34 protein-coding genes, 1 tRNA gene and 1 pseudogene (1 of these 36 only partly in view) are annotated in these 49,238 nt (G+C 43.0%); 6 read left to right on the top strand and 30 right to left on the bottom strand.

The genetic code is table 11. The features are described from left to right. The 13 genes from xdh to LJE12_RS05280 all read right to left on the bottom strand — a co-directional run. On the bottom strand, positions 1-1,415 hold the 5' portion of the coding sequence (gene xdh / locus LJE12_RS05220) for a selenium-dependent xanthine dehydrogenase (RefSeq protein ID WP_173700744.1). Its footprint begins 1,168 nt before the window's first position; the window shows 1,415 of its 2,583 coding nt (coding positions 1-1,415); it begins with the start codon at positions 1,413-1,415; the stop codon falls past the left edge of the window. A gap of 303 nt (positions 1,416-1,718) precedes the next feature. Beyond that, the gene (ygfK, locus tag LJE12_RS05225; protein WP_227226772.1) at positions 1,719-4,718 is read right to left on the bottom strand and encodes a putative selenate reductase subunit YgfK; all 3,000 of its coding nucleotides are present in this window, start codon (positions 4,716-4,718) and stop codon (positions 1,719-1,721) included. 113 nt (positions 4,719-4,831) lie between these two features. Continuing rightward, the gene (gene ssnA / locus LJE12_RS05230; RefSeq protein WP_227226771.1) at positions 4,832-6,163 is read right to left on the bottom strand and encodes a putative aminohydrolase SsnA; all 1,332 of its coding nucleotides are present in this window, start codon (positions 6,161-6,163) and stop codon (positions 4,832-4,834) included. Between the two features lie 307 nt (positions 6,164-6,470). Then, the gene (locus LJE12_RS05235; protein WP_227226770.1) at positions 6,471-7,070 is read right to left on the bottom strand and encodes a histidine phosphatase family protein; all 600 of its coding nucleotides are present in this window, start codon (positions 7,068-7,070) and stop codon (positions 6,471-6,473) included. Continuing rightward, a complete protein-coding gene (locus tag LJE12_RS05240) occupies positions 7,063-7,443 on the bottom strand; it encodes a bifunctional adenosylcobinamide kinase/adenosylcobinamide-phosphate guanylyltransferase (RefSeq protein WP_022381052.1) in 381 nt (126 codons plus the stop codon). Before LJE12_RS05240 ends, LJE12_RS05235 begins: the two co-directional genes overlap by 8 nt. 10 nt (positions 7,444-7,453) lie before the next feature. Then, the gene (locus LJE12_RS05245; protein ID WP_227226769.1) at positions 7,454-8,230 is read right to left on the bottom strand and encodes an adenosylcobinamide-GDP ribazoletransferase; all 777 of its coding nucleotides are present in this window, start codon (positions 8,228-8,230) and stop codon (positions 7,454-7,456) included. 45 nt (positions 8,231-8,275) lie between these two features. Then, positions 8,276-8,818: a bifunctional adenosylcobinamide kinase/adenosylcobinamide-phosphate guanylyltransferase gene (locus LJE12_RS05250; protein ID WP_227226768.1), complete on the bottom strand. Its 543-nt coding sequence runs from the start codon at positions 8,816-8,818 to the stop codon at positions 8,276-8,278. Then, on the bottom strand, positions 8,818-9,870 hold the full coding sequence (gene cobT / locus LJE12_RS05255; RefSeq protein WP_173680895.1) for a nicotinate-nucleotide--dimethylbenzimidazole phosphoribosyltransferase: 1,053 nt from the start codon (positions 9,868-9,870) through the stop codon (positions 8,818-8,820). Before cobT ends, LJE12_RS05250 begins: the two co-directional genes overlap by 1 nt. Before the next feature lie 24 nt (positions 9,871-9,894). Beyond that, positions 9,895-10,311 carry a GtrA family protein gene (locus LJE12_RS05260; protein ID WP_008703288.1) on the bottom strand — a complete coding sequence of 139 codons (417 nt, stop codon included), beginning with the start codon at positions 10,309-10,311 and terminating at the stop codon, positions 9,895-9,897. Between the two features lie 13 nt (positions 10,312-10,324). After that, positions 10,325-11,260 (bottom strand): glycosyltransferase family 2 protein, encoded by a 936-nt coding sequence (locus tag LJE12_RS05265; RefSeq protein ID WP_026648482.1) that lies wholly within the window; start codon positions 11,258-11,260, stop codon positions 10,325-10,327. Between the two features lie 310 nt (positions 11,261-11,570). Then, positions 11,571-14,306 carry a YfhO family protein gene (locus LJE12_RS05270; protein WP_227226767.1) on the bottom strand — a complete coding sequence of 912 codons (2,736 nt, stop codon included), beginning with the start codon at positions 14,304-14,306 and terminating at the stop codon, positions 11,571-11,573. A 494-nt stretch (positions 14,307-14,800) separates the two neighbouring features. Next, the gene (nifJ, locus tag LJE12_RS05275; protein WP_227226766.1) at positions 14,801-18,337 is read right to left on the bottom strand and encodes a pyruvate:ferredoxin (flavodoxin) oxidoreductase; all 3,537 of its coding nucleotides are present in this window, start codon (positions 18,335-18,337) and stop codon (positions 14,801-14,803) included. Positions 18,338-18,611: 274 nt separating this feature from the next. Further along, positions 18,612-19,019, bottom strand: a complete 408-nt coding sequence (locus tag LJE12_RS05280) for an RrF2 family transcriptional regulator (RefSeq protein ID WP_008703296.1) — start codon at positions 19,017-19,019, stop codon at positions 18,612-18,614. 351 nt (positions 19,020-19,370) lie between these two features. Here LJE12_RS05280 and LJE12_RS05285 point away from each other — a divergent pair, with 351 nt between their 5' ends. Continuing rightward, positions 19,371-21,011: an ABC-F family ATP-binding cassette domain-containing protein gene (locus LJE12_RS05285; protein WP_008703297.1), complete on the top strand. Its 1,641-nt coding sequence runs from the start codon at positions 19,371-19,373 to the stop codon at positions 21,009-21,011. 41 nt (positions 21,012-21,052) lie between these two features. Here LJE12_RS05285 and ybaK read toward each other — a convergent pair whose 3' ends face one another. The 3 genes from ybaK to LJE12_RS05300 form a co-directional block, all read right to left on the bottom strand. Then, the gene (gene ybaK / locus LJE12_RS05290) at positions 21,053-21,538 is read right to left on the bottom strand and encodes a Cys-tRNA(Pro) deacylase (RefSeq protein ID WP_008703300.1); all 486 of its coding nucleotides are present in this window, start codon (positions 21,536-21,538) and stop codon (positions 21,053-21,055) included. Further along, positions 21,522-22,298, bottom strand: a complete 777-nt coding sequence (locus tag LJE12_RS05295; protein WP_025578669.1) for a TM7S3/TM198-like domain-containing protein — start codon at positions 22,296-22,298, stop codon at positions 21,522-21,524. The genes ybaK and LJE12_RS05295 overlap by 17 nt, the downstream gene beginning before the upstream one ends. Before the next feature lie 75 nt (positions 22,299-22,373). Further along, positions 22,374-23,552 carry a transglutaminase domain-containing protein gene (locus tag LJE12_RS05300; RefSeq protein WP_025578668.1) on the bottom strand — a complete coding sequence of 393 codons (1,179 nt, stop codon included), beginning with the start codon at positions 23,550-23,552 and terminating at the stop codon, positions 22,374-22,376. Positions 23,553-23,894: 342 nt separating this feature from the next. Here LJE12_RS05300 and LJE12_RS05305 point away from each other — a divergent pair, with 342 nt between their 5' ends. Beyond that, the gene (locus tag LJE12_RS05305; protein ID WP_025580128.1) at positions 23,895-24,533 is read left to right on the top strand and encodes a PduL/EutD family phosphate acyltransferase; all 639 of its coding nucleotides are present in this window, start codon (positions 23,895-23,897) and stop codon (positions 24,531-24,533) included. Between the two features lie 84 nt (positions 24,534-24,617). Here LJE12_RS05305 and LJE12_RS05310 read toward each other — a convergent pair whose 3' ends face one another. Together LJE12_RS05310 and LJE12_RS05315 are read right to left on the bottom strand one after the other, a co-directional pair. Then, positions 24,618-25,484 carry a hypothetical protein gene (locus LJE12_RS05310; protein ID WP_227226765.1) on the bottom strand — a complete coding sequence of 289 codons (867 nt, stop codon included), beginning with the start codon at positions 25,482-25,484 and terminating at the stop codon, positions 24,618-24,620. A 436-nt stretch (positions 25,485-25,920) separates the two neighbouring features. Continuing rightward, positions 25,921-27,345 (bottom strand): GGDEF domain-containing protein, encoded by a 1,425-nt coding sequence (locus tag LJE12_RS05315; RefSeq protein WP_172679996.1) that lies wholly within the window; start codon positions 27,343-27,345, stop codon positions 25,921-25,923. A gap of 183 nt (positions 27,346-27,528) precedes the next feature. Here LJE12_RS05315 and LJE12_RS05320 point away from each other — a divergent pair, with 183 nt between their 5' ends. Beyond that, positions 27,529-30,243 carry a response regulator gene (locus LJE12_RS05320; protein ID WP_118613596.1) on the top strand — a complete coding sequence of 905 codons (2,715 nt, stop codon included), beginning with the start codon at positions 27,529-27,531 and terminating at the stop codon, positions 30,241-30,243. Positions 30,244-30,377: 134 nt separating this feature from the next. Beyond that, positions 30,378-31,310: a prepilin-type N-terminal cleavage/methylation domain-containing protein gene (locus LJE12_RS05325; protein WP_055057742.1), complete on the top strand. Its 933-nt coding sequence runs from the start codon at positions 30,378-30,380 to the stop codon at positions 31,308-31,310. Between the two features lie 69 nt (positions 31,311-31,379). On the opposite strand, the gene LJE12_RS05330 is transcribed toward LJE12_RS05325, so the two are convergent. From LJE12_RS05330 to LJE12_RS05375, 10 genes and pseudogenes are all read right to left on the bottom strand, one after another. After that, positions 31,380-32,213: a PRD domain-containing protein gene (locus tag LJE12_RS05330; RefSeq protein WP_055057743.1), complete on the bottom strand. Its 834-nt coding sequence runs from the start codon at positions 32,211-32,213 to the stop codon at positions 31,380-31,382. Between the two features lie 223 nt (positions 32,214-32,436). Next, on the bottom strand, positions 32,437-34,680 hold the full coding sequence (locus tag LJE12_RS05335; RefSeq protein WP_227226764.1) for a PTS transporter subunit IIABC: 2,244 nt from the start codon (positions 34,678-34,680) through the stop codon (positions 32,437-32,439). A gap of 475 nt (positions 34,681-35,155) precedes the next feature. Then, positions 35,156-37,135: a diguanylate cyclase gene (locus LJE12_RS05340; protein ID WP_227226763.1), complete on the bottom strand. Its 1,980-nt coding sequence runs from the start codon at positions 37,133-37,135 to the stop codon at positions 35,156-35,158. A 1,084-nt stretch (positions 37,136-38,219) separates the two neighbouring features. Continuing rightward, entirely contained in the window at positions 38,220-38,417 is a 198-nt protein-coding gene (locus tag LJE12_RS05345) for a hypothetical protein (protein WP_022381032.1), read from the bottom strand. A 301-nt stretch (positions 38,418-38,718) separates the two neighbouring features. After that, positions 38,719-40,608 carry a C40 family peptidase gene (locus LJE12_RS05350; protein ID WP_227226762.1) on the bottom strand — a complete coding sequence of 630 codons (1,890 nt, stop codon included), beginning with the start codon at positions 40,606-40,608 and terminating at the stop codon, positions 38,719-38,721. A gap of 350 nt (positions 40,609-40,958) precedes the next feature. Further along, positions 40,959-41,549 carry a zinc dependent phospholipase C family protein gene (locus tag LJE12_RS05355; protein WP_022381034.1) on the bottom strand — a complete coding sequence of 197 codons (591 nt, stop codon included), beginning with the start codon at positions 41,547-41,549 and terminating at the stop codon, positions 40,959-40,961. 131 nt (positions 41,550-41,680) lie between these two features. Next, positions 41,681-41,920, bottom strand: a complete 240-nt coding sequence (locus LJE12_RS05360; protein ID WP_008703324.1) for a hypothetical protein — start codon at positions 41,918-41,920, stop codon at positions 41,681-41,683. Positions 41,921-42,151: 231 nt separating this feature from the next. Continuing rightward, positions 42,152-43,084, bottom strand: a complete 933-nt coding sequence (gene metA / locus LJE12_RS05365; RefSeq protein ID WP_118633283.1) for a homoserine O-acetyltransferase MetA — start codon at positions 43,082-43,084, stop codon at positions 42,152-42,154. A gap of 25 nt (positions 43,085-43,109) precedes the next feature. Further along, complete coding sequence (ligA, locus tag LJE12_RS05370) at positions 43,110-45,068, bottom strand: NAD-dependent DNA ligase LigA (RefSeq protein WP_118613588.1); 1,959 nt, start codon at positions 45,066-45,068, stop codon at positions 43,110-43,112. 88 nt (positions 45,069-45,156) lie between these two features. After that, positions 45,157-45,837: pseudogene (locus tag LJE12_RS05375) on the bottom strand (pseudouridine synthase); the annotation flags it as partial. Positions 45,838-46,035: 198 nt separating this feature from the next. On the opposite strand from LJE12_RS05375, the gene LJE12_RS05380 reads away from it, so the two are divergent. Next, positions 46,036-46,107, top strand: a tRNA-Arg gene (locus LJE12_RS05380). Positions 46,108-46,231: 124 nt separating this feature from the next. Further along, the gene (locus LJE12_RS05385; protein WP_020993940.1) at positions 46,232-47,137 is read left to right on the top strand and encodes an SH3 domain-containing protein; all 906 of its coding nucleotides are present in this window, start codon (positions 46,232-46,234) and stop codon (positions 47,135-47,137) included. A 147-nt stretch (positions 47,138-47,284) separates the two neighbouring features. On the opposite strand, the gene LJE12_RS05390 is transcribed toward LJE12_RS05385, so the two are convergent. Both LJE12_RS05390 and LJE12_RS05395 read right to left on the bottom strand, forming a co-directional pair. Beyond that, complete coding sequence (locus LJE12_RS05390; protein WP_118613586.1) at positions 47,285-48,529, bottom strand: polysaccharide deacetylase family protein; 1,245 nt, start codon at positions 48,527-48,529, stop codon at positions 47,285-47,287. A gap of 194 nt (positions 48,530-48,723) precedes the next feature. Continuing rightward, positions 48,724-49,238: RNA-guided endonuclease InsQ/TnpB family protein (locus tag LJE12_RS05395; protein WP_227292107.1), on the bottom strand; the 515-nt coding region annotated here is incomplete at its 5' end.

Here is a 49,238-nt window from a genome sequence, read left to right on the forward strand (position 1 = left end):
GGACCGCCAAGTGAGGCAAATGCACCTGTATCTGATGCTACTTTCGCTTTTACCCCCATGATATTGCCGTTCTCATCGCAGCCCATGGTCATATCCATATAAAACGGATGACGCTTCGGATGAACCAGCAGGGATTCTGCTCTGGTCAGTTTCATCTTCACCGGTTTCTTAGTAGCATAAGTGAGCAGCGCAGCCAGATGCTGTACTGTCATATCTTCCTTTCCGCCGAATCCGCCGCCTACAAGTGCATTCTGTACCTTTACTCTGTCCGTTCCAAGTAACAGGGAACACTCATGTAATGTCTGGTGTGCAGACTGATCTGTGGAATATACGAAAATATCTCCGTCCTCATCATACAAAGCCACTGCGCACTCAGGCTCAAGAAATGCATGTTCTGTCCATGGGGTTTCAAAATGATGACTGATCACATATTTGGAATTACGGATTGCTTCATCTGCATTTCCTCTGCTGATATGTTTATGTGCACAGATATTATTTTCTTCTTCATCAAATACCTTCGGTGCATCCTCTGCCGCTGCTTCCTCAATTGTACGAATATGAGGCAGCACTTCATATTTTACTTTGATCAGTTTCTTAGCTTTCTCAGCTGTTTCTCTGTCTTTTGCTGCAATAACGGCAATGGCATCTCCGAGATAATGTGTCAGACCCCCTATAGGTATCAGTGAATACTGATCATGTTTCAGATGTCCGATCTTATTCTCTCCCGGAATGTCCTCTGCTGTTAATACCGCTTCTACCCCGGAAAGTGCCTTTGCTGCTGCTGTATCGATCTCAAGTACACGTGCACGTGGATATTTACTTCTGAGTGCCACCCCATACAGCATTCCGTCAAAGTAAAAATCATCCGGATATTTGCCGGTTCCCAGTACTTTCTCCTCCACATCCACTCTGGATACTCTGTGTCCTATATTCCAGTCCGGATCCAAATCATCCGGGATCACACCCGTCTTTAAAACTTTCGCAGCCAACCTTACTGCATCCATAATTTTTACATAGCCCGTGCAGCGGCAATAGTTATTGCGCAGTGCATATTTAATCTCATCATCTGTGGGCTCTTTGTTCACGTCCAGAAGAGCCTTTGTACACATTACCATACCCGGAATACAGAATCCACACTGAACAGCACCTGCTTTTCCATAAGCGTAGGTATAGACTTCCCTCTCCCATTCAGTCAGTCCTTCTACTGTGATCACTGTCCTGCCATCCAGTAAATCTGTGTCCGGCACACATGCCTTGCATGTTTTTCCGTCAATTATAACTGTACAGGCTCCGCAGGCTCCTTCACTGCAGCCGTCCTTCACTGAAGTCAGATGAAGTTCATCCCTCAAAAAGCGCAGTAGTTTCTGATTTCCGGTCGGTTCGACCTTTTGTCCATTGACTGTAAATACTGCCATATCGGACTCTCCTTTCTTTTTCGCACGTCTGCCAATTAGGGCAGTCAGCCAGAGTTTACCTCTTTCTGTTTTTTATCTGCCTGTGATACCGCATGAATTTATTACAAAAGTAACATACGGCCGCGATTCAGCCTGATATGCAACACTGTCCACAGCCTTTTTCTGCTGTGGACAGCGTTAAATATTTCTTTATAAGTTATCTGATATTACAAATTTAAAATTATTTTACAGCTCTTTATTCCTGTTTTCAGACACGCTCCAGTACAGCGTTTCGTAAATAACTATACCAATCGCGTAGGATCATCATTTCATGATCAGATAGCTGTAATCATCGATTACTGCACAGATCAGTCTGCGAAGACCTTCGTACAACTTATCATTTGCATCATCTGCCTTGCAGTCGGAAATCTGACCAAGGAGACGAACCTTGCACTCTTTTGTCTCCGGATTGATCACTGCAAATCCATCATTTGTGCTGTCTGCCATATCTGCCTCAGAAGCGAATAATGTGAATTTATCCTTGTACGGTGCACTTGCATATGGACAGAAGCTCTTGCAGTTGCCGCATTCATTACACATGTAATCCACATGGATCACCTGATTCATTGCCATTCCCGGAACTTTGATGGAGATGTTTGCTCTGTTTGGACATACATCTACACAATTCTCACAGACTTTATTACAGGTCAGACAGCGCTCACTTTCGTTTACAGCGTCCTTGCTTTCTTTGAGTATTGCTTTTTTGGAGTAACAGTCTTTTTCTGTTCCCGGTACAGGCTGTCCTTTTACAATATCATGTCCAAGGATTGCTTTTGCAGCAACCTGTGCGTCGCGGATCGCTTCTACGATCGTAGCAGCTCCCCTTGCACCGTCACCGACAACGTAAACGCCTTCTGCACTTGTCTCCATTGTCTTATCATTGATGCGGGCTTTTCCACGCTCATTGACCGCAATACCATTTGCTTCATAGAACTCAGTTGGAACTTTCTCGCCAACTGCAACGATCACTGTATCAGCCAAAACTTCTTCTGTTTCGCCCGTTTCTGTTACACCTGCACGTCCGGAAGCATCCATGCTGCCAAGTTCCATCTTCTTACAGAGCAGTTTGCCGTTTTCCAGAGATACAGGAGAAAGAAGTTCTTTGAACTCTACGCCCTCTTCCAGTACTTCCAGTAACTCATCTTCTGCTGCTGGCATATAGCGTTTGGTTCTTCTGTATACCAGGTAAACATGTTCTACACCTTCTGTACGTTTCGCAGCTCTTGCAGTATCCATGGCAGTGTTACCGCCACCGATCACAACTACGTTTTTACCCAGCGCAACCTTACCGTCAGTTGCTTTGAAATCTCTTAAGAATTTCAGAGCATTGATGGTTTCACCCTTTTCAAGCTTCAGAGTACCCGGTTTATTTGCACCTGTTGCAACGATCACTGCGTCATAACCCTGTGCTTTTAATTCCTGTACGGATTTCACTTCTGTACCTGTTTTGATCTCCACACCCATCTTCTGGATGAAGGAAACATCTTTATCGATTGCATCATCAGAGATACGGAATCCCGGGATCACATAACGGATCACGCCGCCGGCTTTCTCTTCTTTCTCAAATACTGTTACAGAAGCACCTGCTCTTGCAAGGAAGTATGCAGAAGCAATACCTGCAGGACCTGCACCTACAACAGCTACTTTCTTACCGTCTGCTGTGCCTGCTTTGATCTCACCGATCACTGTATCATATCCGTTTTGTGCTGCGATGAGCTTAGTGTTGCGGATATTTACAGGTTCTTCATAGAAGTTACGTGTACATTTGTACATACAGTTGTGCGCACAGAGAGTACCTGTGATAAATGGAAGTGCATTTTTCTCAAGGATAACTCTTAATGCCTGTACATAATCGCCTTCTCCTGCCAGCTTCACATAGGTTGTGATATCCTGGTGGATCGGACATCCTTCTTCGCATGGAGCAAAGAAGCAGTCAAGGAGCGGAACCTCTGAATCTGTTTTTCTCTTAGGAAGCGGTTTGATGCTCTTTACATGGTGAGCATCTTTTTTCGCATCCTCGGCCAACTGCTCAAGTGCAGCTACATCAATACCTTTCCATTCTTTCACACCGTTAGCCATTACTTTCTCTGCCATCTGTGTAAATCTCTGATATCCGCCCGGCTTCAGAAGTGTAGTTGCCACTGTTACAGGCCATACACTACATCCGACGATACGGTCGATATTATAGTAATCAGCACCGCCTGAATAAGCGATACGGAGTTTTCCGTCAAATTCCCGGGAAAGTCTGGCAGCAAGAGAAATGGATAACGGGAAAAGAGATTTTCCGGACATATACATTTCTTCGCTTGGAAGTTCATTTCTTGTAACATCTACAGGGAATGTATTGGTGATCTTCACACCAAACGCAAGGTTCAGTTCATCTGCAAGTGCCTGCAGTCTCTTAAACATCGGGATCGCATCTTCGTACTGTAAGTCATCTTTGAAATGGAAATCACCGAATACCATATAATCATATCCCATGTCATCCATGGTCTTTCTGGCAAATTCATATCCCAGGAGAGTCGGGTTACATTTGATAAATGTGTTCAGATGTTTCTCTTTAAACAGATGATTTGCAATGCTCTCAATCTCGTTTGGAGGACATCCATGGAGAGTAGAGATTGTTGCGGAATTACAGATATCAGACGGAATCGCCTCAATATCCTCTTTTGTAACTTTTTCAAATTTATCTACATTGTCCAATAACCACTGTTTACATTCTTTAAAGATTTCAGTATCTTTTGCTTCCATCATACTGTCAATGAAAGTATTAACCTTTGGCTCTTTGATCCCTGCAAGATCATATCCAACGGAAATATTGAACTGGAATCCGTCCTGTGCACCCAGATCAAATTCTTTGGCGATCACATGCAGGATAAACCATGCTTTAATATATTCTCCCATTGCCTGAGGAACATAAAGCTCTGTAGACCATTCACAGTTATATCCTTCATCATCTGCAAGGATACATGGTCTGTTGATACAGGCTGCAAGCTCTGCACCGTCCATCTTCTGAACTGTTTTCAGCTCAAAGAAACGTGCGCCTGCATAGTAAGAAGCAACAATGTTCTGTGTTAACTGTGTATGCGGTCCTGCAGCAGGTCCGATCGGTGTTTCCAGATTTCTCTCAAATATATTCAGCTTCCTGTCAGTTTCCGCTGCATAAGCTCTGTGCTGTCCGAAAACTGTTCCTTTTGTTTTCTTTTCTTCTAATACCCAGTTCATTAACTGTTCAAAGGGCATACAGGTCATGACTTCACTCATAATCCGATCCTCCATTATTTCATACGGTATGGCTTCTCTCCATCCGTTCTATATTTTGTTTACATTTATTTTTGCCAGGCAGAAAACTTATCTTCTTTACAATTCTTTACAGATTAACCATTAATATCATCTGCAAGTTCTTTTGCAGCCTGACGGCAGTCTGCCATAACTTTTGCCTCGTCGCATACAAGGACTTCGCGGTCTTTCATCAGGACTTTACCGTTACATACAGTAGTCTGGACCATGCTTCCGTTTACACCAAACATCAGATGTCCGTTAATGTTGCTTTCATTCATTGGTGTCAGCGGATCATAATCGATCACGATCACATCTGCTGCCGCACCCTCTTTCAGGACACCGAGCTGTTTCTTAAAGTATCTGTTTGCAATTTCTGCATTTCCTTCAAAAAGCATCTGTGGAACTTCTCCCCAGGCTGCGTTCGGGTCGCAGAGGCTGTGTTTGTGTAAAACATTTGCAACCTTCCAGGATTCCATCATATCATGAGTATATCCGTCTGTACCAAGACCTGTGAGGATTCCCTTCTGTACCATTCTCATGGTCGGAGGACATCCACAGGCATTACCCATGTTAGATTCCGGGTTATGTACAACCATGGTATCTGTATCTTTAATCAGATCCATCTCATGTTCATTCACATAGATACAGTGACCGAGCAAAGTCTTCGGTCCAAGGATGTTCCAGTCATGAAGACGGTCAACAATACGTTTGCCATGCTCTTTCAGACACTGATGGAGATCGTAAATGCCTTCTGCTACATGGATGTGATATCCAACACCTTCCGGTTTCAGTTCATTGCAGAGAGCCATTGTCTCATCAGAGATTGTAAAGGATGCATGCATACCCATCATTCCGGCGATCATATCGCTGTCGTCTGCAAGTGCATGCTTGATAAAATTCACGTTCTCCATTACAGATTCTCTGGATTTCTCCATTCCGTCACGGTCAGAAATCTCATAGCAGAGGCAGGTACGCACACCTAAATCCTTCGCAGCTTCCTCAATCGCATTGAGGGAACCTGTAATATGGCCAAAGCTTGCATGGTGGTCAAACACTGTGGTTACACCGTTCTTGATAGAATCAATGTATGTAGCATATGCAGAAAGCTTTGTCTGCTCCAGTGTCAGATGACGGTCAACTGTCCACCATAAGCCATCCAGAATATCCAGAAATCCCTGAGGATTATATCCGTTAATGCTTAAGCCTCTTGCGAAGGAGCTGTAGATATGCTCATGGGCATTAATAAATGCCGGCATGATAACCCCACCCTTCGCATCAACAAATTCAGCATCCGGATAAACTTTCTTTACCTCTTCAGTTACCCCCACCATTACTATGGTGTTACCATCCATTGCTACAGCACCATTCTCCAGGAATGGGGTGGATGCGTCCTGTGTGATCATTCTTCCATTACCAATTACCAGCATATAGTTCCTCCTTTTGCTTGTCAAAAACTACCAATTCGCTACTGCTTTTTACCTTTTGTTTAGGAATTATGTACTAATACTGTAACATACTTCTCCGGATAATGCAAGTAGAATTTACAAAAACTTTTTGGTTTTTCAAATTTTTTTTAGGCTTTATACTATCTCCGGTGAACAGATAAAAAAAGAACGAGGCAGTCATTGATGACAATGAACAACCTCGTTCTTTTTTTGATTTTCCTGTTTTCTGATGAAGCTGATTTTATGACAAATTTTCAGGTTTGTCAACAATTTTTGTAAGATAGGAGAGTTATCCTTCCATAATCGCAGAATTAACCCTGAGCTGTTTTCGTCCATTCTTCCAGAGATTCTCATCCAGCTCCACCTCATAGCCGCCGCCATTTCTCACATGCCACTCATAAAATGGTTTCTGTATATCTGCATACTCTTCCATGATATTCATGATCGTACCGCCATGGATGACAAGTGCCGCCTCTACCACATGGCTGCGGATACATCCGGACACAACCCTATCAAATCCTCTCAGGTTTCTGCTTTTAAACCCTTCCCTGCTTTCTCCTCCCGGAAAAGGCAGAGTACCGTTGCTGTCAATCCATTCCTGATAGTGCGGATTAGCTTCCAGCTCTTTATAGTTCTTATTTTCAAATTCTCCGAAATCGCATTCTGCCAGTTCTTCAATAATATGTACCGGCTCTCCCTGAAAAAGAATCTCTGCTGTCTGCACGCATCGTTTCAGAGGACTTACATAAACCGCCTGAACCTTTGGATAATCCATCTTATGCAGAAACTCTGTTCCCTCCTGACATAACGGCTCATCCGTTGTGCCGATATATCTGGAAAGTTTATTCCCTTCTGTTTTTCCATGTCTGATCAGCCATAATTTAATCATCTTTGATCACCGTTCCAATCCCGCAGATCACGCGCGTCACCTTATGACTGTATGCTGCCAGCTTCGTACATACACGCCCTACAGCCTCTCTGTATTTTCTGTCAAAAGCATCCACAGGTACAACCCCGTACCCTACTTCCTGAGAGACAAGGACAATATCCGGATTCTTACAGATGATTTTTTCCGCAAGATCTGACACATCCTTTCCATTCTCCAGTTCACTGCGGATATACTGCTGAAAACCAGTCACACCCTGAGCATTCATCAGTTCCTCCTCTGTGACAGAACCGCCGTCACTCCACCTTAACTGTGGATACTGTTTCCTGGCATATTCAGTCTTTCCCTGATATGCACCGCCGATTATCATTTCCATACTCTTCTCCTCAAAAATTAGAAACCACCGCCAGGATCAATGCCATCCCAACTTCACAGATGCAAAGAAAGAATCCCGAAATATCTCCGGTTGTCCCGCCAAAGTACTTCATCGCAATATGATGATAATACCAGAAAATCAGCAAAGCTCCCACAAAAGCCAGACTTCCCCATATAGGCCGGATCAAAATCATTCCCGCAGCCAGAAGCACCAGATAGACGATCAGCACATTTCTCGAGAGCACATCTGAAGAATTTCTGGAAAACTCAGCAACTGTACCGTCTGCCTTTGCTTTCGGAAAGGTAATAACTCCGATTCCTGACAGACATCTGGAAACCATAAATCCAAGGCTCAGAATTCCGATCGCCCTCATATTCTCTGCACTGTTAAACAACTGACTGTACGCGCCGTACCAGGCAATGAAATATACCGCCGCAGTAATAACGGCAAAAGCACCTGCATGGGAATCCTTAAGAATCTCCAGCCTTCTGCTTCTCTCCTGCCAGGAACTCAAGGCATCCGAAGTATCCAAAAGACCATCCACATGGATCCCGCCTGTCACAAATACAGGTACCAGCACCAGCACTGCTATCACGAATCCCGGCTGATACCCAAACCGAAGTCCCAGATACGCCACCAGCATAGTCAGCCCGCCGATCACAGTTCCGATAAACGGAAAAAAACAGAACATATACTTCATATTTTCCTTTGTCCAGTCAGCGCGGGGCATGGGAATCTTAGAAAACATGGCAAATGCCACCTTAAAATTATTCCATAAAGATTTCATTGATCAATTCCTCTTTTTCATAGTATGTCAATCCTGTCAAATGTATTATTTGCAAAGATTGCTGCAGGTATCTGTGGATTTGTGAAAGACTGGTATCCCATATACAACTTCCACCACTTCATCAGCTCTCTGTGCAGCAATCTGATTGATTTTTCCCAGATATTCCAGATAAGAATCCATATCTCCGTCAAACACAACCGCATCTGAAAAAATCTCATTTGTCACGATCACCACATGAGCAGCCTGTTCCAGCAGATTCTCAATCCCTTTTGTAACTTCCGAAACTGTCCGGTCATGGGCTCCCTGCTCTTCAAACATTTCATTTGCCACCAGATTCGACATACATTCCAGAAGCACCACACATCCGGCAGGCAGTTTCACATTTTTGAGCTCTGTATAGCATTCAACTGTCTCGAAACCTTTTCCTGCACGCATCTTTTGGTGTCTCTCGATCCTTTTATGGCTCTCTTCATCAAAAGGGTGCATGGTCGCTATATAAATCCTCTGTGCATCCCCGAAAGAAAGCACCCTGTCTTCCGCAAAAGCGGATTTTCCGCTCCCGCTTCCCCCTGTCACAAGCGTCAGCATTATTTCAGCTCCTCATACTGTTCCACGTGGATATCGTTAAAAGTACTCATAGAATGATAAACCACTGCTGCCAGATCAAGGATCGGGAATAAAGCTACTGCTCCGGTTCCCTCGCCCAGACACATATCCGCATGAATGATTGCCTCTTTCCCCATATTCTCAAGGATCAGATGGGCAGCAGGCTCTTTTGATACATGGGATGCAAGAATATAATCCCTCGCAGCCGGGCAGATACGCATGGCGATCAGCGCAGAAACACAGGAAATAAATCCGTCCATGACTACAGGAATACCATAAACCGCACCTCCCAGAAAGACACCTGCCATTCCAGCGATATCAAGACCGCCTACCTTTGCCAGAACATCAATGGCATCCTCAGGATCTGGTTCATTTAATGCAATGGCTTTTTTGATCGCATTGATCTTGCGCACAAGTCCCTCGCTGGTCAGACCTGCGCCACGCCCTGTCATCTCTTCCACCGGCTGTTTCAGCAACACAGAAGCAACTGCACTGCTGGTGGTTGTATTTCCGATTCCCATTTCCCCTGTTGCCAGAATCCGGTAGCCCTTATCATTCAGTTCCCTTACCATGTCAATGCCTGCTTCAAGCCCCTTTACAGCCTGTTCTCTTGTCATGGCAGGACCCTTGGTCATATTCTGTGTACCATAGGCAATTTTATGGTCTGTGCGGACTTTTGTGTCCGTCACCATCCCCATATCCACCGGAAAAATCTCCGCATGGTTCTGCTTACACATCACACCGACAGATGTGTCATATTTTAGAAAATTCTCGGCGACGATGGCAGTAACTTCCTGTCCGGTCTGTGTCACACCCTCTTCTACCACGCCATTATCCGCGCACATGGCGATCAGACCTCTCCTGGAAAGATCCACCTCTGCGTTTCCTGTAATTCCCGCGATCTGGATCAAAAGAGTCTCCAGTTTTCCAAGAGAATGCAGTGGTTTTGCAATACTGTCCCATCTTTTCTGTGCAATCTCCATGGCATTGTGATCTAATGGCTTAATCTTTGCAATAGCTTCTTCCAGAGTCATGAGTTTTCCCTCTCTTTTCCTTCATTATTTTGATTTCCCTGTTGTAAACACAAAAAATTTACTGAATACATAATTCAGTATCAACACAATAAACTGTGTCAGGAATTTCCCGATCATATCATTAAGCCCCATCACTGACACAAGCAGCCATACACCGCCAACCTCGATCACCATAGTGACCAGCCTGGCACTGACAAATTTGCAGAATGGCTGAACATGATCCTTCAATGTCTCGCATTTATCCTGAAAAACATACTTCGAATTTACCACATAGGCAAACAGGATCGCCAGGATGATCGAAATAATATTGGCGATATTCAGCTCCACCTTCAGCTTTCTGAGAATGAAAAAGCTGACCAGATTTACCATAGTGGTACATCCGCCAAAGAAAATATAGCGGATAACGGAACTTTCATACATTTTTCTGATCCATTGCTTCATAAAATATATCCTCTCAGTCCTGTATATTTCCATTCTTAATTACTTTTGAAATAATATATCTCGGTCTGCGCTTTACTTCTTCATAAATCTTGGAAATATAATATCCAATGATCCCAAGACTGATCATCATGGCACTTCCCACCAGAAGCAGCACCATCAGCAGGGTGGTATAACCTTCCACTGCAGAACCTGTAAAATACTGCACAAGCGAATAGACCATAAGTACCAGCGAACAGATAAAACATATCGCTCCTGTGATTGTAACAAACTGCAGCGGAAAAGTAGTAAATGCCACTATATTTGTGAACGCATATTTCACCAAAGACCACGGAGACCATTTGGAAACGCCGGCCTCTCTCTCCTGCACCTCAAATTCCACGCTGGTAGTCTTATATCCCACCCAGGAAGAGGTAGCCCGAAAGAACATATTCCTCTCAGGCATAGACAGAATACTGTCCACAGCCTTCCTGTCCATCATCTTAAAATCCGAGGCATCCTTCATATTCACCTTAGTTGCCTTAGACATGATATCATAGAAAAATCCTGCACATTCTTTATGTAAAAAGCCCTCTTTTCCTCTGTCTGCCTTCACGCCCTCGATCACTTCATAGCCTTCCTGCCACAGCCTGTACATCTCAATAAGTGTCTGCGGCGGATGCTGCAGGTCACAGTCCATAACAGCCACCACATCTCCACAGGCCTGCGCAAGCCCTGCGAAAATCGCTGCTTCCTTTCCGAAATTTCTGGAAAAAAGAACGCCTGTCACATTCGCATCCCTCTCTCCTGCCTTCTGAATCTCTTCCCATGTCCGGTCGCCGGAACCATCGTTTACAACCACCAGCTCATAGGGAATCTTCGCTTCTGTAAGAACTTCCGCCAGCACCCGACAGGTTTTCCCAACCATCAGCTCCTCATTATATGCCGGAAGTACCACTGATAATTTACTCATGATGTCATTCCTCATTTTATTTCATTCATATACAACAGACTAGTTTCTCATTCACTGTCTGTTACTCCTGTAAATATTTTCTATAATGTCAGGGGCAAAAGGTTATTTTACTCCTAAGCACTTTACAGCTCCCGCAATTCTTATTTCTACTTTATTATACACAAATTTACAGAAATGTCCATTCCAACAATCTGCATGCTCCAGTGTGTCAAACACTTCACAGGATAATAGCACGTATGTTACTGTTCTCTTCGTTCTCAGTAACGAGACTCAGATACATTCCAGACTTCCTGAAGCAATGGAATTTGGATTACTTTTTCTTCCTGAACACCAGCATTACATATATAGCCAGCCCCAGAACAGAAAGAAGCATTCCCGCTTTCAGGTAAGGCGTACAATATGTCAGGCGTATCTCATGTGAACCAGGTTCCAGTTCCAGAGCCATAAACATGGTATTCGCCTTCTGAAGCTTCGTTTCTTTCCCGTCCACATAAGCCGTAAATCCCTTACTGTACGGAACAGACAACACAAGAGCTTTCTTTTCGGAAACACTGATATCCCCTGTAATCTCATTCGTTCCCATTTTTACATTCTCAAGAGCTTCTTCACCCAGCTTCACAGTTTTTTCCTCAATCCCCTGCACCGGCTGACTCACAACCCTTAATTTATCATAGGTATAAACACCCGTATTGGCAAAGGTAATCGTCATAGTACGAACTCCTGATCTGGAATATCCCATATTGCAGAGAAAATCATGCCGTCCACTGTAGGCATTATACTTATCCGTAAAAATCTTTATGGTCTTGGTCACATCATTGGAGCTGACTGTCATAGCCGCTTCCTTTGATTCCTTCCAGTATCGCCACCGGCTGTCCTCATCAAGAACCTTATTTTGGTCATACTCAGACATCTTCTTCCACTGACTGTTACCAATCAGTTCTCTCGGTGAAAGACTGTCATAATCCAGATTATCTGCGATCAGGTAATTCTCACTGTCCGTAAGACCATGGAACACAAGCTTCAGCTGCGCCCCTTCCTTCGTCACCCTGATTGCTCCCTTAGACAGAGCACAACCATCCCCTGTCTCCATACGATACTGGATATTCTCATTATCAGCATCAACAGATGCCTCAGGCAGTGTACTCTCCTCAAGCACCACACCGTCCATCAAAGCCTGCTGCTTTTTTACCACATCCATTTTCTCATATTCCGATTCAGGAATATAACTGTCATAAGTATAACCCAGAGGCAGTGCATTCTCATTCTCATAAGCCCTGCACTCACTTTTTCCCTTTCCTGCAGAGCCCTTCTCTTTATTATATCCATAGGAAAGATAGCGGAAATTATCACCACTTATCACAAAATATTTCACAGAAGCCAGCCTGTCCAGGATCGTCCTTCCGTCCAGGTTCTCATAATGTTGCTCCCATGGCGTATTCAGATACATTTCACTGAAAAAATCACTGATACTGCTGTTTGCAAGACTGAAATAATAAGCAGTACTGTTCGTACCCATATACATAGAAGTATTATCATAGGGCAATGCCCCGTACTGGTCATAACGATAGACACCTGAATCCCCGGCAGCAAGAACCGCCTTATCCGTATTCGACTCCAGCTTATCCAGCGACTCCTCTTCGGCTGCAAACTCTGACAGATAATCCTTCTCATAAGAATACTGATAAGAAACATTCAACATAATGCTCACCACAAGCAAAGCACTGAGAAGCCCGCACATATACTTCCCCTGCAGAAAAATATTTCCAAAAGAAGTAACCGTAAACACAGCCAATACCAGAACCAGCACACCTGCCATATTTCTCTGCGTTCTGGCAGCTTTCGCAAACAGAGCCAGCACACAATACGCCACCGTCATGACAAAAATCTTCTTCTTTTCCCTCACAGTCAGAGTAAACAGCTCAGGATATGCCTTCACGAAAATATACGCGATCATCATCCCATAAGCCCAGATCCACCTGTTGGACACATAAGAGAAACCATTGAGCACATGCCCTGCAAAAGGCACCAGCAAAAACAGATTCAACAGCCCAAATCCTAATTTCAGATCCAGGTACTTCTTCTTCCTGGAGAAAAGCACAAACACACCCGCCATAGCAACAGCAGAATACCCGGCAACCCCCCACTGGATCATATTCTCCCCGATCAGATCACCCAGATACTTCTCATAATAAATTTTATCATATAAAAGAGGCACATAATTCTCAGCCTGAAACCTGTCCGTACCAAAAATCGTCATGACCACCGGAAGAAAAATAACCGCCGCGATCATCAAAGCCACCGCATAATAGCCGATAAACTTCACCAGCCATCCCAGAACATCCTTCACACTTCTCTCACTGAAAATCCCAAAATACCGGAAAGCCGCATAAATAAACATAAAAATACAGATCATATAAAAGAAATAGAAATTCGACATAGCCGAAACCGCAGTCGCCCAGATAAACAGCCATGGCTTCTCCCTCTTATAAATCTTATCAATCCCCATCAGAACTAGCGGCAGATAAATCATAGGATTGGAAAAATACGGATGCTTCATAGCCGCATAAATCGTCCATCCCGCAAAAATATAGATCAACGTTCCCATAAACGTCGCCTGCTTCGGATTCTTATGATAAAAACAAAAAACACTAAAAGAAATCCCCGCCAGATAAATCCTCAGAAAAATCAGAACCTCATACAAAACCTCCGTCTTATCCGCCGGCACAAACACAGACAACAAAGTCAGCGGATCCCCGATTACATAATAATGCAAAGTTGTAAGAATATCCGAACCATACCCGATATTCATATCCCACATAGGCAATTCCAGCTTATGCTCTACAAAAACCGTATGCAGAACCTCCCTCAGATACCGCCCATAATACGCCAGAGAATTCAAATGCTGCGGAATCCCGTCATGACTCCACACCAAAGACTTCCCATTCCCCGCAAACTGATAATAGATAAAAAAAGAAATAACCCCAAATACAAGCGTATATAATAAGTAGAAATCCTTCTTACTATCCCTGCTCACAAATCTCCTCATAACCGCTCCTTTATATTCTATCATTCTAAACCGAGTTATAAAGTTCTTACTGATTATAGACAAATATCCAATACTTGTCAAATTTATAGCCAACATTATTTCATTGTTTAAGAACGACGAAAGTATTTAAATCAGCCAACAACCAGCCGGGGAATGACAGAACATCTGAGGCGAATCTCGAGGGTTCATGTAATTTCTTAGTATTTGGAAAGCCGCGTTATTCAGAAATTGCTCACTGTTTGAGCGAAGCGAGTTTGAGCAATTTCTGAATGTTTTTAGCGGTTTTTCAAATACTTAGAAATTACATGGTTCCGAGACTGAGCCTCAGATGTTCTGCCATTCCCCGGCGTCCCCTTTTTAAGCAATACATAAAAGGACCGCGATACAAAAAGTACCGCGGCCCACATATATCGTCTGGACACTATAAATAGCTCTATCTATTTATTTTTTAATGATTTATAAACTTGTTTACAGTCGTTCAAAAACCGAAAAGATTATTCAGCACCATGAAGAGCGATCAGCTTCTGCAGATATTCAAATCTAGCCTTAGCTTCAGCCTCATTCTTAGCAAACAGTCTTGCAGCCTTTTCAGGATTCTGACGTTTCAGAGAGTTGTAACGAACCTCACCGTCAAGGAATGCCTGATAATCTTCCATGCTCGGAGCCTTGGAATCAAGAGAGAACTTGTTTCCTTCAGCTGCAGGATTGAATCTGAAGTTATGCCAGTATCCAACCTTAACTGCTAATTCTTCCTCTGTCTGAGCTTTTGCCATACCTTTCTTAATACCATGGTTGATACATGGAGCATAAGCGATGATCAGAGATGGTCCCGGATAAGCCTCAGCCTCTGCAATAGCTTTTACAGTCTGGTTGAAGTCAGCACCCATGGAAATCTGAGCAACGTATACATAGCCATAGCTCATAGCGATGGAAGCCATATCTTTCTTCTTAGTCTCTTTACCGCCTGCAGCGAACTGAGCGATAGCACCTGTAGGTGTAGACTTGGAAGACTGTCCACCTGTGTTAGAATAAACCTCTGTATCGAATACCATAACGTTGATGTCACGTCCACTAGCGAGAACATGGTCAACACCACCGAATCCAATATCGTAAGCCCATCCGTCACCACCGAAGATCCACTGGGATTTCTTAGCCAGGAAATCTTTCTGAGCAAGGATTTCTTTTGCTTTGTCACATCCGCAAGCTTCAAGAGCAGCAACAAGTTTGTCTGTAGCAGCGCCGTTTGTAGCACCTACAGCAAATGTATCCAGCCATTCCTGACCAGCTGCCTTAACGTCTTCGTTTGTTCCGTTAGCAACAACGTCTTCAACTTTTGCTTTTAAGCCATCGCGGATAGCTCTCTGAGCAAGAAGCATACCATAACCAAACTCAGCGTTATCTTCGAACAGAGAGTTGGACCATGCAGGACCCTGTCCCTTAGCGTTTACTGTGTATGGTGTAGATGGTGAGGAGTTACCCCAGATAGAAGAACATCCTGTTGCGTTTGCGATGTACATTCTGTCACCGAACAGCTGAGTGATCAGTTTAGCGTATGGTGTTTCACCACATCCTGCACAAGCTCCAGAGAACTCAAGCAGAGGCTGTTTGAACTGGCTGCCTTTAACAGTTGCTTCTTTAAATTTAGCGATAACATCTTCTTTAACCGGCAGTTTAACTGTGTAGTCAAAGTATTTCTGCTCGTCTGCGCTTGCTTCAAGGTTTTCCATAGCAAGTGCTTTCGCACCCTTCTTACCTGGGCAAACGTTTACACAAGAACCACATCCTGTACAGTCAAGTGCGGATACGGACATTGTGAATTTATATTCTTTCATACCTGTAAGGTCTAATGTCTTCATGCCTTCAGGAGCATTAGCTGCTTCTTCAGCTGTCAGAGCTACAGGACGGATAACTGCGTGCGGGCAGACATAAGCACATCTGTTACACTGGATACAGTTTTCCGGATTCCATACAGGAACGTTAACTGCGATACCACGTTTTTCATATGCAGCAGAACCGGATGGTGTTGTACCATCTACATAATCCTTGAATGCAGATACAGGTAAGGAGTTACCTTCCTGAGCATTAACTTTAGCCTGGATATTGTTAACGAAATCGATAACATCCTGACGTCCTTCTGTTGCATGAGTCATATGAAGACCTTCGTCCTCAGCGTTCTTCCAGCTTTCCGGAACCTGGATCTCTACAACCTGTTTAGCACCAGCGTCGATAGCTGCCCAGTTCTTCTGTACGACATCATCACCTTTACGTCCGTATGTTGCCTTGGCAGCAGCTTTCATAAGGTCGATTGCCTGATCTTCCGGAATGATTCCTGTCAGTTTGAAGAATGCAGACTGAAGGATTGTGTTGATACGTGTTGGTCCCATGCCAGTTTCAATACCGATCTTAACACCGTCGATTGTGTAGAATTTGATATTGTGGTTAGCGATGAAAGCTTTTACCTGTCCTGGTAAATGTTTCTCAAGACCTTCCATATCCCATGCACAGTTAAGGAGGAATGTACCACCGTCAACAAGTTCCTGAACCATGTTGTATTTGTTTACGTAGGATGGATTATGACATGCTACGAAGTTTGCTTTGTGGATCAGGTATGTGGATTTGATCGGTTTCTTACCGAAACGTAAGTGGGACATTGTAACACCACCGGACTTCTTGGAGTCATAATCAAAGTAAGCCTGTGCGTACATGTCTGTGTTATCACCGATGATCTTGATGGAGTTCTTGTTGGCACCTACTGTACCATCAGCTCCCAGACCCCAGAATTTACAGTTTGTTGTTCCTTCAGGAGTTGTTACGATCGGAGCACCTGTCTCAAGGGAAAGGTTAGTAACATCATCAACGATACCGATTGTGAATTTCTCTTTTGCAGTGTTTTCATAAACAGCTACGATCTGTGCAGGTGTAGTATCTTTGGAACCTAAACCATAACGTCCGGAGAATACTTTTACGCCGCCGAATTTGCTGTCTTTTAATGCTGCTACAACGTCAAGGTACAGTGGCTCGCCAAGTGCACCCGGCTCTTTAGTTCTGTCAAGAACTGTGATCTGTTTTACAGATTCCGGAATTGCATCAATGAGTGCCTGTGCGCAGAATGGTCTGTAAAGACGAACTTTGACAACACCGACTTTCTTTCCTGCTGCTGCAAGGTAGTCGATTGTCTCCTCGATTGTATCGTTTACAGATCCCATAGCAACGATTACGTGTTCTGCATCAGCAGCTCCGTAGTAGTTGAATAATTTGTAATCTGTACCGATCTTAGCGTTAACTTTGTCCATGTATTCCTGAACTACTGCCGGAAGAGCATCGTAGTATGGGTTACATGCTTCTCTTGCCTGGAAGAAGATATCAGGGTTCTGAGCGGAACCTCTCTGGCATGGGTGATTTGGATTCAGGGCATGGTTACGGAATTCAGCGATTGCTTCCAGATCTGCCATATCCTTAAGATCTTCATAATCCCATGTCTCGATCTTCTGGATCTCGTGAGATGTACGGAATCCATCGAAGAAGTTGATGAACGGAACTTTACCTTTGATTGCTGAAAGGTGAGCAACAGGTGTTAAGTCCATAACTTCCTGTACAGAAGATTCGCAGAGCATTGCACATCCGGTCTGACGACAGGCCATAACGTCTGAATGATCTCCAAAAATTGAAAGTGCATGAGAAGCAAGTGCACGTGCAGATACGTTGAATACTGCAGGTAACTGCTCACCAGCGATTTTGTAAAGGTTTGGGATCATAAGTAACAGACCCTGAGATGCTGTATATGTTGTTGTTAAAGCACCTGCTGCCAGAGATCCGTGTACAGCACCTGCTGCACCAGCCTCAGACTGCATTTCAGTTACCTGAACTTCCTGTCCGAAAATGTTCTTTCTTCCCTGGGTTGCCCATTCATCTGTTGCTTCCGCCATAACAGATGAAGGAGTGATCGGGTAAATAGCGGCTACATCTGAGTATGCATATGAAGCATGAGCAGCTGCATGGTTACCATCCATGGTTTTCATCTTTCTTGCCATAGTTTGTTTTTCCTCCTTAAAGGTTGATGAAAATTAATTATTTATTTCAAGGCATAAGTAAAATATACCTCAAATTTCATTGTAGATTATAACATAATCTTCTGCCTGTGTCCAATTTGTTTTGACATATTTTGTATCTTCTGAGGTACAAAGCAGGGATTTTCTGTTATTTCAGTAGCAAATATGTGCATTTTTCGAGTTACATATAACTAACATTATGCAGATATGCCAAATTTCGGACAAATCAGGCAGATAAAAGTAAAAAAAGGAGGCTCTACGCCTCCTCCATGATCTGCTGTATTGTTTTTCTCTTAAGGAGACTTATCAGTTCATCCTGTACAGATAACAATTCTCTATGTACCAGACATGGTAATCCATCCTGTCCGTCTCTGACACAGTTATATTTCGGATCCAGACATTCGATGATAAACATATCCGGATCAATCGCTGAATAAACCTCATATAAAGTCAGCTCATCCAGTCCCCTGTTCAGAGAATAACCACCATGTACGCCTCTGTATCCCTTCACGATCTCTGCCTTCTGAAGTTTCTTCAGGATCTTATAGGCAAAAGGAGCTGTGATTGCTTCTTTCTCACAGATATCGGATACGCTCAGTCTGCTCTCTCCCCAAAGCGCACGTACCACTCGAACTGCATAATCGCACTCTCTTGTAATAAACATAGTCTTTGCAACCTCTCTAAAATTAATTATCCTTTACTGTCCACATCGCTGTTTTGCATAAAACAATGGAAACAGTAATCGTTATTTCTGTCATATCAATGCCTCATATTTCTGTCTGTCAAGAGGCTATATTTATTCTATATTATAACAGTGCTTCTTTTTTTTGTAAATAAAAGAACCCAAAAAAGCAAAAAACAGTTGCAAATTTCCCAATTTACGGTACAATGATAAGCGGTTGTAACTTATATAATAGGAAATAATGTAACTGTTTCCTGCGAAAGATACGTTTTCCATAAACAATCTGCCGGACAGTTACTGCAAAACAATAATTTCACGAAAAAGAGGTATGATATGATTTCAGCAAACAATATTACATTGCGCGTAGGTAAAAAGGCCCTCTTCGAAGATGTAAATATCAAATTTACTGAGGGCAACTGCTACGGTCTCATCGGTGCAAACGGTGCCGGTAAGTCCACATTCCTTAAAATCCTTTCCGGACAGTTAGAGCCTACCAACGGTGACGTTGTTATCACTCCGGGCCAGCGTCTTTCTTTCCTGCAGCAGGATCACTTCAAATATGATGCATATACAGTTCTGGATACTGTTATCATGGGTAACAAGAGACTGTATGAGATCATGAAAGAAAAAGATGCTATCTATGCAAAAGCGGACTTCACTGATGAAGACGGTATCCGTGCCAGCGAACTGGAAGGTGAATTTGCAGAGATGAACGGATGGGAAGCAGAATCTGATGCTGCTACTCTTCTGAATGGTCTTGGAATTGAAACCGATCTCCACTATTCCCAGATGGCTGACCTTACAGGAAGCCAGAAGGTCAAAGTTCTTCTGGCGCAGGCACTGTTTGGTAATCCGGACATTCTTCTTCTGGATGAGCCTACCAACCACCTTGACCTGCCTGCTATTGAATGGCTCGAAGAATTCCTGATCAACTTTGACAACACTGTCATCGTTGTATCCCATGACCGTTACTTCTTAAATAAAGTATGTACTCATACAGCAGACATCGACTACGGCAAGATTCAGCTCTATGCCGGAAACTATGACTTCTGGTTTGAGTCCAGCCAGCTCCTCATCAAACAGATGAAGGAAGCCAACAAGAAGAAAGAAGAAAAGATCAAAGAACTTCAAGAGTTTATTTCCCGATTCAGTGCCAACGCTTCCAAGTCCAAACAGGCGACTTCCCGTAAACGTGCCCTGGAAAAGATCCAGCTTGACGATATGCGTCCGTCCAGCCGTAAATACCCATACATCGACTTCCGTCCAAACCGCGAGATCGGTAACGAAGTCCTTATGGTGGAGAACCTTTCCAAGACCATCGACGGTGTAAAAGTTCTGGATAACATTTCTTTCACACTCGGACATGATGACAAGGTAGCTTTCGTCGGTGCCAACGAACAGGCAATCACTACTCTGTTCAAGATCTTAGTTGGTGAAATGGAACCGGATGAAGGAAATTATAAATGGGGTGTTACCACTTCCCAGGCATATTTCCCTAAGGACAACACTGCAGAGTTCGATAATGACCTTACTATTACAGACTGGCTGACACAGTATTCCGAGATCAAGGATGCTACTTATGTTCGTGGATTCCTCGGACGTATGCTCTTCCCCGGTGAAGACGGCATCAAACGTGTACGCGTTCTTTCCGGTGGTGAGAAAGTCCGCTGTCTTCTTTCCAAGATGATGATCTCCGGTGCAAACATTCTCATCCTTGATGAGCCAACCAACCACCTCGACATGGAGAGCATCACAGCACTGAATAACGGTCTGATTAAATTCCCGGGTGTTATCCTTTTCACCTCACATGACCATCAGTTCGTACAGACAACAGCCAACCGTATCATGGAAATCCTTCCAAATGGAACTATGATCGACAAGATCACTACTTACGATGAATATCTGGCAAGTGATGAGATGGCTAAGAAACGTCACGTATTCGAGATCAATGAAGAGGACGCTTCCGATAACTAAAGAATAAAATACAGGGTACGGCTTAGCCGTACCCTGTTATTTTATTCTGTCTTCATGATAATATCCGCCAGCTTTCCGCCTGTCACCTTAAGCAGATCAGCAAGGGGAACCTTCAGTGTCAGTCCGATACGGCCGCCACTCACATAAATCTCCTCAAATTCTCCTGCAGATGCATCAAACACAACAGGATAAGGTTTCTTCATTCCCAGCGGGCTACAGCCGCCTCTCACATATCCGGTAATCTTTGTGATATCCTTCACATGGATCATGTCCACTGTCTTCTCACCGACAGCCTTTGCAGCCGCCTTACGGTCAACTTCCTTTTCAATCGGAACTACAAAAACGAAATAACCGCCGCTCTTTCCTTCCATTACCAGAGTCTTAAAAGACTGGTCATAGGGAGCACCAATCTTATCCGCACTGTGGATCCCGTCAATAAATTCATCACATTCATAGGAGAACGCCTCATATTTAACCTTCTGTCTGTCCAGCATTCTCATTGCATTTGTCTTAGCTTCTTTTGCCATTTTTTCTCGCCTGTCCTTTCTGTCCTCTGGCATATATTGATTCCTCCATGTCTCTATCCTGAGACTGCTCAAAACTCTGGTCTTGTCTCAGTTCCTGATTTCGCCTGTAAATCTGCTCAGTGCTTTCTTCATCAACCGTTTCTTCATCCTCTTCATCAGAAACCGGTTTGTTGATAGCAAACTGGATCAGCATACCCAGAACTGCAAACCCTACACTCATTCCCAGACCATAGGGAATATCTGCCAGATTTCCAAGCTGTGCAAGGGAAACCCCTGCCATAATACCACCGATCAGACTTGTAGCCACGATCAGCACTTCCCTGCAGTATTTCACTGCCATGGAACCAAGAGCTACGCCGATCAGAATACATGCAAAAAATACTGCGGAGCTGGTAGGATGCAGGAAATAAATACTGGCCGCCCAGCCGATACCTGCTGCCAGGATAAACACACCTGCCTTATAGATCAGAAATGCAATCACTGCGAACACAACTCCTGCCGCCAGTGCTGCGATCAGCATTGTTGATTTCTCCTGTATTCCCATTGTATGTACAACCACCAGCGCAAGGCCGCCGCCTACCAGAAAACCTCCCAGCATCATCCAGAAACGCAGAAGCCTGTATCCCAGAATACAGTTCAGCACTCCAAACACAAGGATCACTGCAAATATTACCATCATAAAACGATTCACCAGATCTGAATCCATAAAACTTCCGGCAATACTCAGCGCATTTCCAAATATATCTGTCATATTAACCATAATTTTCAGTCACTCCTTTTAGTTATATATTTATAGCGTTCCTTATCATCAACTGACACATCTGAGCTAAACCTGTCAGAACATGAAGTATAAGGTCTTCATATTGTCGATCACGCCGTAATGGTAGGAAATCTGTGACAGCCCATGGACTTCCATATAATATTTTGCGATATCCTGGATATGATTACTGTCGATCAGATCCATATATGCCTCATCATAAGCCGCCTGGCTGCCAAACTTAAAGCGTACCACCGCAGCATCACTGTCAATACGCAGTCTGCACAGGTCATATACACTGTTCCAGTCATAGGTATCAAAGCAGGCGCCGTTTCTCACATAAAAATTCATGTCAGTCGCTGTACACGCAGGAACAGGAAACTCATCAGAGGCCTTATAATTCTCCTCGTACTCCTGTGGGAACGGACACAGATAATCATAAATCGTTGTCTTATGCTCTGCCAGCAGCGTGGCATCACCCTCCAGAAAGTCCGGCTGGTCCCCATTGGTGGCATCCACATAATAATACTGTCCGTTCAGCTCTACAATATTCCAGGCATGTCCCTGGGTACTGTTTGCAGCATCACCCTCCACATAAATACAGGGAATATCCAGACGCTCCAACAGATACTGTACTGCTCCCGCATAGCCCGCACATACCGCCTGTTTCTTCCAGAAAGCTCCGGCTATACTCTGGTCATCATCAGAGATCACATATTCTGTATTGTCTATGACATATGTATAAACAGTCATTACCCTGGTATAATCATCAGCACCATCCGGAATCTGCGACACCACCTCCTGATATGCATTCTCCATGGCCTGCGTGATCTCCTGTCTCTGCTCCTCTGTATAAGTATATCCCGGAGAAAACTGACAGTAATCCCTGCCCGAATAAGTCGTCTTATAAACTTTCTCCCGGTTATGTACCCAGAACAGCTCCGGATGATCCTTCAGCACTGCATGATACACTCTGTCTATCTCATTATCTCCTGAGAGAGACAGATAAAATTTATCCTCAAAGCTTCTGATCCCCTCCAGGATCTCGCGGTAGCCTCTCTGTTCATTCTCATTAAGAAGGCCGAAATAATACTCCTGATGTCCTTCATCCGTCTGCGCTACCTCCTGCTTTTTAAGAGTCCTTACTTCCCCCGGTTCCTGCAAAGCTCTTCCGCCGATGATCAGTCCACCGGCCAGAAGCACCACCACAGGCACCATAAGAATCAGACGCAGCCCGGAAAATCTCTTTTTGCTCATTCAATAATCCTTCTTGGTTATTATTCTATAAGTCTGATATTACATTACTATTTCATTCTGTTTTGTCACATTTAGAATTATTATTCGTTACTGTTCACTCCGCTCACAGTAACTGTTATTCTAATGTATCTTATTATAGCCCAGAACACTTCTCCTTGTAAACCGATAAAAATAAGTTAACACTATTTTATAATAAAAATTGTCCTTCTTACAAGATAAACATTGCATATTTCCAATTAAAGAGATACACTAAAAAGTAAGTATAACTGCTCTGTATCCCATCAGGCAACAGGATGTCGGACAGACATATACAAGTAACATATTGAGGGAGTATTGTAATAAATGAGCATCAAAATACCTATAGAAACTTCTGCCAGACATCTGCATATCTCGCAGGAAGATTTTGAAAAATTATTCGGAGAAGGAAGCAAACCACATTTTATCAAAGAATTAAGCCAGCCCGGACAATATCTGTGCCGGGAACGAGTAACTGTCAAAGGACCGAAAGGTACTTTCGAAAACATGGCACTTCTCGGTCCTTTCCGCAGCGACACGCAGGTAGAAATGTCCCTTACAGACACCAGAAAACTGGGGATTCCAAGTGTAATACGCCAGTCCGGTGATATCGAAGGAACTCCCGGCTGTATTTTATCTGGTCCATGCGGTGATATCGAAATCCCCAGAGGGGTCATCGTAGCCAAACGCCACATCCACATGACTCCGGATGAAGCACTTGCCCTGCATATCAAAGACAATGACGAAGTCTTCGTCCTGACCAAAAGCTACGGACGTGCACTTATCTACGCAGATGTAGTAGTCAGAGTCCACAGAAATTATCACCTGGCAATGCACGTAGACACTGATGAAGCCAACGCATTCAACAGTGATACAGAACCTTACGGCGTGATCGTCAGGTTCTTTGACAGTAACTTCAACACAGATAAGTGGATAGAAGACGAACTGTCAGGGATACGCAGATAAAATCCGACTTACCCGGCTAAAATAGCAGATGAATATAAAAAGGTTCCACAGTAACATTCAATTGATGATACTGCGGAACCAATTTTAATGCGTTTCAGCCAGCCATTCTTTAATCGTTTTTTCCGTTTCACCAAGGATTCTTGCTATTCTTTCTATGGATTCTCCTTCCTGCGCAAGCGAGATGGCTATGCTTTTTGCCTTTCTTAATTCACCCTGCTTTTCATAAATTGCCTGCAGTTTCTGTTCCTCTTCCTCTTTGTCATACTCAAATATACTCATCGCAATAACCTCCGCGCGGTTGACTCTGAGAAAATCCGCCAGAATTCCTTTCTGAATACATTCATCCACTGCTTCTTTTACAGCGGAATCCAAGCTCATAGTCTCCGCATTTTCACGTACTTTTTCTACATATTGCGCATATTCTCCAAGAATCCTGCACTGCTCCATCAATTTCCTGTTGCAGTCCCTGTTGATATTGATCGTAACTACCTTTAACTCCAGATTAGGCTCTCCCTGCTGGTTTTCGTAAGATTCTGACAGACAGTTCGTCCATCTGTCCGGCATTTTCCGCTTTCCATTATAGAATACAATAAAATTCGGTGCCGGTAATTTCAGCAGTATTGATGAATACAGGGATTTTCTGTCCACTAATTTCTGATATTCACCGGATATATAAAACAAATCCCTCAATGGCATATTAGGATTGTAGGTTGACTGGTGTTCATACAGAAAAAGATTCGTATCAATGATAAACGCCAGATCATTCTTCATTCCCATATAGATTGCATTTTCCAGTGTAACAATCTCCAGCTTCATTTCATCTGTATACGCTGTTCCATTGATTGCATTATACAGAGATAACAGATTTTTCCTGTCAGAAAACAGTTTTCGGAATACTGTATCCTTGTAATTGCGGTTTGCAGTGACTTTTTTGCTCTTTCTTTTTGTCATAGACAATACCTCCTGTGTCAGCAGGAGTGCAAGAACATACTGCTCTTTTCCGAATTGTTCAGAACTCCTGCTTTTCTAATTTAATTGGAATTAAAAGCATGGATTTCTGAAATGAATTTAGAATATAAGACGGCAAAATGCCCTGAAACTTAAGAGAAATATGCTTTGGTTTTATACTAGCATGCTTCTTCAGTAGTTTCAAGACATTTTTATAGAATTTAATTTGACTATAGTTTGTAAAATTATTACGCATTAGTCCAGATCAAAGAGCTGGCGCTGTTTCAGGTCAACGGAGTTCCAGACAGTTCGTGTATTTGGTTTGCTATAAAGATAAACTGTACTGGATACTTTTGCATATACTTTACAATTGTTTTTATAAGTATATGTGCCATCTGCATTTTGCTTATTTACCGACAGCTCCTTTTTTGTAACCTGCCTATCTTCTGTCTGCACCGCTTTCCTTATAGTAGCGTTCCTTGCTCTGATACATTCTTGCATCTGCAGCTTTTGAAATTTCATATGCACTACCCCAGTTTCTCTCTGTGCTGAAAACCCATCCGTACGAAACAGTCATTGAATCAACAAACTTTCCATGCCAGTTTGCCACATTGGAGTCGAAGCTATGTATCAGCTCTTCCACCTGGTTTGGATTCTCTGTGATGATCACTGCAAATTCATCTCCACCGATTCTGTATACCTTTCCATACTCATGAAAGCTGTCTCTCATGCAATCTGCCGCTGCGCATATAAGCTCGTCTCCTGCCATATGGCCATAAGAATCATTTGCCCGTTTTAATCCGTTCAGATCTACAGAAATGTATACCCATTCCTCACTAAGATTAAGCTTTTTCATATCATTTTCATATGCGTGCCTGTTTAAACATCTGGTAAGCTCATCCGTATTTGAGGTGTATATCAGTTTTTCTTTTTCCAGTCTTTCTTTCATCACTTTGGAAAACATATAGGTTATACAGCAGGATGCCAGTACCAAATATGCGCCTACTATAAAAATAGCAATCATGCCGCCCTGCTGATAAAATGAATCCTCTACAGTTACAAAAACAATATAGTTATCATTCTGGCGCATCATGCATCTGCAGTGCTTTCCATCCATTCTGATCTGTGTTACAGTCGCACCGTCATCACTGTCAGGATTCGCTGATATCCCCACATCTTCCAGTTTTTTCCCTAATTTGCTACTGTCCGTGGCTCCTTCTATTACCTGTGTATCCGCATCTGCAACTATAATTTCAATGCCTTTATATACCGGCATTCTGGCAACTACATTGGAAATGTTATTCTGCTTTATTTCATTGAGAAGTCTCTTTGGCTCAATTCCCACCTGGATCATCTTGGTTCCGTCTTCATTCCAGGTGATGGCATACATCATTTTCTTTCCCTCTGCAGTATTTGGAGTAACATCCTGGCACATGGTCAGCGATTTATTCTTAAGCATGGGCTTAAAATACTCCATCTGCGCACCGGAATCAAAATTATAGCCAAAATACTTGGGCGCAGAACCACTGTAAATAGTTCCCTGATCATCAAACAGATGTATCTCATCAACGGCCATTAATTTTGCTATTTTCTGCAGCTCATTCACATCATATTCTACCGCCGGATCAGCATCAATCATATATGACACAGCTTTAGCCCTTACAATATAATCGTCCTTTAACGATTCGATCAGCTCGTTCCTGCTCTCATCATTTTTATCAAGCACAGTAATCACACGATCAAGAAGCACCTTTGATGTTCTATGGGCATTTTTGTCATTAACATATTTCAAAATGCTCGCTTCAAGGAGTAAGGCAACCACAATTATCATAATAGATAAAATTATAATTTTTTTCTTCTTCATATTTCCCGTTCCTTTGTCAGATATGTGGTTTTAGTGTAGCAAACGGCAGATGGGATGTCAACCTGGGAATCGTGTGCAGGCATCAGAAACATTGTACAATTTTTATAAATTTCCCCATTATCATTGCTATTTTTTGGTAAAAAGAGTATACTTTGAAATACTAAACATCAGGAGTACAAAATTATGAACACACACTCATCCGGATATTACAGCATAGACAAAGACTATAATATCCTAAGCTATAACGACACTGCCAAACAGCTGTACCCCAATCTCCAGCCGGGAGTGAAATGCTATAAGGCACTTATGGGGCTTGATTCCCCATGCCCACCCTGCCCTGTAGCACTGGGGATACAGGGACCAAAGACTTACCTGGATCCGATCCGCCATATTTATGAAACAGTTGATGCAGTAGAGACTGTACAGCCCGATGGCAGCAGAGGACATGCACTTGTATTCAGCACAGTAGCCGAAGGAGAAAGCCTGTCAAAGTCTATTCCCACAGGTGAGAACTCTCTCCGTCTGCTGGGTGCCATCAACCTGCTTGCTTCTGACTACATGTCTGTTTATGGCGTAAACCGGGAAACCGGGAAAATCTCCGTATATCGTTCCAGATTTACTGATGCTTTTGCGGATCTCGATATTAAAGATAATTCAGACTATAAACTGTCATTTGATTTTCTCATTCAGAAATATGTTCATCCGGATGAGCGTTCCTATGTATCCAGACACCTGAATTATGAAACCCTGCTGGAAAGACTTTCTCAGGAAGCCTCTTTCAAATTCCATTTCAGGCTTGTCACAGATACTGTCCATTACTATTATCTGCTCATTGCCAGAAACGGAAACGCCGATGACTATCGGGATTTTGTGATTGCAGTGGCCTGTGAAGACAATGATGTGACAGCACGCAAGATTTATGAAAACCAGCTCCACTCTCTTCTGGCATCCATTACCCATGCTGCCGGCTACTTTCATCTCGACCTTACAGATGATAAGATTCTGAAGATCGGAGGAACCTCTGCCCTGGCCTATGGGCTGGATGCTGACGCTTCCATTGACCATTTTATCGCAGAGACTGCTGTTTTCATACCGGTATTAAAGGACAGAAACGATTTCATCAATGCATTTTGCCGCAGTTCCCTGATGAAAAGCTATGAGGACGGTCAGGTGGAAGTCACCAGGGTTTCCCGCTGTCTCTACGATGACAATATAGCCAGGATTTCCAAATATGTGGCGAGACTGCTGCTCAATCCTTCCAACAACCATCTGGAAGCAATCCTCTACGGTGAAGATGTCACCAGAACACAGGAAGCCTATGAGACACAGGTAAGTATTGTCCAGACACTGAGCAGCAACTACCTGAACGTATACCTGATCAACCCCAGAGAAAAAACTCTCTCTGTGATCAAGCAGGAAGACCATGATGTCCCTGATCCAGACAAAAAACACAACGATACATATCCCTATGATCTTTTCCTCTCAGATTATATCCGGCAGCGTGTATATCCGGATGACCGTACAATGCTGGAAGAATCACTGGAACTGGGTAATGTAATGAGTGTTTTGTCCGGTCAGTCCGAATACAAGGGAAATTACCGGATAAATGACAGGGATGGTATCCATTACTATCAGTTCCGCTTTATCAAAAACGAAGACTCCGGTATCATTGTTCTGGGATTTCTGAATGTGGACGATGTGGTGGAATCAGAGATCCGGCACCAGAAGCTCCTTAAAGAAGCTCTTGACACTGCCGAACGCGCCAATGCAGAGAAATCCAATTTCCTTTCCCGTATGTCCCACGATATGCGTACACCTCTGAATGGGATCATTGGTCTGCTGGAAATTGATAAAAAACATGAAAATGATGTTAAATTCCTTAAAAATAATCGTGAAAAAGCATTCATTTCGGCCAGTCATCTGCTTTCTCTCATCAATGATGTGCTGGATATGTCCAAAATCGAGGAGGGTGGACTTGTACTCAACCATGAACCTTTTGATCTGATCAGATATGAAAAAGAAACACAGATGCTGATCGATATGCAGGCACAGAAAAACGGCATTGATTTCACCGTTCATATCGCACCGGAGATATACGAACATCCCTTTGTATACGGAAGCCCTCTGCACCTCCGTCGTGCCATGATGAATATTTACAGTAATTGTATCAAGTATAACAGAGAGAATGGGGCGATCCATACGGAGATCAATATTCTCCCTTCCCATGATCATAAACTGGTCTGCAGATGGACGATCTCTGATACGGGAATCGGCATCAGCAGAGAATATCTGGAGAAGATCTTTGAACCCTTTACTCAGGAGAAGGTGGATGCCCGGAGTGTATATCATGGCACCGGACTGGGTATGAGCATTGCCAAAGCGCTATTTGAACAGATGGGGGGTACCATTGAGATTTCCAGTACTCCGGGTATCGGAAGTACTTTTGTGATCACTCTGCCATTTGAAGAGGCAGAAGAAACGGATATCTCTTCTGAGACAGAATCTGAGCGAAACTCCATTCAGGGCATAAAGATCCTGCTGGCGGAGGATAATGAGATAAACCGAGAGGTGGCACAGGTACTCCTTGAAGAAGAAGGGGCTGTGGTAACTGCAGTATCCAATGGCAGGGAAGCTGTGAAACTTTTCTCCAGTCATCCTGAGGGGACATTTGATGTAATACTTATGGATATTATGATGCCTCTGATGGATGGATACGAAGCCACACGCCAGATCCGGAAGCTTGACAGGACGGATGCTTCTTCCATTCCCATCATCGCACTGACCGCCAATGCTTTTGCAGAGGATGTACGCCATGCACTGGGCTGTGGCATGAACGCACATCTGGCCAAACCACTGGATGTGGAAAAAATGATCCATACGATTGCCCTGTATCTGTAAATAAATATTTTTTCTGCAAATATTGCACAGTAACAGATTCTGTGCTATCATTCTTAAAAAAGCTTAAGTGGTAAAGTATATATTTTACCCCCGGCATAACTATTATTTAACATTTTTATTTACAGGTAAAATACATGCAAAAAAAAGATAAAGGCTTTACTCTGGTTGAACTTGTAGTCGTGGTCGCAATCCTGGCAATTCTTGTCGGACTTCTGGCGCCTTCTTACACAAAATATGTGGAACGAAGCCGCGAATCAACAGACCTGGCAAACGTCCGCACTGAGTATGGCGAAATGATGGCAGATATAAATCTGGATGGAAAAGATCCCAAAGATGCAACGAGAACAGTTAAGCTGAAACAGAAAATAGATGACTGGCAGTCCGCAAAAACTATCACCATCGCCGGGATTTCCCATACTGTAGGTGACGAAGATACTGCCAATTGGAAAGGAATTCCAGTCGCCAATGGAACATGTGAGATTTCCCTTAATGATGATAACAGTGTGAAATTTACATGGTCCGGCGGAAATGGGAGTGGTGTGAAGAAATATCCGTTTAATATTAATGAAGATTTGATGGGGCCGCTCAAGGATTCTGGTTTATTAACCACTGATGCTGATATAATGAATACATATAACTTTGAAATTGATTCCAAAGCAGGTACCAAAAGAGTTAAGAAAATTGAAAACGAAATTGCCAAAAAAGAAAAAAGTCTGCTGAAATACGGTACCTGGGCATATTATGGAAATGGAAATGGAAGATTTCCATCCGATCGTTATCTTTTTTGGACTTCTTTAGACACCAATAAAGTAGGTGTTAACCAAAAAATCCCAGTTATTATCAGCACAACAGATGGCAAATTCTATGTTTCCGAAACAACAACTGCTACTCGCTCCAAAAAAACTTATGTGACAATCCTTGCAACTGTAAAAACGCTAAACGATTACAAAAAATATCTTTCTTCAGATCAAAAATACGATACTTTGCAGGACGCTTACGATGCATATGAAAAGCTACTTACCGAAGGTAAATATATGAAATATAAGGATACCCTGCCGGAACCATAAAAAACTCCCTGTTCAGACCAGAAATAAAATATTTCCGGCCGAGCAGGGAATTTCTTTCTTTACTGATTATCATACCGCATCCTTATACACTCTCTGGATATGCATTGCCAGATATCCTGTCTCGGTTTCATCCAGATTATGTCCAATACATCCTTCCAGGTTTTTACAGATGTCAGTGGCAACCTTATATGCCTGGGGATACTGATCCAACATATATTCATTCATGTCCAGATTCAGCTTCTCTCCTGTAGATGCACGCGCTACCATATACTTCATATGGTTCATCAGACGATTATAGGACAGTGACAGTACATCGATTGGCTTACCTGTTGCTTTCTCGATCATATCTATACACTCTCTCACTGCTCTCGCAGTCTGCATGGCAACAGATACCTTCTCGTCACCAATTGCAGAATGAATATGCAATGCCACATATCCAACCTCATGATCATCAATCTCTATCTGAAGTCTTTCTCTCAGAATTGTTTTCAGTGTTTCCGCAACTTTAAATTCACTGTAGAAAAGAACCTTGATATCCTCTGTCAGCGGATTGCTGATCTGCTCATTTCTGCGGATTCTTGCGACTGCAAAAGAAATATGGTCAGCAAGTGGAAAAAGAATCCCTCTGTCTATGGAATCTCCAAACACTTTCTGTGACTCTGTCAGAATTGCATCTGCAATCTCCAGATACTCCGGCTCTATTCCCTTTACCAGTTCCTTCGCAGATCCACGCTCTGTCTCCTGTTCCAGACGATATGTAGTGCATCCCTCCGGCTTATCAAAACGCTGGCTGACCTTTTTTCCAAAGCCAACACCCTTGCCAAGAATCACATACTCCTTATTTTCATCCATATCAATGGCTATAACACCATTATTATTTAATACCTTGCTAACTCTGTACATCTCTGTCGTAATCCCCTCTATAAAAATTTATTGCCATTATAATAATTTTCCCTTTGGTCATAAGACTGCTATAGTTTACCATATTTTGAATAAGAATCCTACCCGTCACACAAATTTGTTACATTTTTGATTTCCAGATCCCCCCTGCAAAAAGGGTAAAAAAACAGTCAGATAATCAAGATGTCATCTCTTTTGATCATCCAACTGTTTTTTGATAACAATATTATTCCAGTGTCTCCACCGCAAACAACGGTTCACCGGCCTTGATCTCACCGTTTGCCAGAAGTCTGATCCTCTGGTTGTCTTCCGGTTCAGTATCAAGGATAGGGGAAGTGATAGACGGAGCATTAGCAGTTAAGAACTCCAAATCCAGTTTCATCATCGGATCACCTTTTTTCACTTTCTGACCCTCTGTTACCAGGATTTCGAAGCCTTTTCCTTCCAGTTTTACAGTGTCGATTCCCATATGAAGAAGCATAGGGATACCGGAATCTGTCTGGAAACCTATAGCATGTTTTGTATCAAAAATAAACTCAACTTCACCGTCTGCAGGTGCATATACAGTACCTTCTGTTGGTGTCACCACTGCACCGTCACCCATCATTTTTCCTGCAAATCCCTCATCCGGTGCAGTAGAAAGATCTGCTGCGATTCCGTCTACAGGGCTGTAAATGATTGCTGTTTTTCTGATCTTTTCTTCTTTTACAGGTGCCAAGGACTGTGCTGTACCTGCATTTTTGTCCTCAACCTCTGCACTGTTCTGTCCATCTGCATTTCCTGCTGCAGCATTTTCCTGTACCTGTACATTATCCGGTGTCTCATCCGCGAATTCGTTGGGAGCAGTTTCCAGATATTCTTCCAGCTTCGCCTTGATAACAGTTACATGAGGTCCATAGATAATCTGTACGCCCTGTCCTTTTTTCACGATTCCTCTGGAATCTGTCTGTTTCAGAAGTTCATCACGAACTCTCTCAGGCTCTGCAACTGTGATACGAAGTCTTGTCGCACAACAGTCAACATCTACGATATTTTTCTTTCCGCCAAGGCCTCTGGTGATCAGTTCACTTACCGGATCACCGGAGGTTGCTGCAGCTGCACCGGCTGTCTTTCCGGCTTCTTTTCTTGCATTTACATCAGCTTTTGTATAAAGCTTTGTCTCTGTATCATCATCTTCACGTCCCGGAGTCTTGAAATTAAATTTCCTGATCATAAATGTAAAGATCACATAATACAGGATAAAGTAAATAATACCAACCGGAATGATCCTCAGCCAGCTTGTTTTTGCATTTCCCTGCAGGATACCAAAGAGGAACAGGTCAAGGAAACCGCCTGAGAAAGTAAGTCCTACTGCAATATTCAGCATATGTGCGATCATATAAGCCGCACCTGCCAGGATCACCTGAACTACGAACAATGCCGGAGCTACAAACAGGAATGAGAATTCCAGCGGTTCAGTGATACCAGTAAACATACATGCCAGCGCTGCGGAAAGAAGAAGTCCGCCTGCCGCTTTTTTCTTCTCAGGTTTTGCACAGCGATACATAGCCAGCGCTGCTCCCGGAAGACCAAAAATCATAAAGATAAACTCACCAGAGAAATATCTGGTTGCATCCGCACTGAAATGTGCTATATTTGCAGAATCAGCAAGCTGTGCAAAGAAGATATTCTGTCCGCCCTGCACCACCTGTCCTGCAACTTCCATAGTTCCGCCCACTGCTGTCTGCCAGAATGGCATATAAAATACATGATGCAGCCCAAAGGGGATCAGTGCTCGTTTAATAATACCAAAAATCAGAGTTCCCAGATATCCACTTCCTGTTACCAGACCGCCCAGAGCATAAATACCGTTCTGAACTACCGGCCATACAAAATACATCAGGATTCCCACAAACATATATACGATCGTAGAAATGATCGGTATAAATCTTGAGCCGCCAAAGAATGACAGCGCATTCGGAAGCACAATTTTGTGGAAACGGTTATGAAGTGCCGCAACACCAAGACCTACGATAATACCGCCGAATACACCCATCTGCAGAGACTGGATCCCGCATACAGAAGTAATGGTTCCTTCCAGTACATCTGCTGCTATCTGACCGTCTGCTGTGATTTCATTGTTGATAAGAAGCATGGCACTGACAGCCACATTCATAACGAAATATGCAATCAGCGCAGAAAGAGCAGCAACCTCTTTCTCTTTCTTTGCCATACCAATGGCAACACCAACAGCAAAGATCAGCGGCAGATTGTCAAATACAGCACTTCCAACCTTGTTCATAATGATCAGAAGAGAATTAAGTAATGTTCCACTTCCCAGAATCTTCTGCAATCCATAGGTAGCGATAGTTGTTTCATTTGTAAAGGAACTGCCGATACCAAGCAGCAAACCTGCAACAGGGAGAATTGCGATCGGAAGCATAAAGGATCTTCCCACACGCTGCAAAACTCCAAAAATCTTGTCTTTCATGTTCTTTTGTCTCCTTTTCCTTATTCGTGCGAATAAACCGTCTTGTTTTCGGGAGATTAAAACCTTCTGACATATGATTATTCCGCGTTTTACCACATAAAATACATCAAAAAAAGGCACTAACCCCCATAAACATTAAAAAATAATATTTATGACCGGTTAATGCCTGCCTGTCCAGTAACACACCAAATCTGTACTATACTATAAAGGATTATTTATTCCCTGTCAAGATACTCAGGAAAATTTTTTACAAAATATTTTTGCATTTCATGAATCGATCTCTGTAATGACCATTTATTATTTTCAAAGCCGCAACATTCTCTGCATCCTTCTGATCTGATAGAAATTTATTGATTTCCCACTGCCGCAGGCTACACGTTCAACTTGATCACTCTGTCTTCCCATTTTAATCCATTCAGATTTACAGAAATGTACACCCATTCATCGCTGAGTTTAGGCTCTTTTCAGGGGGATTTTATCTGTTTCTCTCTTCCAGATATTCCAGACATTCATTCACATCTTTAATACCAAGTTCCTTGCGTACTTTATCCTGAATTTCCACCAGACATTCCAAAAGAAGAGGATTAAACATTCCGCATTCTCCATTTAGGATCATCTCTATTGCCTTTTCATGAGAATATGCTTTCTTATATACCCGGTCACTTACCAGGGCATCATACACATCTGCCAGTGATACCACCTGTGCAGATATGGGGATTTCTTCTCCCTTCAAACCATCCGGATATCCTTTTCCATCATAACGTTCATGATGCCAACGGCATATTTCATAGGCATATTTCATCATCTCTTCATCATGATACATTTCCAGACTGTCAAGCATCCGGGCACCTATGATCGTGTGCTGTTTCATGGCTTCAAATTCTTCCTTTGTAAGCTTTCCGGATTTATTCAGAATTTTTTCATCAATTCCAATCTTACCGATATCATGAAGTGCTGAAGCTGTGGCGATCATATGCTGCTGAGACCAAGAAAGATCGTAATTCTCTGATTTTCGCATCAATTTCTCCAGCAAAAGCTGAGTCAGAATATTGATGTGCAGCACATGAAGCCCGCTTTCACCATTTCGGAACTCTACAATCTGACTGAGAATCCCGGTCATCATACGGTTGTTTTTCTCTTTTTCATAAATCTGATCTGTTACCAAATGGATCAGACGCCTTTGCTTGGCATAGAGCTTGATCATATTGATAACCCGCTGATATACCACCTTAGCATCAAATGGTCTGCTTATATAATCCGAAGCCCCCAGTTCGTAGGCACGGCGGATATAACTCTCTGATCCTTCACTGGAAATCATGATCACCGGTATATCCTCGATCCATTTATCTCTGTTCATATAGGCGAGTACTTCAAATCCATCCATTTTTGGCATAATAATATCCAACAGAACCAATGAGATTTCAGGTCCATACTGCTCCAGTATCTTCAGAGCCTCTTCCCCGTCACAGGCCTCCAGTATCCGGTATTCTTTTCCCAGAATTTCCTTAAGTATCTCTCGGTTCATTTCAGAATCATCAACAACCAGAAGCTGGAGCCGGTTCCTTTTTTCCATCTCATCTGTATTTTTCTTCTGATCCCACCGAGTCACTACTATATTTTTATGTCCCTTGGCCATATACATAAGTCTGTCTGCTTTGGTGATCGCTTCCTCCAATCTGCCATGGGTAAACATAGCTCCACCAATGCTCACTGAAAGCTTCAGACGATTAAAACCCGGAATATGCGTCGCATGGATCTTCTTCTGGATCATACGGAGCTTCTGTGAAAAGACTTCCTTCTCAATTCCGGGCAGGATCAACAGAAATTCATCTCCTCCATAGCGCACCAGAATATCCGTGCGACGGATATAATGCCGAATTACATTCACTACGGTTATCAGTACCAGGTCTCCTCCATCATGACCATAAGTGTCATTGAACAATTTGAAATCATCCAGATCGATAACTGCAATTCCGGCATTCAAAGACATATTTTTGACTTTTTCCTCAAAATATCTGCGGTTATACGCCCCTGTCAGCACATCCTTATACAGCTTTTCGCTATATACAGTCAGCTTTTCCGTCAGTTTTTCATATCCTTCCTCATCTGTCAGCGTGTTCTCGTCCAGCTTTTTCAGCATTTCCATTACATAAGGCTCACTGTCAATCTCCAGATACCTTGCAAATACCTGATACATATCAGAATCAAGAAATTCAATTTTGGATGTCTGTTTCTTTTCCTCCAGTGCTTTAAGGGAAATGCAATTCTCACATCTTTTATCTTTATTCCAGAAAGCATAACACTGGCAAGGATTTTCTCTTCCTGCAAGCTTACTTTCCATTCCGGCAGCCTGCAGATCACTCCCTTTCAGGAGACGGACTACATCAAAAATCTCCCGAAGCACCTCCATTTTATTCTCTGCTTCCTGCATCGTCATTTGTTTCCACTCAATCATTATTCCCAGCCTCTCACGAACAACAGCTTTTTTCTGCAATATAAACTTGTATTATTATACCACTTACTCATCATGCAGTACAACAATAATATTTTTTCTTAATTTCATAAAGGGAGCGCCTCAAAAACAGTCCTTGAGGCGTGCTCCCAACCGGTTCTGACTCCAACTGCCTTATAAACATGCTTCAGCTTGACCTTATATAATAAAAGTGCAATCGCAGTCAACTATATTTGTAATTATGATTGACTTAAAATAATAGAAATACAATTGCAAGTCATCTATAAACAGGATTAAACTTGACCGTACATAACAAAAACGTGATTAAAGTCAATTATAATCATAATTATTCATGACTAAAAAGCCACAGACTGAGCGGATTCCAGTCTGTGACCTGATTAGATTTTTATACTTTCTTTAGAGGACTTTTAAAACATATTTTGTTTCTTTATTTTCCCGACAGGGGTGCGACCCCGCCAGACCTGTTCAGTATTAATACCAGTCCCGGCAGAGGGTTCTCCCCTAACTGCCTCTATCAGTTAACTCATGCCAGGTTTTACTATTCCAATTTGTTCTAAAACATGTTATACTCAAAAAGCTGTCGAACCTCCAGCAGAAAAGAGGTGGACTCCATGGAAGAAATTCTCACCACATTTCTTGTCTCTGTTATAGCAGGCGTAGTTAGCTACTACATATGCAAATGGCTGGACAGCAGACGATAGACAGCAACAGTCTAAACGGAATAGCTCACCGTAACGAGCAAGAAAACCCCCAGAGCTGGCACTCTGAGGGTTTTTGTTTTGCTTCAAGGAATCTCACCACATTCCTTAGCTACTGTTAGTATATGCGCAATGTGTCAAAAAGTCAACTCAAAAATAGTGGGTAAAAAAGCCGCAGGCTGGATGGGGTTACTGTTCACTCCGTTCTCAGTAACGTAGCCAAAATTCATTCCAGATTGCCTGCGGCAATGGAATTTTGGCTTGTATGTCTCGGGATTTTGGCATATTCATGCCAAAACACCTCGCGGGATAGTGGTGTATGAACAGTAACTGGATGGGTGCCGGTCTGTGGCTATCTTAAGATAATCTTATTTACCCTCCGTAGTTTTACATTGCAAAATCTTCTCCAGTTCAGCTACTCTTTTAAGTGCTTCTGTTGTCTCTTTTGGGGCCTTTATTTTTTCTTTTTCAGCAAAATCCGCTCTCTGACGTTCCCTTTCTGTATTTTTGCGTTCAGCTTCCTGACCTTTTTCATACATGATCGTATCTCTCTCAAATCCCTTCATATAGATTAATGACACCGTTACTGAAAACTTATAAAAAATTATAAACTTTTATGTTCCATTCCTACTTCAACGAATATGCTTTTGATGATATAAATATCCATCTACTCACAGGTTTTTGTACTCTCCAGGGGTTTCCATATTTTCGAATATTTTTTTCGTTTTTGAATCATATTCCGCAGACAAATAAGCAAATTCGTCAGTTTTTACTTAATCGTTTAAGTTAACAGATAAAAAAGTTTACACACGAAAAAAGAAGGGAAAGCCAGACTTTTTTGTATGACTTTCTCTTCTTTTATACATTTTATTTTGCCTTAAATACAGCGACTTTCTCTTTTGACAGATCAATCTTATCCGGAAGGATGGAAGTCTTCTCAGTGGATCCTGATGTTGTGAATCCTGTTGAGTCGGAAGTATTTGACTTCATCGCATCCTGCAGAGTATTGCTTACTGTCACATTTGCAGAAAAGATATCTGTTCCTGTGGAAACTGCTGCATCACCTGTTGTTGTGCTTACCGTACTGCTGCTCTGCATTTCCTGAACCTGTTCCTGTGTCGGGTAGAAGGATGGCTGGCGGATGTAACGGAAGCTTGCACTGTATGCTTCGCCTACTGTTACTCCATTCTTACCGGAGGAGCAGTGTACTGCGATCCAGTCACCTGCGTCTGTTTTACCGCAGAGAATGCCTACATGATTATCGCTTCCTGCTTCCGGTCCTTTCTGGAACACCAGATCTCCGGGCTGTGCATCTGCCTCAGTTACCACGTTTGCTTTCTCCCATTGATCGGAAGTTCCGTCGCCTACAGCTTCCTGCATTGCTTTATCCTGATATCCGTTGATCACTGCCCAGGTGACAAAACCACTGCAGTCCAGTCCGTATGCGCGGATGGTTCCGGTGCTCTTGCTTCCCTCGGCTGATACCTTCTCGCTGGTTCCCCAACCTGGATCTTCACCGATCACTGTGGATTTGCCGCCCCAGAAGTAACCGACTTTACCAACCAGTGAATAGGCTGCGGAGATAACATTTACTCTTTCCTCGGAAACATCATCTCCTACGCTCTCGCGGACAAAACCGTTGGCAGCTGTTACTACCGCGCAGAGGAGTTTGCAGTCTGTCTCCACATATTTCTTAAGGATCGTACGATCCTTTTTTGCGATTTTATTTTTCTTAATATAGTAGTTGATTTTACGATTAGCGTATGTAACGTGAGTGATATCCTGCTTGTCCCTTACGATCGGGTTCATCTCTGCAAAGATTTTCGCAAGGTCTTTCTTGCAGGAAGAATCCAGGGTAAATTCTGTTTTTCCATCCTGGCTCTGCTGATATACATAGACTGCAAGGATATCCTGCCAGTTTCTTACCAGAAGACTGTCTGCAGATGTGGTGGTCTTGCTGCCGTTTACATCGCTGGCATCTGCCACTTTGTTCTTCTCTTTATATTCCTTCTCGATCTCATCCATAACAGAAGCGAAATCATCTGAGAAGGTCAGATTGTAGTTATTCTTCAGGCTGTCCAGATAGAAATCCTTACCTGCGTGGATATTGGACGCATAATATACCGGAGTTCCGGTCTGTGCAGCACTGGTATTACTCGTAAATGGATTATTCGTATTCGCATTGTTCTTCTGCGCTTCCAGCTGAGCAATAGTCGCTTCTGCCTGAACCAGCAGATTATAATTAGAAACCTGTGCCTTCTCTGTATCAGACAAGGCATTATATGCAGTGCGGATGCTCTGAACAGTGGCTTTCTTCTCCAGCGTGATGGTCTGTGCGTTCAACTCTTTGATTCTGTCGATCACATCCTGGGCTGCCTTCGTAATCTGTGAAGACGGTGTTGGTGTAGGATTCGCAGGTGTCGGAGTCGGATCTGTTGGTGTCGGAGTCGGATCTGCCGGTGCAGGTGTTGGCTCTGCAGGTGTTGGTGTCGGATCTGTTGGTGTCGGATCTGTTGGTGTCGGATCTACCGGTGCAGGAGTCGGGTCTACCGGCGCAGGTGTTGGCTCTGCTGGAGTCGGATCTGCCGGCGCCGGATCCTCTGATCCTGAATCAAAATCACCGGAATCGCTGAAATCAGAACCGTCTGCTGTATACGCAGCAGTATCCTCTGCTGCAAGTACGGACGCAGGACCGGATAATACCATTCCTGACATCAATGTCAGACATAAGAATCTGGTAAGATACTTGTTTTTCATATATCTAAATTGCTCCCTTCTTACTGTGAGCATGTCCTTACCCCCTGTTTATAAGGGCATACTGTCTAAATTACTTTTCACATTATTATGTTATTTCATAAGTGAATTATCCCGAAATATTAACCTGTTTTATTCTAGCATAATCATTTTTTGAAATCAACAGCTCAGGGCAGGTAAATTCCAGATTTGACCAAAATTCATTTTTTTGTCACATTTTAACCGAATCAAGTAAGTCCCCCTGCAGAAGTTGCGAAAAGCAACAAGCAGTGAGGAAGATATGTTTCAGAATGCAGGAAGGCTGTGCGGATATGATTTCCACACAGCCTTCCTGTATTCTTAGCGTATCTCTGTCAGGCTGCCTGAATGGCTCCTGCAAAGTTCTTATTACCAATGCAAATCTGTATCAGTCCCTGCACTACCTGAAAGCACATATTCAGGATAAAACGGATATCCTCTTCCACGCTGCGGAGCTTGTTGAGGTATTTCTCATGAGTAGCTTCGATATAATCGATCAGGGTGGAGAAATCTGCGAAGCGGATGGCCGGTTCCAGATATGCATATGCTTCTCCCTGCTGTATACATTCTTTCAGTCTGTTCTTAAGTACTTTCTCATAATGATTATGCTGGCTGAAGCTTCCTGTATATGTTTTATTATGAGGAAAGGTAAAATAATCCGCCATATAGTGGATCACTTCGCCGAACCGCCGCCAGTAAACTCTCTGGTTACTCTCATCCGGTCTGATGTCTGCCAGTTCTTTCATCCGGTTCTTGACATCTTCAAATGTTCCGTAGAACTCGTGTCTCCTGGTGATAAAGGACGGTTTGATATCCGGCAGAATGCTGCCCAGACAGAAAGCCTTTCTGTGAGACTGCAGGCTTGCTGTGGTCTGCATCTGATCCGCAAGGTATCTTGCTAATAAAATATGTGATTTTTTACGCAATTTTCTTCCTCTTCTTTCTTTTGAGAACCTATCATTCTTATATATGGGAACGAATAATAATCAACTTAACCAACATAGAATACTATAGCAGATTTATACCTGTTATTCAAATAAAATTTTTGTAAACTTTTTCACATTTTCAGGTCAGACAACTGTTTCAGTAATTCCAGGTCACTGTCCTTTACTTTCAGGTTTGTCTCAATCTTCTCTCCCTCAGGAGTGGTGATCGCAATTTCAATAATGCTTCCTTCTTTAAGTCCTTTGCGTGAAACTGCCTGACAGAATGCCGGGAACTTGGGATGATTGCTCTTAAAGGTGTTCCATGCGCCTGTGATCTTCATGATATTTCCTATATTGTTTCCTATGTTCATATGATTGTTGTGTCCTTTCTTATCTCAACTGATTATTCTACATTCTCAAACATCTCTGCAAATGTCATGGAGATTTTCGGAAAATCTTTCAGTGTCACTACTGTATCTGCATTGTACTGCTCAGTTTTGACACCATTTTCTCACATGTTTGACCTCATTTTTACTCCATTTTTGCGTGAAATCATGTAAAAATACGGTAAGATACGTAAAATTGTAAATTCCGCAAACCCTTTAGATCTCGCTGAAATCCGGTGTTCCATACAAGTCGAACGGAGTTGACTGGTAGACATAGTAATTCAGCCAGTTTGTATACAGGTTGTTCGCATGTGCTCTCCACATAAGGAGCGGTCTGTTTTCCGGGTTGTTGTTTTTGTAATAATTCTCCGGGATTTCGATGGGCAGGTTTTTGCTGACATCACGTTTGTACTCACCGTCAAGAGTCACACGATCATATTCAGGATGTCCCATTACAAAGATCTTGCGGCCGCCGTCTGCCATTGCAAGGAAAAGCCCTGCTTCATCGGATTCAGCAAGCACTGTCAGCTCTTTGCAGTTATGGATATCCTCGATGGGAACTTCCGTATGTCTGGAATGAGGTGCAAGGAACATATCGTCGAATCCGCGTACCAGCGGAATCTTACGGTTCATCACTTTATGCCAGAAAAGACCGAACATCTTCTTATCAAGTTTGCGTTTTTTCAGTCCATAGTGGTGGTAGAGTCCTGCCTGTGCAGCCCAGCACAGATAAATGGTGGAGGTAACATGGGTGTTTGTCCAGTCCATGATCTCTACCAGTTCCTTCCAGTAGTCTACCTCTTCGAATTCCATCTGCTCTACAGGAGCACCTGTGATGATCATTCCATCGTATTTGTTATTTTTCAGTTCCGGAAATGTCTGATAAAATTTATTCAGATGACTCACAGATGTATTCTTCGCTTCATGGCTCTGTACTGCCATAAAAGTGACATCTACCTGCAGCGGTGTGTTGGAAAGGGAACGCAGAAGCTGAAGCTCTGTCTCCTCTTTCAGAGGCATCAGGTTCAGAATGAGGATCTGAATGGGGCGGATATCCTGATGGGATGCACGTGACTCATCCATCACGAAAATATTTTCTTTTTCCAGAATCTCTTTTACGGGCAGATCGCTCTGTATTTTAATTGGCATTATCTTATCTCCTGTTCTTATTATTTTATTGTTGTGCCATCTTCAGGAAATCTTCTTCAGAAAGGATCGGAATTCCCAGTTCTTTGGCTTTTTTATTCTTTGAAGAATTGGAAGTTGTGTCATTATTGATCAAGTAGTTCGTCTTCGATGTTACTGATCCGGTCACCTTGCCTCCCAGAGACTCAATAAATTCCTTTGCCTGTGCTCTGTTTGCAAAGTGCTCCACACTTCCTGTGATAACGAAATTCATGTTCCGGAAAATCTGCTCACCTGTCTTTTCTTCTTTCTTAACAGTCAGATGGCTCATCAGATGATCCAGTTTTCTGTTATTATCCTCGTTTGAAAAATAATCAGTCAGACTTCCGGCAATTACCGGTCCGATGGTATCAATAGAGCTGATTTCCTCTTTATCTGCATGGCGGATCTTCTCCAGATCATCATCAAAATGCCTGCAGATCACTTTTGCATTGGCAAGACCGATATTGGCGATTCCAAGGCTGTAGATCACCTTCGCAAGAGTAGTCTCCTTAGCTTTATCAAGGCTGGTCATCAGGTTCTCAAAGGATTTCTCCCCGAATCCGTCCATCTCCACGATCTCATCACGATGCTTTCCAATCTCAAAAATATCTCCGAAATCATGAATAAAGCCTCTTGCAATGAATTTCTCCAGTGTTGCTTCTGACAGTCCGTCAATGTTCATGGCATCCCTGCTTGCAAAAAGTGCAAAGGATTTGATCTTCTTTGCGGCACAGTCAGAATTTGTACAGTAAAGTGCCTCCACATCATTTACCTTCTGTATCTGTGTTCCATGGCCACATGCAGGGCAGGTATCCGGAATTTCCAGTTTACTGCTGCGTGTGAGGTTTTCTGCAATCTGCGGAATGATCATATTTGCTTTATATACAGTGATCGTATCCCCGATACCAAGCTGCAATTCTTTTAGAATACTCACATTGTGTACGCTGGCGCGGCTCACAGTGGTTCCCTCCAGCTCAACCGGTTCAAAAACAGCCACCGGATTGATCAGCCCTGTTCTTGACGGGCTCCATTCGATCTCCAGAAGATGGGTTTCTCTGATCTCATCTGCCCATTTGAATGCAAAAGCATTTCTGGGAAATTTCGCTGTTCTTCCAAGGGAATCTCCGTATGCAATATCATCATAAAGAGCAACCAGTCCGTCTGACGGAAAATCATTCTCAGTGATCGCAGTTGAAAAATATTCCATGGCTTCATCCAGCATTGAAGCTGTGACTGTCCTGTATTCCACTACATCAAATCCCTGTTCTTTCAGCCATTCAAACTGCCGGGCTCTTGAATTATGGAAATCAACCCCGTCGGCGCTTACCAGCGTAAATGCGTAGAAACGCACATTCCTGCGGGCTGTGATCTCATTGTTTAACTGGCGGACAGAACCGCTGCATAAGTTTCTCGGATTCTTGTATTTCGCATCAACGTCTTCTATGGATTCATTGATCCGTTCAAAGTCCGAATAGGTAATGATCGCTTCCCCACGCAACACCAGTCTTCCCTGATACGGGATTTTAAGAGGAACGTTCTTAAATACTCTGGCATTATTGGTGACAACCTCTCCTGTCACACCGTTTCCACGTGTAACTGCTTTGGCAAGTTCTCCATTCTCGTAGGTAAGAACGATCGTCAGTCCGTCCAGCTTCCATGACAGAAGCGTTTTGTGTTCCCCGATAAATTCCCTCAGAACTTCTCTGTCCTTAGTCTTGTCCAGAGACAGCATGGGGGATTCGTGTTCTTCTTTTGGAAGCTGGTCAACTGCCTCGTACCCTACGCTTATGGTTGGGCTGTTTGCCAGAACAGTGCCTGTCTCTTTCTCCAGAGCCTGAAGCTCGTCGTACATCTGATCGTACTCTCTGTTGCTTATGATCTCTGTATCCTGCTGGTAATACGCCTTTGCTGCCCTGTCCAGCTTTTGCACCAGCTCTTTCATTCGCATGATCGCTGCTGTTTCCATTCTGTTCTCCTGTTCTGATCACTGTTTCACTTGTGGAAGATTCCAGTAAATGGTTCAGTTCTTCCCATTCCTGTGCTGTGATCTCTCTGTATTCGCCTTCTCTGATCCCGTCCAGAGTCAGATTCATGATCCTGATCCTTTTCAGCTTCTGTACCTCATATCCCAGATACCGGCACATTCTGCGGATCTGCCGGTTCAGTCCCTGTGTCAGAATGATCCGAAAGCTGCATTCTCCTGTCTGCACCACTCTGCATGGTCTGGTCACTGTATCAAGAACAGGGACTCCCTTGCTCATCCTTCGGACAAATTCCCTGTCCACCGGCTTATTCACTGTCACAAAATATTCTTTCTCATGATAGTTTCCGGCGCGCATGATCTTATTGACCAGATCTCCTTCATTTGTCAGAAGGAGAAGGCCCTGTGATTCTTTATCCAGTCTGCCCACAGGATAAACACGCAGAGGATAATCCAGATAATCTGTTACCGTCGTCTCATCAAACTGCTGCTTTGTGCTGCACACGATCCCTCTGGGTTTGTTAAAAAGAAGCAGTACTTTTTTTTCATTTTTATAGACAGGTATATTGTCTGCACAGACCTCATCTTCCAGGCTGACTTTCTGACCGCTTTCTGCTTTTTTTCCGTTTACCGTAATCCTTCCCTCTTCGATCATCCGGTCGGCTTCCCGTCTGGAGCATATGCCTGCCTCGCTTAAATATTTGTTTATTCTGATTTTTTCGTCCATTGTTCTATTATATAATTTTTTGTACATCTTATCAACGGTGAAATTTTGATGGAATTTTTCTGGAAATGTTACTGCTCATACACCACTATCCCGAGACATACAAGCCAAAATAATGCATCTTTTGTAATAAAATAAAAAACTTTACTTTTTTCGGTAATTATGATAATATAGACCTTGTATTAAATAAATTATATAAATCCTTTGAAAATCAGATTTTCAAGATACGCGCCTGTAGCTCAGTGGATAGAGCAGTGGTTTCCGGTACCATGTGCGGGGGTTCGATTCCCTTCAGGCGTGCTGCCTGGGACGTATGTACAGTTCCGGTGCGTTGTATCACAGGAGTTATCAGAATCGGGAACTGTCAGAAATCGTATGGCGGCAGTGAACGGAGCAAACGATAACTCATAAGGAGGACAAGAACTTGGATGATTTTAGAGAATGGTTATCAGATAATCTCCGGTATTTTATGCTGGGTGGAGCTATTCTGATAATTGTGGTTGTCCTGTTTTGCGGCATTCGAGCCTGTTCCGGAAGTAATAAGGGGAATTCCGGAGATGAACAGAAAACCACATCCGAAGACCAGGGAAATGTTCCTTCTTCTCCGATAAGTGAAGGGGAGTCTGACGAGAAGAAAGAAGACGCCAATCCCATGGAAACAGCAGATGCAGATGTTACTGCATTGATCACGAGCTATTATCAGGCTCTGGGGGAAAAAGATATTGCAACGCTGAAGACTCTGGAAGATGATTTTACACCGTCTGATGAGTCAAAAGTCACAAATTTGAAAGATTATATCGAAGGGTATGAAGTAGGCGATGTGTACACGAAGAAAGGTATGACAGATGATTCTTACGTGGTTTACGCCTGTTTCTCGTATATCTGTCAGGGCGTTGAGACCAAGGCCCCTGCACTGACTCAGTTCTATGTATATAAGAACAGCGAAGGAAACTGGGTGATCAATAACGGAGCTTTACAGGATTCTGAGATTTCCGCATATATGGAAAAACAGTTATCAGACAGTGATGTTTCAGCTCTTATAAAGAAGGTGCAGAATGAACTGGATCAGGCACAGCAATCTGATCCGTCTCTTGAAGAATTCCTGAATGGTCTTGGGGAGGAAGCAGGTGTGTCAACAGAGGCAGAAGATGGCACGATGCTTACTGCTTCGGAGGAATGTAATGTACGCGCAGAAGCCAGCACAGATGCTGATATCCTTGGCGTGATCTCAGCAGGTGATCAGGTTCAGAAGACAGGTACTGATGGTGAATGGGTTCAGATCGACTACGACGGTCAGACCGGATACATCAGAGGAGATTTACTTGAATAAAATTGAATATGGAACGTAAAAAATACAGGCGGTTATCCTTGTGGTAACTGCCTGTATTTTTACGTTCCGTTTTTCTGACATTGTTTTTGTCAGCTTCTGCTGGAGATTTTGCTGTTCTTATTACTTTTCGCAACTTCCGCAGGGGACTTACTTGATTCGATTAAATTCACCGTATGTAACTCCTGCCGATAATTCTGTCTGATGAAGGGAAGCCAGTTCGTGCACTGTTACAAGCTGATAGCCTTCTTCGATAAGCTGCGGGATCAGGATCTCGGCTGCATCTACAGAGGTGCTGAAGATATCGTGCATCAGAATAATGGAACCATCTTTTACATTATTCATGACTTCCTCAACCGTAGATTCCACATCCTGCGTTTTCCAGTCCAGAGTGTCAATGGACCACAGAATCATCGGGGTTCCCACAGTTGATTTTACCGTATCATTAACAGATCCATATGGCGGGCGGACCACCGAAGCTCCCTCACCTGTAAGATTTACAAGCTGTTCATCCACTCTTGCAATTTCTGAACTGATCTCATCCGAAGAAAGAGTCGCCAGATCCTTATGGTCATAAGTGTGGTTTCCAAGTTCACAGCCCAGTTTCTTCATGCGTTTTACTTCGTCCGGAAAACTGGCAATCTCAGTACCCACCATAAAGAAAGTTGCCTTTGCATTATTTTCTTCCAGACAGTCCAGAAGACGGTCTGTAAAAGAGCTGGGACCATCATCAAAAGTAAGGGCAACCGACTTCTTTGCCGTAGATGTACCGGACTTGTCAGAGGTAGCTGACTTATCTGAAGATTTCTTCTTCGAGGATTTTTTCTTTGGCGTATAACCTTTCAGAGAACCATCTGTATCCAGTTCATAAGTTTTCTTATCTATTATCACAGTCCCTGTCTGCAGAATGCCATCCATATCAAAATAATACCGCTTCTTTCCGATATCTGTCCAGCCTGTCTGCATAATACCGGTCTCATCCATATAGTACTGTTTCCCATCTGTATCTGTGAACCATCCTGTGTATGGCTTATCATCTACCAGAAACATCCAGTTACTTCCACTGGAAGCCCAGCTGCCCTCTGATGCCTCAGGCGAGATATCAGTGCTTAATGCAGGACCGCCCGGAGAAGCTTCAGATGAATCTGAAGAAGTGCGTCCAAACAGTTTCCCGGAAGAAGAATCCGTAAAATTATCATTGCTATCAGTCAATGTTTCCTCAGAAGTAAACTCCGCAGAATCCTGATCTTCTGACACGAAAGCTCCGGCATCGCTGATGGCATCTGCCTGTGAAGTCACAGCGGAAGAACGGGTGAAAATTCCTCCAAGTATCAGACACAGAATAACAGAAAGTGCGATCAGCCACCGGTTTGTACGTGGTAAATGATCTGACATGAAAGCCTGCCACTCCAAATGTGTTTAAACATACTCAAACACATCGAGAAATTGAAGTCCTCACGAATACTTCTTACTGCTTCATTGTGTATGTTTTGACGATTGCAGGCAATACGCTACTCACAGGTTTTTGTACACTCCACAGTCGTTAATTCCCGAAATAGCCTTCGGTACATACTTACATTTGCTTTTGATCATGCAATCCTGTAAGTTTTAGTATCTTTTAAATTAAGTGCCGCATTGAGATCCCTGTCTGCAACATAGCCGCATTCACATCTGTAAATTCTATCTGAAAGCTTTAAATTTTTCCTGACAGAACCACAATGGTGACAGGTCTTTGAAGATGGATAAAATCTATCTGCCACCCTTAATTCAATGCCGTTTTCATCACACTTAGCTTTAAGCTTTGTTCTAAATTCATAAAACTTCTGAGATGCAACAGCTTTTGAAAGACACCTGTTTTTCATCATTCCTTTTACATTTAAATCTTCAATCGTTATGTAAGATGGTTTGGTTTTCACTATCTCAGCGATTGTCTTGTTAATGTGATCCGTACGGATATTATCCATTTTATGATGAAGTTTTTGTACCTTAAGCTTTTGTTTCCGTATATTTGCTCTTTGAGTGGACTCTCCTTTCTTTAAATTTTCATATTTTCGGGAAAGACTTCTCTGTTCCCGGATCAGTTGTTTTTCAAGTTTCTTTAATC

This window comes from Blautia sp. DFI.6.71 (genome assembly GCF_020593585.1).
Taxonomy (GTDB): domain Bacteria; phylum Bacillota; class Clostridia; order Lachnospirales; family Lachnospiraceae; genus Blautia_A; species Blautia_A wexlerae.

Coding starts and splice junctions, on each gene's coding strand:
- ygfK (WP_227226772.1), bottom strand. CDS start 4,718: ATGAGTGAAGTCATGACCTGTATGCCCTTTGAACAGTTAATGAACTGG.
- ssnA (WP_227226771.1), bottom strand. CDS start 6,163: ATGCTGGTAATTGGTAATGGAAGAATGATCACACAGGACGCATCCACC.
- LJE12_RS05235 (WP_227226770.1), bottom strand. CDS start 7,070: ATGATTAAATTATGGCTGATCAGACATGGAAAAACAGAAGGGAATAAA.
- LJE12_RS05240 (WP_022381052.1), bottom strand. CDS start 7,443: ATGGAAATGATAATCGGCGGTGCATATCAGGGAAAGACTGAATATGCC.
- LJE12_RS05245 (WP_227226769.1), bottom strand. CDS start 8,230: ATGAAATCTTTATGGAATAATTTTAAGGTGGCATTTGCCATGTTTTCT.
- LJE12_RS05250 (WP_227226768.1), bottom strand. CDS start 8,818: ATGCTGACGCTTGTGACAGGGGGAAGCGGGAGCGGAAAATCCGCTTTT.
- cobT (WP_173680895.1), bottom strand. CDS start 9,870: ATGACTCTGGAAGAAGCTATTGCAAAGATTAAGCCATTAGATCACAAT.
- LJE12_RS05260 (WP_008703288.1), bottom strand. CDS start 10,311: ATGAAGCAATGGATCAGAAAAATGTATGAAAGTTCCGTTATCCGCTAT.
- LJE12_RS05265 (WP_026648482.1), bottom strand. CDS start 11,260: ATGAGTAAATTATCAGTGGTACTTCCGGCATATAATGAGGAGCTGATG.
- LJE12_RS05270 (WP_227226767.1), bottom strand. CDS start 14,306: ATGAGGAGATTTGTGAGCAGGGATAGTAAGAAGGATTTCTACTTATTA.
- nifJ (WP_227226766.1), bottom strand. CDS start 18,337: ATGGCAAGAAAGATGAAAACCATGGATGGTAACCATGCAGCTGCTCAT.
- LJE12_RS05280 (WP_008703296.1), bottom strand. CDS start 19,019: ATGTTTATTACAAGAGAGTGCGATTATGCAGTTCGAGTGGTACGTGCG.
- LJE12_RS05285 (WP_008703297.1), top strand. CDS start 19,371: ATGATTTCAGCAAACAATATTACATTGCGCGTAGGTAAAAAGGCCCTC.
- ybaK (WP_008703300.1), bottom strand. CDS start 21,538: ATGGCAAAAGAAGCTAAGACAAATGCAATGAGAATGCTGGACAGACAG.
- LJE12_RS05295 (WP_025578669.1), bottom strand. CDS start 22,298: ATGGTTAATATGACAGATATATTTGGAAATGCGCTGAGTATTGCCGGA.
- LJE12_RS05300 (WP_025578668.1), bottom strand. CDS start 23,552: ATGAGCAAAAAGAGATTTTCCGGGCTGCGTCTGATTCTTATGGTGCCT.
- LJE12_RS05305 (WP_025580128.1), top strand. CDS start 23,895: ATGAGCATCAAAATACCTATAGAAACTTCTGCCAGACATCTGCATATC.
- LJE12_RS05310 (WP_227226765.1), bottom strand. CDS start 25,484: ATGACAAAAAGAAAGAGCAAAAAAGTCACTGCAAACCGCAATTACAAG.
- LJE12_RS05315 (WP_172679996.1), bottom strand. CDS start 27,345: ATGAAGAAGAAAAAAATTATAATTTTATCTATTATGATAATTGTGGTT.
- LJE12_RS05320 (WP_118613596.1), top strand. CDS start 27,529: ATGAACACACACTCATCCGGATATTACAGCATAGACAAAGACTATAAT.
- LJE12_RS05325 (WP_055057742.1), top strand. CDS start 30,378: ATGCAAAAAAAAGATAAAGGCTTTACTCTGGTTGAACTTGTAGTCGTG.
- LJE12_RS05330 (WP_055057743.1), bottom strand. CDS start 32,213: ATGTACAGAGTTAGCAAGGTATTAAATAATAATGGTGTTATAGCCATT.
- LJE12_RS05335 (WP_227226764.1), bottom strand. CDS start 34,680: ATGAAAGACAAGATTTTTGGAGTTTTGCAGCGTGTGGGAAGATCCTTT.
- LJE12_RS05340 (WP_227226763.1), bottom strand. CDS start 37,135: ATGATTGAGTGGAAACAAATGACGATGCAGGAAGCAGAGAATAAAATG.
- LJE12_RS05345 (WP_022381032.1), bottom strand. CDS start 38,417: ATGAAGGGATTTGAGAGAGATACGATCATGTATGAAAAAGGTCAGGAA.
- LJE12_RS05350 (WP_227226762.1), bottom strand. CDS start 40,608: ATGAAAAACAAGTATCTTACCAGATTCTTATGTCTGACATTGATGTCA.
- LJE12_RS05360 (WP_008703324.1), bottom strand. CDS start 41,920: ATGAACATAGGAAACAATATAGGAAATATCATGAAGATCACAGGCGCA.
- metA (WP_118633283.1), bottom strand. CDS start 43,084: ATGCCAATTAAAATACAGAGCGATCTGCCCGTAAAAGAGATTCTGGAA.
- ligA (WP_118613588.1), bottom strand. CDS start 45,068: ATGGAAACAGCAGCGATCATGCGAATGAAAGAGCTGGTGCAAAAGCTG.
- LJE12_RS05390 (WP_118613586.1), bottom strand. CDS start 48,529: ATGTCAGATCATTTACCACGTACAAACCGGTGGCTGATCGCACTTTCT.